We start from the raw sequence: 57,286 nt of genomic DNA, 5'->3' as shown, positions 1-57,286 counted from the left end.
GGGGCAGTGTTGTCGCAGGTAGCGCCCTCGTCAAGGCCGCAAGGGGGTCCACCTGGCCTGGGGTGCGGGCCGGCGAACTATTTTCGTTATCGCCGGGCACCTGGGACATCTCCTGGTCAGACGACCCTGAACTGGCAAGTGAGGTGGACATGGCGATGGCCGAGGACCCCGGCGTCGCGACGGTGGTCGCCGCGCGTGATGGCGACCAGCGCGCGCTGGACGATCTGGTGAGCGGGTACCTGCCGCTCGTCTACAACATCGTCGGGCACGCGCTCGGCGGGCATCCGGACACCGACGACGTGGTCCAGGAGACCATGCTCAGGGCGGTGCACGGCCTGCCGGGGCTGCGGGAGCCCGCCGGGTTCCGGTCGTGGCTCGTCGCGATCGCCATGAACCAGATCCGGCTGCGGCACCGCGAGGGCCTGCGGGTGCCCATCAGCGGTCCGGTGCCGGAGGACGTCGCCGATCCCGGCGCGGACTTCGTCGACCTCACGATCATGCGCCTGCAGCTGTCCGGGCAGCGCCGCGAGGTCGTCACGGCGACCCGGTGGCTCAGCGAGGACGAGCGCGAGCTTCTGTCGCTGTGGTGGCTGGAGGCGGCCGGGCGGCTGACCCGCACCGAGGTCGCCAACGCGCTGGAGCTGACCCCGCAGCACACCGCCGTGCGCGTGCAGCGGGTCAAGGCCCAGCTCGACGCGGCACGCATCGTCGTGCGGACGCTGGAACGCACGCCGCGCTGTCCCGACCTGGCCTACGTCGTCTCGGAGTGGGACGGCGTGCCCAGCGCGTTGTGGCGCAAGCGGATCGCCCGGCACAGCCGCGACTGCGCCCGCTGCCGGCGCTGCGGGCAGGACCTCGCGTCCGTCGAGGGGCTGCTCGCAGCGCTGCCGCTGGTGCCACTGCCCGCGGCGTTCGGTTTCGACCCCGCCACGATCGCCGGCGCGCACATCACCCCGGTGACGGCGAACGCCGGCAAGGCCAGCCTCCTGTTCAAGGGCGCGCTCGTGAAGCCCATCGCGGCAGCCGCGGCCGCGGTGCTGGCGGCGGGCATCGTGATCGCCGTCCTGCCCTCCCCCGAGGAACCGGTCGCACGCGCCCTCCCAGTGGCCACAACGTCATCCACCCCGCTGCCCACCACCACGGTCTCGTCCGTCCCGTCCTCCACACCACCCACGACGACAACGACGCCCGCCAAGCCCGTGCCACCGCCCGCGGTACCCGTGACGGCCTCGGTGAAGAAGGGCGTCAGCACCTGGAACTTCGACGGCGTCGGCAAGGCGCTCACCGACGTCCGCGCGGGCTGGTACTACAACTGGGCCACCAACCCCGACGGCATCGCCACGCCGCCGAACGTCGAGTTCGTGCCGATGATCTGGGGTACGAAGTTCACCGACGACGCGACCATCGCCAAGGCGAAGGCGAACGGCAAGGTGCTGCTCGGCTTCAACGAGCCGGACTTCCCCGAGCAGGCGAACATGTCCCCGGAGCAGGCGCTCGACCTGTGGCCGAAGCTGGCGGCGACCGGGCTGCGGCTCGGCAGCCCCGCCGTCGCGCACAGCGGGGACAAGGCCGGTGGCTGGCTCGACCGGTTCATGACCGGTGCGGCCCAGCGCGGCCTGCGCGTCGACTTCATCGCGGTGCACTGGTACGGCTCGGACTTCAGCGACGCCGCCGTCGGCCACCTGAAGAACTACCTCGACGCCGTGCACAAGCGCTACGGCAAACCGGTGTGGCTCACCGAGTACGCGTTGATCGACTTCTCCGGCGGCACGGCGCGCTTCCCCACCCAGGCGCAGCTCGCGGCGTTCGCCAAGAACTCCAGCGCGATGATGGAAGGCCTCCCCTACCTCGAGCGCTACGCCTGGTTCGCGCTGCCCGCGGAGAAGCCCGGCACCGGCCTCTACGCACCCGGAGGCACCCCGAACGAGGCCGGTCAGGCATACCGCGCCGCGGGCTGACACCGCGTGGCAGAGAATCGGCGGCGTGAACAACACCCGCCTGCTGGTGTCCGGGAGCGCCGGGAGCGCCATCACCGAGCTGGTGATCCCGGCACTGCTGCTGCGCACGCCCAACGCGCCGTGGTCGCAGCTCGTCCACATCTACGTGCCGCAGGGCCCCACGGTCGCGTTCAGCGGCCGTGACCTGCGGTCACCCGGCATCACCGAGGCCACCGAACTCGCCCGCGCGGCCGGGTTCGAGCCGGTGGTCAGGTCGCCGGGCGGGCGCATGGTCGCCTACGACAGCGGCGCCGTGGTGATCGACCACCTGGACAGCACCACGGACATCCGGCACGCGGGCGCCTCGACGTTCGCCGCGAACGCCGAGAGCCACGTGCGGGTGCTGCGCGGCCTCGGTGCCATCGACGCCCGCATCGGCGAGGTGGAGGGCGAGTACTGCCCCGGCGAGTTCAGCATCAACGTCGGGGGCGACACGAAGGTCGTGGGCTCCGCGCAACGCGTCACCTCCACCGGCTCGCTGTTCAGCACCGTCGTGCAGGTCGCCGTCTCCGACCGGGTGCACGCCGTGATCACGGACGTCTCGAAGGCGCTCGGGTACGACCTGCGGCAGAGCTCCATCGCGGGCCTCGCCGACTACGAGCCCGCGCTGACCGCCACCGAGGTCGCCGCGGCGTTCGTGGCCGACTACCGCGACCGGCTCGACATGATCGACAGCGAACTCCCGCCCGAGATGGTCGCGCACGCGGCGAAGGCCCACGGCGGATCCCCGTTCCGCGTCGACGACTGGACGCGGTCGAACCCGCTGCTAGCGTGACTCCGTGATGATCATGCGCAACGCCCTGCAGGATCTCTACACGCGCCGCCTCCGCAGGCAGCTCGAGAACGCCAGGCTGCCGAGGCACCTCGGCGTGATCATGGACGGCAACCGGCGCTGGGCCAGGCAGGAGGGCCTGGACAACCCGAGCCTGGGCCACCGGCACGGCGGCGCACACGTCAAGGACGTCATGGGCTGGTGCGAGGACATCGGCATCCACCACCTGACGGTGTTCGTCGCCTCCGCGGACAACCTGCACAAGCGCGACGACACCGAAATGCACTACTTGATGAACGTCGTCGAGCAGATCGTGATCCCCAGGGCCGTCGGGTCCGCCAACTGGCAGGTGCACGTGGCCGGCCGCCTGGACCTGCTCCCCGACACGACCAGGAACGCGCTGAAACTCGCCGCCGAGGACACCCGCGACCGCGCGGCCGAGTTCCACCTGACCATCGCCGTGGGCTACGACGGCCGTCACGAACTCGTCGACGCGGTGCGCGCGCTGCTGGACGACCGAGCCCAGGCCGGGTCGAGCCTCACCGAGCTCGCGGAGAGCATCACCCCGGACGACATCGCCCGGCACCTCTACACGGCCGGGCAGCCCGACCCGGACCTGGTGATCCGCACCAGCGGCGAGGTGCGCATCTCCGGTTTCCTGCTGTGGCAGGCGGCCTACGCGGAACTGCACTTCTGCGACGTCCACTGGCCCGGTTTCCGGTACCTGGACTTCCTGCGCGCACTGCGGTCGTACGCGGCCCGCTGATCCGGGATTGCGCACCCGGTACGCCGGGTATGTACGAATTCGTGACGACCTCCTTAGACCTGCTCGCCGAGGGCTACACCGCGAAGTTCCCCGACAACGACGAACCGGTCCTCCTCGACGCGCACGGCCGGGAGGTGTTGACCTGGCGCGAGAACTACCCGTTCACCGAACGCATGCCCCGCCCCGAGTACGACCACCTCAAGCGGCTGCTGCAGATCGAGCTGCTCAAGCTCCAGCACTGGGTCGCCGAGACCGGGCAACGCCTGGTGATCCTGTTCGAGGGTCGTGACGCCGCGGGCAAGGGCGGCACCATCAAGCGGTTCACCGAACACCTGGACCCCCGCGGCGCGCGCACGGTGGCGCTCGACAAACCGAGCGAACGCGAACAGGGCGAGTGGTACTTCCAGCGCTACGTCCGCGAACTCCCCACGGCCGGCGAGATCGTGCTGTTCGACCGCTCCTGGTACAACCGCGCCGTGGTCGAGCACGTCATGGGCTACTGCACCAAAGCCGAGTACGACCTCTTCATGCGGCAGGCGCCGGTGTTCGAACAGATGCTCGTCGACGACGGCGTGCTGCTGGTGAAGCTGTGGTTCTCGGTGTCGCGCAACGAACAGCGGACCCGCTTCGTCATCCGGCAGATCGACCCGGTGCGCCAGTGGAAGCTCAGCCCCAACGACATCAGGTCGCTGGACCACTGGGACGACTACACCGAGGCCAAGGTCGCGATGCTCCGCTGCACCGACACCGAGATCGCACCGTGGACCGTGGTCAAGAGCAACGACAAGAAGCGCGCCCGCATCGAGGCAATGCGCAGCGTCCTCGCCCGTTTCGACTACCACGACAAGGATTCCGGCGTGATCGGCACGCCGGACGGACGGGTGGTCGGTGCCGCGGCCACGCTGCTGGAGGCGGGCGAGGACGACACCGCCCTCAGCCCCACCCCCATCGCGCCCTGTGCGGAACCAGGCCCTGGCCTGCATCCCTAGCAGCGGTCGAGCGCGTCGCGCAGCGCCGCGGTGATCCGGCTCGCCCGTTCGTCCACCATCAGCTGGGCCAGGCCCAGCACGGCCATGACGCGGCTGCGGGGTGCGGTGTCGAGGGCCGCAGCGGTGCTCATGGTGAACTCCAGTTCGTTGCGGCGGTTCACGGGCGGCGGGCGATCCACGTCGTGCGAGTGGTGCGCACGCTCAGGTCGTCGCGACGGGAGATGCTGTGCGGCCGCGTCGCGTCCAGCAATGCGTCGAGGGCGGCGAGATCGTCCGCATCGAGGACGTCGGTGGCGTGCGACCGCAGCTTCGTGAGGCAGACCTGGGCGTAGTCGTTCAGGACCGGCCCGGTCTGCGTGCTGTCGAGGCTGATCTCGAACGGGCGCCGCTCCACGACGGAGAATCCGGCGTCCTGGAGCGGGCCGGTCCACTCGTGGGGCGGCTGGGTGTTCGTGGCAGCGTGCAGGCGGGCTTCCAGCCCGGGCCGGCCGACTCCGGCGTACCTGGGCAGGAAGCGCGGGAAGAAGTCCATCTCGGTGACGGCCAGGAGCCCGCCCGGCCGGAGGTGCTCGAACGCCTGGGCCAGGGTGGCGCCGGGGTCGGCCACGTGGTGCAGGAACGCCGCGGCCCAGATCAGGTCGAACGGACCGCCCTCACCGATCTCGGTCCAGCGTTCGTCGAGGTTCGCCTCCACCGTGCTGACCCGCTCGGCGACCCCGTACGCGGCGGCCTGCTTGTGCAGGCGGTGCAGCATCTGCGGGGAGATGTCCGCCGCGGTCACCGTCGCCGAGCCGAACCGGCGGGCGAGGGCGAGAGTGCCGGTGCCGGGGCCGCTGCCCAGGTCGAGGATCCGCTCCGGGGCGCGGTCCGCCACTTCGGCGATCCGGGCGGTCAGTTCCGCGAGGTAGGAGGCCAGGACCTCGGCGTCCAGTTCGAGCAGCCGAGTCAGCGCGATGGCGGAGCCGTCTGCCCGCTCGTGCCCGATGTGACCGTGGACCTCGTGGCGTGTGTTCATGCTTCGAAGTTAGATCGATCATTGCCACCACGTCATACACTCTTGCCGGTGGAGCAAGAATCGACGTTGGACGTCATCGTCCGGATGCGGATCAGGTCCCTGCGCAAGGCGCGCGGCTGGTCGCTGGACAACCTCGCCGAACGCGCGGGCATCAGCCCCTCGCAGCTCAGCCGCATCGAGACCGGGCACCGCCGCCTCAGCCTCGACCAGCTCACCGCCATCTCCTCGGCGCTGGGCAAGTCCCTCGACGAGCTCGTCGAGTCCCCCGACGACTCCGACGTCGTCATCCGTCCCGACCGCGACGACAGCCGCGGCCTGACCACGTGGCTGCTGAGCAAGGACAACGGCCCGCCGGGCCTGACCGTCGCGAAGATGCGCATCACCGGCCAGGCGGGCGACGTCACCCCCGACGACCTCGGCGTCCACCCCGGCAGGGACTGGTTCACGGTGCTGTCCGGCACCGTGGTCCTCTACCTGGGCGAACGCGTCATCCGCGTCGAGGCCGGCCAGGCCGCCTCGTTCTCGACCATGACCCCGCACACCATCCGCAGCGATCGCGGCCCGGCCGAGATCCTCTGCATCCTCGACCACAACAGCGAACGCGCCCACCTGCACCCGTGAGCGTCACAGCCCGGAGGTGTTGTGGGGCTCGACGAGGCCGAGCTTGGACAGCATGTCGATGGCCGGTGTCGGCCCGGACGGCCGCATCGCCGTGATCGCGGTGAACGCCTACCCCGTGAAGCCCGAGACGTCGGACGCCGTCACGTCGACGTTCGCCACGGCGTTGTGCGGCAAGTGATCGACCCAACGGCCTGAGCATGGAGGCGGGACGAGCACTCGTCCCGCCTCCGGACGGTCAGTTCACGGCCGCCTTCAACCGGGCGATCGCGTCGGTCTCGGCCTCGTACACCTCAGCGAGCTGCCTGCCGATCGCGGCGAACTCCGTCGACTCCCCCACCGCGTGCCACATCTCGGCGATCTCCCGCCACCGCGGCGCCAGCCCGGAATGCCCTGCCTGGTCGAGGAAGTCGGCGAACAACGGCCGCAGGTTCCCGCCCGTGACGCCGATCCGGCCGTCCACGCCCTCCCGGACGCTCTGCAGCGCGAGGCCGAGCCGCTTGCCGTCGGCGAACACCTTCGGCCACGCCTTCGCGGCCTTGGTGTCGGTCATCATCCGCGACCACTTGCGCCACGCCGGCAACGAGAAAGAGTCCGACTTCTGCGACAGGTGCTCGACGACGTCTCGCAGGCCCTCCTGGACAGCTGCCTCGACGTCGGGTGCGCGATCGGAGTCCGTGATCACGAGCGCCTGGTTCTTCCAGGTGCCCACACGGGCGACGGCACGGTCCAGATCCGCTCGCGCGACGGTCAGCGGCGCCAGGTTCCGGTCGTCCAGGTAGACCCGGTCGCCCGAGGTGCCGTACACGACGACCGGGTGCCCGCCGTGGCCGTCGAGCGCCTCGGGCAGGTCCCAGTAGCCGATCTGGTAGCGGTCGGGCCACACCATCACGGCGTCCCCCGCGTCGAGCCGGCCGGTCAGCCACGCCTGCGCGGCCTTGGGCGCGGACCGGTGCCACTCGGACTCGATCCCCAGGCGTGCGAGGACCTTCTCGGTCCGGCGGGTGACGTACTGCCACGTGTTGGAGAAGCCGAGCGTCACGTGACAGCTGTCGTCGTGCTTGAACTCCCACAGGATGTACCCGGCGCCGATCCCGCCGCCGATGCCGAACAGCAGCGCCTCCGTCAGCCCCGAGATCCCCCGTGCGGCGAGCATGGCGTTCAAGCCTGCCGCGTCGGGGTCCGTGCCTCCGCGCAACACCCATCCGCCGTCCGGCGACGCACCGCCCAGGTGCGCCAGTGCGGTGGTGTAGCGCTCACCGGTCTTGGCCATGCGGGCGCGGACCTGAGCCTTGAGCTGCTTGCGTGACGTCATCACCGAACTCCTCGGCCGTCGCCGTTGGCACCCGAACCCCACGCACCCAGATGCCGCGACAGCCTTGGTCAAGGCATGACGAGGTCGGCGTCCCGAGGCGCACAGGTCCCCTTTGCCCCCGCGAGAGCCGGATGGCGTGGGCACCCGGTCAGGAGGTTCGGCGCGGAACTCGCCGGCCGACATCCTAACCCGTAGTCCCCTGGTCAGGGGAGAACCGTCCTCGACCGGCGGAGCGAATCCGCCACGACCGCATTCCTGACGCAGTGGTCAAGGGACTGTCCATCTGGGACAGAGCCGCCCTGGGAACTCCAGGAGGAATGGTGATCTGCGTTGTCGCGGCAGGAGGAGCCGCGACTCACGCCCGCGTGATCGACTGCAGGAAGGGCAGCGTCGAGAGCCGGTCAGGGCCGTAGAGGAAGCTCGACAGCAGCACGGCCAGCCAAGGGACCTGGAGCCCTGCCAGCTGCAGGGGCTCCGAGCCGTCGAAGATCAGGTAGCAGGCACCGTTGAGCATGTCCGCGTTGAAGTCCACGACGTTCGGGTACGCGAATCGCAGCCACCTGCCGTGCACGAAGCACATGACGCAGTAGTTCGTCACAACGACTCGCGCCGCGCAGTGCTCACGCCACTGGGGCGCGGCCATGTTCTGCGCACGTTGTTTGGCGATGTTGTTGCTCACCGCGTTCGCTGCCAGGCCCGCCGCAACGAACAGCGGTGACCCGAGGAAGAGACCGCCGGACCGCTCGTAGGTGACGTCCATTCCGTAGAACCTGGAATATCCGAGGGTGAGATCGGAGTAGGTCGCCTCGCCGGGTGCGAGCAACAACGACGTGGCGACCTCCCCTGGAACACCGCCCGCCGCCAGGTGCCGGTACAGGTGGACCGCCGCGTTCCAGGACGCCGTCCACTCAGGGTTCGCCGGCAACGGCTCGATGGTCATCGGTTTTCTACCTCGCTGCTCACGGACGACTTCGCCGAGCGGGAGCAGCGAGGCGGATCCTGTTGTCGCGCTGCGGCCCAAGCTCTACCGCCACAGTCGCGCGACCCGCATCAGTTGTTACGTCAGGGTTTTCCCGGCCTGGTCGCGGGCTTGCCGATCAGTCCGGAGAGGACACTGGTCACGTGGAATCACGGGTCCCGGAATTCCACTACTCGGTGAACATGGTGAACGAGCGCATCTGCCCGAAGCGCTTTGCGGCGAGATCATCGGTGCTGATCAGGAAGCACCCGTAGTAGAACTCGCTGGCAGTGGGGAACTGGGCGAGCGGCACCAGCTCCCGGACCAGCCGGTACTCCTCCTCGCGCATCAGGCGGTACCGCTCGTCCATCGACATCTCAGGATGCCGGCTCCTGACGTTGTCGAACGCCATCTGCGTCCACGGGTCGTCCTGGCCGCCGATCGCCCGGCCGTACCCGCCGAGCCGAAGCGTGCAGAAGCGGTCGTCGTCCGGCCAGAGTTCGCCGACGAGCCCGCACAACTCGTCGATGTGCTTCAGCTCGTCGAACAACTGCTTCACGGTGTCCGCCTCGGACTTGACGTCACGCTCCTCCAGCCAGTCCGGCAGCACCGGCCGCACCCAGGCGGTGAGCCGGTGCTCGGGGAGGAGGAACGGGATGGGCTCCATGAAGAACGTCCTGGTGTCGTGACCGGACGGCGGTGACGCCACCTCGGTCTCCGTGCCTGCCGGGACGTACAGGGCTCGGGAGTACTCAGTGGTGGGATGTTCCTCCATGTCTTCCTCGTGGTGCAGGAAGAACAGCAGTGACCCGTCCGCCGGCAGGCCGAGACCTTCCGCCTGGGGAAGTGCCGCGAGGTCGACGGAGCCGATGAACGGCAACGGGTACTCCTCACCCGGCCACTCCTCGCCCACCGGTAACCGGGGAAGCCCTCCGAACTGCCCTGCGACGTCGTCCCCTGCACCGGCCGGGCCCGCCCAGATCGCGAACCGGAGCTGGTCGGCGAACTTGCCGGCCTCGTCCGCCGGGATGCCTCGATCTGTTGCCGCGCTGAGGAACTGCTCATGACGATCCATGGCGCGGCATGATCGCAGATCGGGTGGAAGCGCTCCCTCACGAGGTCAGGTTGTCGCGAACGGTGCGAGGAGGCCGGAGTAGGACTTCGCGGGTGGTGCGGCGAACTCCCCCACCGCACTCGTCCGCAAACCCATGCGCACCAACGACTCCACCTGCAGCACCGCCGCCTGGACACCGTCCACGACGGGAACGCCGACCCGGCGCTCGATCTCGGCGCGCTGGGCGGTCATGCCGGCGCACCCGAGGACGACCACGTCCGAGCGGTCCGCCGCCACCGCCGCCCGGCAGGCGGCGACCACGGCGTCCACCGCGGCCTCCACCTCCAGCACTGGCACGTCGCAGGCCGACACGCCCCTGCAGAACCCCGCCACGCCGTAGCGGTGGGCCAGGTCCCAGGCGCGGCCGCAGGTCCGGTCCAGCGTCGTGACGACGCTGAACCCCCTGCCGAGGAAGGCCGCGGTGCGCATGGCCGCCTCCGCGATGCCGACCACGGGCCCGTCCGCGAGCTCGCGGGCGGCCTCCAGGCCCGGGTCACCGAAACAGGCGATCACGTGACCGTCCGCCTGGGTGGACGCGATCTCGGCCAGCAGACCCGGCACGCTGAGCGCCTCGTCGTAGTGGCTCTCGATCGACGCCGGCCCCATCGACGGGCACGTGGTCCGCACCTCGACGCCCGGTGCGGCGACCGCTGCGGCCGCGCGCCCGATCGTCTCGGTCATGGTCGTGCTGGTGTTGGGGTTGACGACGTGGATCTTCACCGATCTCCCCGCGACAGCAGGGTGAACAACACGAAGCCCAGCGCCATGCCGACGAACCAGCTGTAGGGGGCGACGTCCGCGAGCGCGGGCACCAGGACCGGCACCATCGCCACGAGCGAGGCGGCGGCGGTCGCGATGATCGCCTTCGGGTTGTACCCCTTGCGGTACCAGTACTTCCCGGTGGGCGACATGCTGAACAGGTCGTCGACGTCGACCCGCTGCCGTGCGATGACGTAGTGCCCGGCGATGAGCACGCCGAACAACGGGCCGATGAACGCGCCCAGCGTCTCCAGCGTGTAGTGGATCACCGCCGGGTTGTGGTAGAGGTTCCAGGGCGTGATCAGCACCGAACCGACCGCGGCGATCATGCCGCCCGCGCGCCAGCTGATCCGCTGCGGGTTGACGTTGGAGAAGTCGAACGCGGGCGAGATGAAGTTGGCGACGATGTTGATGCCGACCGTGGCGATGCTGAACGTCAACGCTCCCAGCACGATGGCGAACGTGCTGTCGATCCGCGCCACCGTCGCGACCGGGTCGGTCAGCAGCTCGCCGAACACCGGCACGGTCAGCGAGGCCGTCACCACGACCAGCACGGCGAACACGAGGAAGTTCACCGGCAGGCCGAGCAGGTTGCCTCGCTTCACCGCCGCGAACGACCGGCCGTAACGGGAGAAGTCCCCGAAGTTCAGCATCGGGCCGGAGAAGTACGAGACCACCAGCGCGATGGCGCCGAACATCACCGGCAACGAGGCCCAGCCGGTGTGCTTCACGTCGCCGAGGTTGAAGTCGATCGCACCCCAGCCCGCACGGGCGATCAGGTACCCGGCCAGCAGGAACATCACCACGTACACGGCGGGACCGCAGAAGTCGATGAACCGCCTGATCGTCTCCATGCCCGTCCAGAACACGGCCGCCTGCAGGAACCACAGCAAGGTGAACGACGCCCAGCCCAGCGCCGACAGTCCCAGGAACCCGTGCTGCTGCACGTCCGCGTACGGCAGCAACGACGGGAACAGCTTGAGCAGCACCACGTCCAGGGCCGCCGACGCCAGATAGGTCTGGATGCCGTACCAGGCCACCGCGATCAGCCCGCGGATCACCGCCGGCACGTTCGCCCCGAGCACGCCGAACACGCTGCGGCTGATCACCGGGAACGGCACGCCGGTCTGCTGGCTGGGCTTCGCGACGAGGTTGCAGAAGAAGTAGACGATGCCGATGCCCGCCACCAGCGCCACCAGCACCTGCCAGCCGCTCAGGCCCAGCAGGAAGAGGCTGCCCGCGGTGACGTACCCGCCGACGCTGTGCACGTCCGACATCCAGAACGCGAAGATGTTGTAGGAGCCCCAGGTCTGCTTCTCCAACGGCGCCAGATCGGCGTTGGTGAGCCTCGGGTCGTAGGCGAGCCTGCGTTCCGCGTTCGTCACTGTCGCTGTCATCGCCGCGCTCCTGCCTGGTGGGGTGACGCCACCGTAGGAAGGAGTTGTTTCCCGACTGCTACGGGAAACGTATATCTTCCCCGTCCGCGAACAGCCCGGTGTCCCTCGGCACCGCCGCCAGCGACGACCGCAGCCGCTCGTGGTGCGTCCTGGCCGCCTCCACCAGCGCCGCCGCGTCCCGCGCCACGAACGCCGCGAGCATGCCCTCGTGGTCGGCGTGCAACGCCACGCGTTCGGCGTCCGCCACGTGTGCCATGGGCTGCAACGGTTCCGTGAGGTTCCAGGCGGACTCGAACATGTCCAGCAACCGCTTCATCCCGCTGGGCGAGACCAGCGCCAGGTGGAACCGGCGGCTCTCCCGGTGGTACGCCCGCACGTCACCTGCCGCCAGCGCCTCTGCCAGCGCGGCGTGCGCGGCGCGGGCCTGGTCGTCGTCGGCCGGCCGTGCCCGCGAGACCGCGGCCCCCAGCGCGGCGGCCTCCAGCACGCCCCGCACCACGTACAGCTCGTGCAGTTCCTCGGGCGTCAGCTTCGCGACGGTGTAGCCGAAGTTGGGCCGGTGCTCGACCAGGCCCTCCCCGATCAACGTCTTGAGCGCCTCCCGCACGGGGATCCTGCTCACGCCGAACACCGCGGCCACCTCGTCGAGCGGAATGGCGCTGCCGGGCGGCACCCCGTCCAGCAGGCACCGCCGCAGCTCGGCGAGGATGGCCGCCTGAGCACTGCCACCGCGGTCGGCCTCCAGCCTCGCCACCACGATCGACCTTCTCCTGGGCGCCCGCATCCGGACACGGTAGCGGCATCACCACTTCGAGCCCCGGTCTCCCCGTGACGGCTTGAAGGCGCGACACTCGCTCCATGACAGCGAAAGCGGGCGCGGTCGTGACCGGGGCCGGACGTGGTGTGGGCAGGCTGGTCGCGCGGATGCTCGTCGAGCGCGGCTACACGGTGCTGGTCACCGACGTCGACGAGGCCACCGCGACCGCGACGGCCGCCGAGATCGGCGCCGTCGCGCGGGTGCTCGACGTGAGGGACGACGCGGCCGTGCAGGCGGCGCGCGACGACATCGTCGCCCGCGCGGGCCGGCTGGACGTCTGGGTCAACAACGCGGGGGTCCTGGTGACCGGGCCCGCCTGGGAGCAGGACGCCGCCACCCGCAGGCTGATGGTCGAGGTCAACACCCTCGGGACCGTCAACGGAACGGTCGCCGCGATCCAGGCCATGCGCGGCCACGGCGGCGGGCACGTCGTGAACATCGTGTCCCTCGCGGGCATCACTGCCGTCGTGGGCGAGGCGGTGTACGCCGCCTCCAAGCACGCGGCCCTCGGCTTCAGCCTCAGCACCCTCGCCGATCTCCGGCAGGCGGGCGTCCAGGACGTCGACATCTCGTGCGTCTGCCCGGACGGCATCTGGACGCCGATGCTCTTCGACAAGCTCGACGATCCCGCGGCCGCACTGTCGTTCTCCGGCACGCTGCTGCAGCCAGCCGACATCGCCGCCGCCGTCGCCGCGGTGCTCGACAAGCCGAAACCGGTCGTCACCGTCCCGAAGTGGCGCGGGGCACTGGCCCGGCTGGCCGCCACGTTCCCGCGCTTCGGGCTGCGCGCGATCCCGTTCATGGTGGCGCAGGGCCGCCGGACCCAGCGCAAGCTCAGGGCGCGCGACTGACGCACGCGAACGAGCGGGCCCGGACGTGCCGGACCCGCTCGGGTGTTCACGTCACCCAGGCCAGATCACGCGGCCCTGGAAGTAGTTGCCGTCGTTGCCGCCGGCGCCGTACCAGGTGAGCTTGAAGCACGTGTTGGGCAGGACGTCGGTGGCGATGTCCATCCGGCCGGGACCGTTGTACCGGCGCCACGACGAGAAGCGGGCGTTGTCGCGGCAGCGCGCGGCCGCCACGTACAGCGTGCCGCCCGGCCACACGCCGGGGCAGTCGCTCGTGCCGGTGTTCGCGTTGAGGTCGAGCGCGATGTTGCCCCACGCCGAGGTGGTGCGCTGGGTCGAGCCGACCTGGCTGCTCGTGCGGACCGTCGCCCCCGCGCAGTGCCCCGGTAACGCCTGCGCCCCCACTCCTGTGTCGGCGGTCGTGCTCCGGGCGGCGGCGGGCTGGGCCAGGCTCAGTCCCATCACCGTGGTGGCCAGCAGCGCCAGCGCTGCCGCCGTCGTCGTTCGTGTCATCATCTTTTCCTCCTGTGGTGTCGGAACTCCCGGTTCAGAGCGCGTGGCGGAACGCCTGCCACCCCGTCGCCAACTGGCTCGAACCGGAGAGCGAGAGGTTGTTGTTCGGGTAGTAGAGGACGGCTCCCGAGCCGTCGACGCCGAGCACGTCGGCGTGGCCGTCACCGCTGAAGTCCGAGGCGAAGACGTGCCGGAACGTGCCCCAGCCCTGCCCGATCCGGCGCGCCGTGCCGTCGGAGATCGCCAGCCCGTTGTTCGGGTAGTACATGAGGTTCCCCGCGGAGTTGACCCCGAGGACGTCGGCGTGGCCGTCGCCGCTGAAGTCCGCCGCGAAGACGTGGCTGAAGGTGTCCCAGCCCTGCCCGATCCGCCGCGAGGTCGACTCGGAGATCGTCAGGTTGTTGTTCGGGTAGTAGACGAGATCACCCGCGGCGTTCACCGCGAGCACGTCCGCGTAGCCGTCGCCGCTGAAGTCGGCCGCCATGACGTGACGGAACGATCCCCAGCCAGAAGCCAGTTGCCGTGACGTGGAGTCGGCGATCGCGATGCCGTTGTTCGGGTAGTACATGAGGTTCCCGGCGGCGTTCACCCCGAGGACGTCGGCGAACCCGTCGCCGCTGAAGTCCCCTGCCGCGACGTGGCTGAACGTCCCCCAGCCCTGCCCGATGCGGCGCGAGGTCGAGTCCGAGATCGTCAGGTTGTTGTTCGGGTAGTAGACGAGATCACCCGCGGCGTTCACCGCCAGCAGGTCCGCGTAGCCGTCGCCGCTGAAATCGGACACCCGTTCGCCGCCCATTTTCTTGTAGCGGATGAACGTGTACTCGTTCATTTCGGAGTTGCTGTTGAAGCCCCGCTCTCCGACGTTGTTGTCCGCCCTCGGATTGCGGACCGTCTCCCCCTGCTTGTTGAACGAGTAGACGTAGGCGCCCTCGCTGTGGTTGTTCGGGTTCTTCCAGTGGGAGAAGAGCTCCATGTGGCCGTCGCGGCCCCACCCGTCGCTGTCGCGGACCATGGCGTCGCCGGACCGGAGCGCCGACTTCGCGATGATCGTGATGCCGTCGCCGGCCTGTGCCTTCGCGAGGAACTCGTTGGTCAGCAGGCTGCTGGGCAGGTGCCAGGCCATGGACACGAGGCCAGAGCAGTCGCGCCGGTAGGAGTGGGCGCCGTCGGGGTCGGTGGCCGCGGCCGACTGGGTGTAGGTGATCCCGCGGTCCACCCAGTTCTGGGCCCTGGCGAGGCTCTCGGCGCGGCTCACCACCCCGCCCATGACCGAGGCCCCCGCACTCGGGGCGACCGCGACGAGCGAGGAGATCACGACGGCCAGTACGGCGAGGACGGCACCGGGTCTCCGTGCACGCCGAGCTGAAGCGGAATTCAGTTTCATCGGGTTCGCTTTCCTGATGTTCGGTGGTGGTGACTCCACCGTCCGCGCCCATCTCCGTGAATCTCCCGTCTTTTCTCACAACCGCTGCTCACGCCTGGTATCACGGCGGTAAGGGGAGAACTCACAGCGGGGGAACCGGATGGAACTCGTTCTGCTGGGTGGAATGGCCGTGCTCGCCGGAGGAAGCGAGGTCGATCTCGGACCGGCACGGCAGCGGTGCGTGCTGGCCGCGTTGGCGGTGGACGCGGGCCAGGTGGTCTCGGTGGACCGGCTCACGCGGCGCGTGTGGGGCGACGAGCCGCCGCAGCGGGCGCGGGCGACGTTGCTCAACTACCTGTCGCGCCTGCGGTTGTTGCTCGAAGGATCCGTCGCGCGCCGTCCCGGCGGGTACGCGCTGGAGGCCGACAGGTTCGCGATCGACCTGTTCCGCTTCCGCGACCTGCGCGACCGGGCCCGTGCCGAGGACGACCGCCAGGCGGCGGACCTGCTGCGGCAGGCGCTGGAGCTGTGGCGGGGCGAGGCGCTGACCGGCGCGGAGGGCGACTGGGCCGCGGACGAACGGGACCGGTTGCACCACGAACGCCTCGCCGCCGAACGGGACCTGACCGACGTCCTGCTGCGCCTCGGCCACGGCGAGGACCTGGTGGCGCCGCTGACCGCCCGGTGCGCGCGGTGGCCGTTGGACGAACACCTTGCGGGGCAGCTGATGCAGGCCCTGCACCACGCCGGTCGCACCGCCGACGCGCTGGCGCACCACCGGCGGCTGCGCGACCGGCTCGTCGAGCAACTGGGCACCGAGCCCGGCGCCGCCCTGCGGGAGCTGCACCAGCGCATCCTCGCGGCGGACCCGGCTCCGGCACCGGTGACGAGCGAACCCGTGCCCAGACAGCTGCCCGCGCCCCCGAGGTGGTTCACCGGTCGCGAGGCCGAGTTCGCGCACCTCTCGGCGGCACGGGCGGGCACCACGATGCTGATCTCCGCGATCGGCGGGACCGGCGGCATCGGCAAGACGTGGCTCGCCCTCGCCTGGGCGCACCGGCACGCCGCGCGGTTCCCCGACGGCCAGCTGTTCGTCGACCTGCGCGGCTTCCACCCCAGCGAGCAGCCCGTCACACCCGACGCCGCGTTGTTCGGGTTCCTCACCGCGCTCGGCGTCTCCGCGAACCGCGTCCCGGTCGACCTCGACGGCAAGGCCGCGCTCTACCGGAGCCTGCTCGCCGGGCAGCGGATGCTGGTGCTGCTCGACAACGCCGCGACCTCCGAGCAGGTGATCCCGCTGCTGCCCGGCAGCCCGAGCTGCACCGTGCTGATCACCGGCCGGTCCGGCCTCGTGTCGCTGATCGACCGGCACGGCGCGAACCACCTGCGGCTGGACGTCCTGGACGGCGGCGACGCCCGCGCCCTGCTGGCCGCCCGGCTCGGTGAGGCGCGCGCCGCAGCCGAACCCGGCGCCGTGAAGGAGCTGGTCGAGCTGTGCGGCGGCTACCCGCTGGCCCTGGCGATCACCGCCCGGCACGCCGCCGTGCACCCGTCCGTCCCGCTCGCGGAGATCGCGGCCGAGCTCCGCGAACTAGGGCTGGAGATGTTCGGCCTGGACACCGACACGGCCTCGTGCCTGCCGTCGGTCCTCTCGTGGTCGCTGCGCCGGCTCACGGACGAGCAGCGCACCACGTTCGCGTTGCTGGGCATCTGCCCCGGCCCCGACACGACCCTCGCGGCCGTGGTGCCGCTCACCGGTCTGTCACCAGCACGCGCCCGTAGAGCGCTCACGGCGCTGGAGGACGCCTCACTGGTCAGCCGCACCCACGACCGGTACGTCATGCACGACCTGGTCCGCCACTACGCCGCCACCGTCGCGCACGAGCTGCCGAACGACGTACGCGAGTCCGCGCTGGCAAGGGTGATGGACTTCTACCTGCACACAGCGCATGCCGCCGACCGCCTGCTGGACCCGTACCGCGAACTGATGTGCCCCGACCCACCCGTCCAGGGCGTGCACCCGCACCCGTTGGCCGGTGCCGCCACGGCGATGGCGTGGTTCGAGGCCGAACACACGACCCTGCTCGCCGCCCAGCGCGCCGCCGCCGACCTCGGCCGTCACCAGGTCGTCTGGCACTTCGCCAGGGCGCTCGACACGTACCACTACCGGCGGGGGCACCGCGTCGAGGCGCTTGTCGTGTGGGAGGCGGCGCTCGAGGCGTCCTCTCACCTGCCGGACGCGACCGTGCGCATCCGCACGTACCGCTACCTCGGCAGCGCCTGCACGCGGGGCGGCCTGCAGGAGGCGGCGACCAGGCACCTGGAGCGCGCGCTCGCCCTCGCCGTCCGCCAGGGAATAACGCCGGAACAGGCTCACGCGCACCAAGCGCTCGGCACGACCTGGGAGCGCCGGGGTGACAACCGACGCGCACTGGACCACGCCCGGCAGGCGCTGCGCCACTACCGCACCCTCGGCAACCAGGCGTGGGTGGCCGACGGGCTCAACGCGGTGGGCTGGTTCGCGGCGTGCCTGGGTGACTTCGACACCGCTCGCGAGCACTGCCTCGCCGGCCTCGACCTGCACCGCGAACACGGGTACGCCATGGGCGAGGCGAGCACGTGGGACAGCCTCGGGTTCATCGCCCACCACACCGGCGACCACCTGGCGTCGGTGGACCACTACCGGAAGGCCGAGGCCCTCTTCGGCGCCCACGGTCACACCTACGAGGTCGCGAACACCCTCGACAACCGCGGCTGGCCGCACAGGGCGCTGGGTCAGCACGACGAGGCACGCGCGGCGTGGCGGGAGGCGTTGCGGATGTACCGGGACCAAGGCCGTGACGAGGCCGCCGACCGGGTGTGCCGGCAGCTCGACTCCCTGGGTCAGCCGATCGGGAAGTCGAAGTAGGTGTCCGGGTACGGCTCGTCGATCAGCGTGTAGTGCCACCATTCGCTGTCGTAGCGCCGGAAACCGCAGGCCTCCATGATCGAGCAGAGGTGCCACCGGTTCGCCGTCTCGACCTCACCGACCGCGGCGCCGTGGTGCGAGATCGGATCCATCAGGTCGTGGCCGCCGCCCATCGGCACGAGTTCGCCTGTGCCCAGGTCGTAGAGGGTGAGGTCGATGGTGCTCCCTCGGCTGTGGCCTGATCTTCTTGCCACGTAACCCTGTTCGAACATGTCAGTCCTGCTGATGTTCGGGTAGTGGCGTGCCTTGGTGCGGCCGTCCTCCGGTTGGGCGGCCCAGCGCAGGAAGTTGTCCACGGCGCGTTGCGGGCGGTAGCCGTCCCACAGCAGGAGGCCGAAGCCCAGCGATTCCGCCTTCTCGTGCGCCGACGCCAGGGCCGCGGACAACGCCTTGGTGGCCACGATCCGGTTGACCAGGTAGCCGTCCACGGGTTTGCCGGTGAAGTTGTCCCACGTGGCGTACTTGGCGTCCCAGCGGATTCCGGGCACGTCCACGAGGACGAAGTCGGCGTTCACTGGAGCTTTCCCGTCAGTGCCAGTGACACCAGGCGGTCGATCACGTCCCCGAGCGACAGTCCGGCGGCCGCCATCATCCTGGGGTAGCGGCTGTAGGAGGTCAGGCCGGGCATGGTGTTGACCTCGTTGAGGACCACTTTTCCCTCTGGTGTCAGGAACATGTCCACCCGTGCCAGGCCCGAGCAGCCCAGTGCGCGGTAGACGACCTTGGCCGTCTCCTGGACGAGTGCTCGGTGCTCCGCGGGGATGTCCGCGGGCACGATGAAGGTCGAGTTGTCCGAACCGGTCTCGGGTGCGTCCTCCTGGTGGATGCGGAAGAAGCCGTGGGTCAGCGCCACCCGGTCCAGTTCGCCGACCACCAGGTCGTCGCCGGTGCCCAGGATCGAACAGCCGATCTCGCCGCCCTCGACGGCCTCCTCGATCACGACCTTGGAGTCGTACTGCCGGGCCACTTCGAGCGCCACGTGCAGTTCGTCCTCTGTGGACACCTTGGTCACGCCGAACGACGATCCCGACCTGGCCGGTTTGACGAAGACCGGATAGGCCGGGGAGTCCGGCGTGCCGGTCCAGAAGTTCGGCGTCGCGACCCCCGCGCTCCCGGTGACGACGTAGGTGAGCGACTTGTCCATGCACAGCGCGGAACTCTGGACGTCGCAGCCGATGTACGGGATGCCCGACAGCTCCAGCAGGCCCTGGATCGCGCCGTCCTCGCCCTGCCTGCCGTGCAGCACGGGGAAGACGACGTCCAGGCCGATCGTCTCGAACCGCCCGTCGCCCAGGACGAGCAGGCCGCCGGGTGAGAGCACGACCGGTCGGCCGTCGCCGGAGTCCGGGCCGGTGCAGAGCCTCCAGTCGCCGCCGCGGGTGATCTTGATCCAGGACGGGTCGTAGCGGGACGGGTCGAGGCTGCGGGCGACCTCGCCCGCGGACTTCACCGAGACCGGGTGTTCCTCGAACGACCCGCCGAAGATGATTCCGATCTTCACCTTGGTCATGCGTTTCCCCCGTTTTCGAAGTTGAGGCAGTTGATGAGGCTGTTCTCCACGGTGTCGCTCAGGGCGTGGTCCGTGTAATAGGCCGTGTGCGGAGTGATGAGCACGTTCGGCATTCTTTGCAACCGGAGCAACGGCTCGCTGTCGATGTTCCTGGCCCGGCAGTCGGCGTAGAAGATTCCTTCCTCGCCTTCGAGGACGTCCAGTGCCGCGCCGCCCAGATGCCCGCTTTCCAATGCCTCGACCAAAGCCTTGGTGTCGACGAGCGGGCCGCGTCCGGTGTTGACGATGACCGCACCGGGTTTCATCAGTGCGATTCGGTCGCGGTCGAGGAGGTGATGTGTTTCCGGCGTCAACGGGACGTGCAACGTGACGATGTCGCTCAGCCGCAACAGTTCGTCCAGCGGCATGTAGTCGGCGGAGTTGCGGGGGCGGCTGTCGTGGGCGAGCACGCCGCAGCCGAAGCCGCGCAGCCGGTCCAGCACCGCCACCCCGATGCGGCCGGTGCCGATCACGCCGATCGTCAGGTCGCGCAGTTCCTTGCCTCGCACCGCGTTCAGCCGGTAGTCGTGCAGTTCAGCGCGCCTGAGGACGGACCTCACGTCGCGTACGGCCATCAGCATCAGCATCAGCGCGTAGTCGGCGACGCTGTCGGGTGAGTAGGCGATGTTCCCGACGGTGATGCCCAGGCTCTCGGCGCGGTCCACGTCGATGTGGTCGAAGCCGACGCTTCTGGTCGAGATGTACCGCACGCCGGCGCGACTGAGCGCGACGAGCGTGGAATCGGTGATGCGAGTTTTGTGGCCGACGCTGACACATTGGTTTCCGCGCGCCAGTTCAGCGTTGGCCTCGGATACCGCCGCCTCCGTGATGGTCGGCGTCACGCCGCAGCGGGGTGCCATTCTCCGGAACAGGACGGCCTCGTCCGGCCCGCACCCGTAAATCGTGATGCCTGTTGCCATGCCACCCAGTCAAGGGAGCACGGCGTTGCGAGCCCGTATCCGGTTTTGGATACATCGGCGATACGGCCGTTATCCCGCCTTGGTCACCAGCAGGTCGATCACGCCCGGCAGTTCGGTGCGCAACTGCGCGACCGCGTCGGTGTCGCCCGCGAAATGGTGCAGCAGCGCGCGTTGGAAGATGCCGTCGAGCGTGACGTAGATCGTGACCGGCGAGGCCGCGGGCGCACCACCGAGCAGTTCGGCGTAGCGGCTGATCACCCGCCACACCATGTCCTCGCGGTGGCCGTCGATCTCCAGCACGTCGACGCGGAACGACTCCTCGAACAGGCTCTGGTTGCGCAGGTCGTACCAGAGGCGGTGCAGCGGCGCGTCCTGGCCGAGGGTGTCGAAGAACATCGCCACGAACCCGGCGCGCAGCTGCTCCGCCGTCGCCGACGTCGCCACGACTTCGTCGTAGCGCGTCACGCAGACCACCTCGTACTGGCGGACCGCCTCGGTGATCAGGTCGCGCTTGTCCGCGAAGTAGTAGTGCAGGACGCCGTGCGAGAACTCGGAGTTCTGCGCGATCTCCCGCAGGCTCGTGCGCGCGTAGCCCAGCTCGGCGAGGGTGTGCAGCGTCGCCACGGCGAGCTCGGTCCGCCGGGCGTCGAACTTGTCGACCTGCCGGCGGGCGATCCGGTCCTGCTTGCGCTGAGCGACTTCTGTCACGCATCGGATCCTAACGCTCACTGCGACAAACCTTGACCATTCGTCCAAAAAATCTTGGACAGTCGTCAAGGAAAAACTTGACGACTGTCAAGGAATAGCTAGGGTGTGAGCCATCTCACCGAGGAGGCGACTCAATGACGAGTTATCAGCTGAGCGGGCGAAAAGCGCTGGTCACAGGCGGTGCACGAGGTCTCGGCGCCGGCATGGCGCAGGCTCTCGCGGCGGCCGGGGCGTCGGTCCTGATCGGCGACGTCCTGGAGGACGAGGGCAAGCAGACCGCCCAGGCGTTGCGCGACTCGGGCGCGACCGCGGAGTTCGTGGCGCTGGACGTCACCGACGACGCGAGCTGGGCCTCCGCGGTGAGCACGGCGGTCGACGCGATCGGCGGACTCGACATCCTCGTGAACAACGCGGGCATCGAGATCACCAGCCTGATCACCGAGCTCGACCCCGCCGACGTCCGCAAGATGCTCGACGTGAACGTGCTGGGCACCGCGCTCGGCCTCAAGCACGGCCTGCGCGCGATGCGTCCCGGAGGAGCCGCGGGCAACGGCGGTTCGATCATCAGCATCGCGTCCGTCGCGGCGACCATCGCCTTCCCCGGCATCAGCGTCTACTCGGCGACCAAGTCCGCCATCGACCGCCTGACCAGGGTCGCGGCCGCGGAGTCCGGCAAGCTCGGCTACGGCGTCAGGGTCAACTGCATCTACCCCGGCCTCACGCCCACCGCGATGGGCAACCAGCTGGCCGTCGACTGCGCGGAGCTGGGCCTGTTCCCGTCGGTCGAGGCGGCCGTCGGCGCGGTCGTGGAGCTCACCCCGCTCGGCCGGCTCGGGCAGGTCGACGACATGGCGGACGCCGTGGTGTTCCTCGCGTCCGACGCCTCGAAGTTCATCACCGGGGCGGGTCTCCCGGTAGACGGCGGAATGGGAATTTGACTTCTCCCCGCCGCGAAGAGCGGGGATTCCATTCGGCTCACGCCGAACACCGCTTACGCGGTGTGCCTCGCGGCACGGGTTTCCTGTTTCACAGCCGACTGCGTAAGGGAGGTCCCTTGCCGTCTCACATCAGCTCCACAGGCATCGCCCCGGCTGTCTGCCAGGGCTACGGCTCGACCAGCCGCCAGGATGTTCTTCGCCGCGTTGATGTCCCGATCGTGTCGAGAGCGGCATCTCGGACATGTCCAACACCTGGTGGACAACGCCAGTTCCGTCAGCAGATGGCCGCAGGTCGAACAGGTTTTGCTGCTGGGGTACCAGCGATCAACGACCACCAGCACGCGCCCGGCTCGTTGCGCCTTGTACTCCAGCATCGCACGAAACTCACCCCACCCGGCATCACTGATCGCGCCGGCCAGACGGCGGTTGCGAACCATGTTCGCCACGGCCAGATCTTCGATCGCGACAACGTCCGCGCGACGAACGAGGCGAGTGCTGGTGCGGTGAAGGAAGTCATGACGGGCGTGGCGGACCTTGCGGTGTGCGGCGGCGACCTTGCACCGAGCCTTCGAACGATTGCGCGAGCCGCGCTGGGTACGTGCCATGCGCCTCTGGTAGCGGGCCAGGTTGCGCGCCTTGCGTTCCAGGTGTCGGGGGTTGGGAATCCGCTCGCCATCCGAGGTCACCGCGAAGTCCTTCACTCCAAGATCCACACCAATCGCACGACCGTTCGCGGGCAGTGTCGCGGGAGCGGCGGTGTCGACGGCGAACGTCACGTACCAGCGGCCGTCCGGCTCCCTGGCGACGATCACCATGGTCGGATCCACAGTAGACAGATCTACTTCGTGGAAAGACCACACGAATTTCAACGGGCCGCTCGTCTTGGCCAGGTGGAGCAAGCCGTCACGCATCCGGAACGCCGACCGACTGTAGTGCGCGGCCTGCCGGCCGGAGCGGGACTTGAGCCGGGGACACTTCGTACGTCTGGCGAAGAAGCTCTGGTACGCGGCGTGCTGGTGCCGCAGCACCTGCTGCAAAGGCACGCTCGACACCAGGGACAGAAATCCGAGTTCGTCAGTGCGTTTCCAGCGGGTCAGCGTCGCGTCGGTTTCTCGGTACGAGGTGGACTTCCCCTCGGCGCGGTAACGGTGCTGCCGCTCGACCAAGGTCTTGTTCCACACCAGGCGCACACAACCGAAAGTGCGGTTCAACACCGCGATCTGGTCGGCGTCCGGGTAAGCCCGGCACCGATACGCCGTCCGCACGACTTCAAGTCTATCCAAAGGGGTTCTGCCATGAGTACACACCCTGGTCGCCTGCTGGCGCGCTCCGTGCCACGACTGCCCCAGCTCCCCTGGGACACTCCTGCCGGAATCCGGATACTGCCCCGGCCTGAAGGCCATGGCCTCGACCGACAGGCGCGGTGATCGGCGTGCCCACAGACAAGCCCGTCGTCGTCTACGGGGCCTCCGGCTACACCGGACGCCTGATCTGCGAGTACCTGCGCGAGTACGGCATCCCGTTCCTCGCCGCCGGCCGCGATGGCAAGAGGGTCAAGGAGACCGTCGACGCCGTCCCCGGCATCGACACCGTCTCCTACGACGTCGTGGAGGTCGAGCACACCGAGGAGGCGCTGACCGAGACGTTCACCGGCGCCAAGGTCGTGCTCAACACCGTCGGCCCGTTCTCCCGCTACGGCCACGAGGCGGTCCGCGCGAGCCTGAACGTCGGCGCGCACTACACCGACACCAACGGCGAGCAGGACTGGATGATCGACACCGACGCCCAGTACGGCGCCGAGTTCGCGAAGCAGAACCTGCTGCTCTCCCCTGGCATCGCGCAGATGTACACGGTCGGCGAGATCGCCGCGCAGATCTGCCTGGAGCAGCCCGGACTGGACACTTTGGACATCGGGGTGTTCTGGAAGGGTTACCCCACCGTCGCCTCCACCAACACGATCCTCACGAACGCCGCGTTCTCGAAGGCGTTCTACCTGGAGCAGAACGAGTACGTGGAGTGGCCCGCCGACGCCGGCCTCTACGAGCTCGTCGTGCCCGGCCAGCACGAGCTGGGCCTGGCGCTGCCGTGGGGCGGGACCGCTCATCCTGTGTGGTTCAAGAGGGATCCGCGGGTCGCGTCGGTGCGGGCGCTCGGCGGCGTGTTCAACCGGCCGTTGATGCAGGGTGTGCCGCAGATCGTCGCGGCGGCGCTGGAGCAGATGGAAGGCAAGTCGGACAAGGAGAAGTACGAGATCGTCGACGCGTTCTCCGCACAGGTGCGCAGTGAGATGCCGCCGCGCGAGAACCCGCGGGTCAACATCTCGCTCGACTCCGTGCACGCCTCGGGTCCGCTGGGCCGCGCGAGCTGCGTGATCCACGGCAACTGCAACTACAAGCAGACGGCGTTGCTGAACGTGCACGCCGCCGTGCACCTGCTCCAGGACGCGCCCCGCCGGGTCGGGTTCGCCTCTGGCTGCCAGGCGTTCGGGCACCGGGAGCTGCTGGGCGCGCTGCGGTCGTTCGGCCTGGTCCTCGACCCGATCGTCGAAGTGCACCGCTGATGCGCCTCTGCGACTACCTGGACAAGGGCGCGTCACTCGGGGGTGACGCGCCCTGCCTGACCATCGGCGGGGTCTCGCAGAGCTACGCCGAGGTCCAGCAACGCTCCCGCGCCATCGCGGGGGCGTTGCAGGGCAGCGGGATCGGGCCCGGCGACCGGGTCGCCGTGTTGTCCGCCAACGACCCGCTCGCGCTCACCTGCGTGTTCGGCATCTCGCGGGCCGGCGCGGTGTGGTGCCCGGTGAACCCGCGCAACGAGGCGGCGGAGAACCGCGAGCTGCTCGACCTGTTCGGGTGCCGCTGCCTGTTCTTCCAGGCCCAGTTCGCGCCTCTGGTCGACCGCATCCGCGGCGACCTGCCCGCGCTGACCACCCTGGTGTGCCTGGACGGCGAGGTCGAGGGCGCGGTCACGTTCACCGAATGGCTTTCCACGCACGGACGTGAGCCGGAACCGGTGGCGGTGGCCGACGACGACCTGTGCGTGCTGGCGGGCACCGGCGGCACGACGGGGCGGCCCAAGGGTGTGCGGCTGACCGGGCACAACCTGGAGACCGCGACCGCGCTGACCCTGATGAGCTACCCGTTCAGCCACCGGCCGCGCTACCTCGCGCTCGCCCCGCTCACGCACTCGGCGGGCGTGCTCACGTTCCCGATCATGTCGCTGGGCGGCGAGACGGTGATCATGCCCGCGCCGGACCTCGGCGAGTTCCTGCGGCTCATCGAGCACCACCGCGTCACCCACGCGTTCCTGCCGCCGACCGTGATCTACGGCCTGCTCGATCACCCCGCGCTCGACTCGACGGACCTCGTTTCGCTGCAATGCCTCTGGTACGGCGCCGCGCCGATGTCCCCGGTGCGGCTGACCGAGGCGCTGCGCCGGATCGGGCCCGTGATGGGTCAGCTGTTCGGCCAGACCGAGGCGCCGAACATGATCGCCACGCTGGCACCGGCCGACCACTTCCTGCCCGACGGGTCGGTCGCGGTCGACCGGTTGTCGTCGGCGGGCAGGCCGACGCCGCTGACCCAGGTCGCGATCATGGCCGAGGACGGAGCATTGCTGCCCACCGGTGAACGTGGCGAGATCGTCGTGCGCGGCCCGTTGGTGATGGCCGGCTACCACGAGAACCCGGCGGCCACTGCCGAGGTGAGCGCCTTCGGCTGGCACCACACCGGAGACATCGGCTACCTCGACGCCGACAACTACCTGTTCATCGTCGACCGCGCCAAGGACATGATCATCACGGGCGGGTTCAACGTGTACTCGGCCGAGGTCGAGCAGGCGTTGCGGGCGCATCCGGCGGTCCAGGACAGCGCCGTCGTCGGCCTGCCCGACCCCAAGTGGGGCGAGCGGGTGACGGCGGTCGTCCAGCTGCGCGCCTCCGGCCAGGCCGACTCGGCCGCGTTGATCGCGTTCGTGAAGGAGCAGCTGGGCAGCGTGAAGGCGCCCAAGCAGGTGGAGATCTGGCCTGACCTGCCGCGGTCCAAGGTGGGCAAGGTGCTGAAGGCCGAGATCAGGCAGCAGCTCTCCGCCGGTACCTGACGACCGTGCCGTTCGGTGATGGCACGCCGTCACCGAACGGCCTGCCTGCGGGCCGCGAGCCCGGCCAGGTGCTCCTCGAACGTGCGCGGGGCCTCGGTGAACGGCCCCTGCGGCAGCAACGCCCCACCGGTCATCGCCTTGCCGGCTCTTCCAGGCAGCCGGACCGGGATGAGGATCTTCCGGTCACCCCGTGCCGCCGCGATCCGCTTGGCCATCTCCTCCATCCGCCACTCCCGCGGCCCGGCGATCGGCGGCACGAACCGCCCGCCGGGCCGTCCCACCAGCTCCACCAGCCGCGCAGCCACGTCAGCGGCGGCGACCGGGCGGCACAGCATCTTCGGCACCACCACGAACGGGCCGCGCGCCTGGTCGAGCAGCGGTTCGGCGAACTCGTGGAACTGGGTGGCGCGCAGGATCGTCCACGGCAGCGGGCCGCCGCTGACCAGCTCCTCCTGCCTGCGCTTGCCCATGTAGTACCCCGTGTCGACCTCGTCGACGCCCACAATGGACAGTGCCACGAAGTGGCCGATCCCCGCCCGTGCGCCCGCGTCGAGCAGATTGCCCGTCACGGTGCCGAAGAACCTGACGGCCGCCTTCTCCCGCAACACCGTCTGGTTGCTGACGTCGATGATCGCCTCGCAGCCCTGGAGCCGTTCCCCGAGCCCCTGCCCGGTCGTCAGGTCCACACCGGACCCGCGGGACAGCACCACGGCGTCGTGCCCCGCCTGCTCCAGCTCCCGCACCACCAGCCTGCCCACCACACCTGTTCCACCGGCCACTGCCACGCGCATCGCGGTTCTCCTCTCCTGGTCGAGAGGTGGACGAGACAGCGCTCCGATTCGTGACGGACCGGTATGCCACGCTGACAATTTCCGCACAAATGGTTGGCAGCATGCGTGCCATGACCGCACGCACCACCTACGTCCTCTCGGCGCTGCTCGCCCTCAGCGTGACCTCGTGCGGAGCCGGCACCGCGGCGCCGCCGGTGCCCACCACCACCAGCAGCACCCCGACCGCCACCACGACGACCAAGGTCCCGTACCCGCCGGCGGTCGCGTACGCCCCGACCGTGCCCGAACGCACGCGCAGGACCGCCGGCGGCCACCAGGTCAACACCTGTGTGCCGGACCGCCTCGACCAGAACGTGTTCACCCTGACCAGCTCGGACGGTGTGCGGCTGTCCGCGATGGAGCTGGGCGAGGGCGATCGCGGTGTGCTGCTGTCGCACGAGCAGGGCTATTACATGTGCTCGTGGCTGGCGTTGGGCGAGGAGCTGGCCGCGGCCGGGTATCACGTCGTGCTGTTCGAGTACCGCAACCACGGCGCGTCGGAGACGGCCCAGGACAACGACAACATCGACCGGGACACCCGAGCCGCACTGGCCGCGCTGCACTCGTTCGGTGCGGAGAGGGTGCTGCTCGGCGGTGCCTCGTGCGGTGGCACGTCCAGTGCGGTGACCGCGGCCGACGAGCCGGAGCTGGCCGGGCTGCTGATCCTGTCGTCCCCCGCGAAGTGCGCGGGCCAAGAAGGAGAAGCGGCGGTGCGGAAGATCACCAGCCCCTCGTTCTTCGCGGTGTCGCCAGAGGACTACAGCGGCAACATGATCAAGGAGACGCGCCGGCTGTACGAGGCGTCCGGAGCCGCGGCCAAGCACCTGGAGATCGTGCCCGGTGGGCGGCACGGGACCGACATGTTGCGCGAGGACGACCCGGACAAGCTCCACCGGCTCGTGCGCGACTTCATCGACTCCGCCTTCCGCCGCTGAACGGAGATCACCGGGTAGCGTGCAGGCCGTGGAACCTGTTGCACTGCCGTTGGGCCGTCCTCGCGAGGAGCGGGCCGATGCCGCGCGCAACCGCGCCCACCTGATCGAGGTCGCCCGGCAGATGGTCGCGGAGCTGGGCGCCGACAAGGTCACGATGGACGGCCTCGCCGAACGCGCCGGGCTGGGCAAGGGCACGGTGTTCCGGCGCTTCCGCACCCGTGCTGGCATCTTCCACACCCTGCTGGACGAGGAGGAGAAGCTCTTCCAGCAACGGGTGATGGCCGGTCCGCCGCCGCTGGGCCCTGGGGCACCGGCGGTCGAACGGCTGGTCGCGTTCGGGCGGGCACGGCTCGAGTTCCTGATCGAGCACACCGTGCTGGCGCGCGCGTCCCTGGACCCCGGTCAGCCCGTGCCCGCCGGCGACAGCCCGTCGTTGTTCCACGTCCACATGCTGCTCACCGAGGCGTGCCCGGACGACGCGGCCAGCGGCACGCTCGCGTTGCAGCTCGTGGCGGCGCTGGAAGGTCCGATCCTGCTCTACCTGCAGAAGCAGGACGAGGACGCGCCCGACCCGGGAGCCGTGGTGCACAACCTGATCACCAGCTGGCAGGTCCTGGTCGAGCGCGTCTGCGGTTAGGCCCTGGCCCGCACGGTGAAGCGGTCGATCGTCAGCGCGCCCGCGTCGAGCCGCAGGCCGAGGCCCGGTGCCCACCCCGCGACGACCGAGGGGTCCACGGCGGACCCGATCGGTGCGGAGCGCAGCAACGTCCACCGGTTCGCGTGCTGCTGCCAGCTCGTCAGCTGACCGTTCTCGATCACGACGGCGAGCCGGTCACCCGACGCCCAGTTCAGCGTCGCGCAGCAGCCGCCGGTGGCCTCGTCGCCGCGGCGGACCCCTCCGACCGTCACGTCCACGCCCGAGGCCTTGCCCGCGTTGTTGAACCAGGCCAGGGCGAAGTCGCGGTTACCGGCCGTCTGGCCGAGGAACAGGCTGTCCTCGGGTGCCGAGCCCGCGAACGACCGGGGTTCGACGACGACCGCCGTGCCGCGCGCGTCCCCGGCCACCGGCGCCGCCAGCACCGAACCGGCCCGGCTCCCCGCGCTGGCGGTCAGCACCCCGTTCGCGACCGTCAACGCCGGCGATGGTTCGCCGAACGTGCCGTCCACGCGATAGGAGCCGACGCGGTCGGTGTCGAAGGTGTCGTCCCAGAGCACCCGGCCGTAGTCCGCGGGATCGAAGACGGTCTGCGCGGAGCTCAGCGCCGACGTGACGCCGGAGTCCCCGGACACCGTTGCCAGCAAACGGATCGGCGCGCGTTCCCCGAGCCGGAGACCGGACGGCGGCGTGATCCGCCACCGCGTGACGAGACTCTTGCCCGGTGCGAGCTGCGCTGCGTAGGCCGAACTGAGCGGCACGGCACTCCAGCCCGACGGCACGGCGAGCGTCGCCCGGACACCGCGCAACGGTTGCTGCGCCTGGAGGGTCGTGGTCGTCTCGACCGCGCCGGCCCGGACCGCGAGATCGTCCGGCATCGAGGCGCGCAGCCCGCGGACGGACGAGCGCCACGACGAGATGGACGTGATGCCAACGGCTCCGCCATCGGCGCGACGCGGCAGGATCCGCACCCGGCTGGTGGTCACCGCCGGTTGCACCAGGACGCGGTTCACCTGACGTGCCACCGGTTGTGCCGGAGTTCTTTGCTGGCCGGGAACGTCCCGCCACTGACCGTCCCAGTACTGCAGGTCGAACGACGTCGGCACGCGCACTCCCCCGCCGTCGTCGTAGAACACGACGCGCAGGTCCGAGATCGGCGCGGGCACGCCGAGATCGACCTCCAGCCAGTCCGCGGCGTTCGGGCTGCCGTACGACGTCCAGCGCGTGCCGGGCACGTCCAGGTGGAAGTCCTGACCGTCGATCGCCTTGGTGGGCGGGTCGGCGCTGTAGCTGTAGGACGCGCGGGCCGTGGGGAGCCCGGTCTGGCTGACGTTCGCGAAGTCGTCGACCAGCTCCGGGACGTCGGCCGCTGTCCGTGCCGGGATCGTCAGGCGCACCGCGGCCAGACCGGCCTGGGTGTGGCTGAGCCTGCCGTCGATCCAGACGCGCAGCCCGGCGCCCTTGCCGTAGCGGCTGCCGTCCCTGTCCCACAGCACGGTGAGGTTGTGGCCGTGGTACGGCACGTTCTCGACGGCGAAGTTGTTCCACGAGTCCGGGACCAGCGGCGAGATCGACACGGTGTTGCCGAGCTGCGGGCGGATGCCGAGCAGGCCGGACAGCACGTTGTCGTTGAACGTCGAGTGGTTGTAGTCCTCGCTGTGGCCCTTGCCGTCGTACAGCCAGCGGTTCTCGTCGGGGTGGTGGGCCTCCGCGACGTAGGGCTCGCCGTTCTTGCGCTGTGTCAACGCGTAACCGCGCAGGACCGAGAGGTAGTCGTCGCGGTCCACGTAGGACTGGCTCGGGTAGTCGATCAGCAGGTTCGCCAGCGCCGTCAGCGTCTGGCTGGTGGCGTACGGCCAGCTCGGGCCGTTCCAGCGGCAGCACCCGCTGAGGGCGTCGCGCATGAACCACGGGCTGCGGCGCTCGGCGGTCGTGGGACCGTAGGTCGCCTGGAAGCCCTGCGGGTCGGTCAGCTGCGCCCACGCCGCGCTGTTCGCCGCCGGTGGCATGTGGAAGTACCAGGGCACGAACCCGATCGACTCGCGGTCGGCGAGCTTGGTGCGGCCGGGGTTGTTGTCGCGCATCACGTGCTTGTAGAACTTGCCGGCGTCGTCCCAGAGCCAGCGCTCCTGGTTGGTCCGCAACGCGTCGGCGGCCTGGTCGAACTGGCGGGCGCCGGCGCTGTCGCCGCGTGCCCTGAACAGCTGCGCGATCGCCCGCGCGTCGCCGTACTGGTAGGCGTTGAGGGTCGGGCGGAAGCCGTCGCCGCCGTGGTAGGGATCGGGGCTCTGGTACGAGCTGGCCGTGTACTCCATCGCGTCCCACACCGGCGTCTGCCAGTAGAGCCCGAGCTCCTGGTCGAGCTGCGGCGACCAGCGCTGCCACTGCCGGACCAGCTCGGGCAGCCGGTCGGTGGCGAACTGGGCGCGTCCGTCGACCGCGGCGCGTGCGGCCACCGCGTCGGCGGCCCAGAACGAGTACTGGTGGGCCCAGTCGGTCGTGTTCTTGTTCAGGAAGTCGGTCGCGGGCTTCGGACCTGCGCCGGAACCGCGCAGCCAGTAGTCGACGTAGTCGTCCAGGTAACGGTGGTCGCGCAGCCACCGGCCCTCGTAGACGTGGTGACCCGCCGCGGCGACGATGCCGCCGTTCGGCGCCGAGTACCCGACCGGGCCGAGGAACTCCGAGACGATCCAGCCGTCCTTCGGGCCGGTGTACTTGAGCGCCTCGCGGTAGGTGCGCCAGCGGTAGTAGTAGGTGTCGCGGATCTCCCGGTCGGGGAGGTCGACGAACGGGATGTTCGCCTCGTACCAGGCCGGTTCCGGGACGTTGCCCAGCAGCTCGGAGTGGTTGAGGAAGGTCGTCCCCGCACCGACGGCGGGGTACAGGTCAGGCGCCGCCGCGGCGCGCTGGTGCGCCACCGCCGGCCCGGTCATAGAGATCAACAACGCAGCCACCACGAGCATCGTCCTTGACACGCGCATGGGCCTATTGAAGTGGGAGCGCTCTCAACGCGCAAGACTCAACGCAGTCCGACATACCTGAACAGGATCTCGAACATCCTCGATCGTCGCGGCCGCCCGAGTCGCCGCGATCCCGAACCCGGGGTCGTCCAGCACGCGCGTCACGGCGGCCCGCAGTCCATCCACAGTGGACGGCCGGACGACCACGCCACTGCCCTGCCGCGCGACCCGGCAGGCCATCTCCCACTGGTCGCCGCCACCGGGCACCACCACGACGGGAACGGCCGCGCGCAACGCCTTGACCAGCATCCCGTGACCACCACCGCACACCAGCACGGCAGCCTGCCGCAGCAGCGCGTCCTGGTTCCCCGGACCCGACCGCGCCCACGCGGGCAGACCAGGCGGGGTGGGCGCGAACGTCGACACGACAGCCCGCACGTCCTTGTCCTCCAACGCTTCCAGAGTCATCTCGGCCATGCCCCGAGCCCCGGTCCACGCCGTCGAGGGCGCGACCATCACCAGCGGAGCGTCGCCGGGCGGCGGGCTCAGCGTCTCCCGGCTCGCCTCCCACAGCAGCGGCCCGACCACGTGGGCGTCGCGCGGCCAGTCCGGCCGTGGCACCTCCAGCGCGGGCAACGTCGCGATCAGCCGCGCCGCCGGGCCCGTTCCCGTCGCGTCGAGGCCGATCCGTTGCCGCACAACGGCTCGCTGCCGTTCACCCTGCCGCAGCGACCGGGCCGTCATCGCCCGCAGCACAGCGTCCCGCAGCTTGCCGCGCACCCCGGTGCCCGCCGCCAGCCCGCTACCCATTGGCGGCAACCACTTCGACGGCTCGTAGAGCGGGTGCGGTGACAACTGCACCCACGGCAGGCCGACCAGTTCCGCGGCCATGCTCGCACCCAGCGCGAGAACGTCGCACACCACGAGATCCGGTTGCAGCGCAACGAGTTGGGGAGCGAGGACCGACGCCAGCGTCGCGGCCTGGTCGTGCAGCGCGCGCCCGAGATCCGGCACGTCCCGCAGGTCGTCCAGCGACAGGCCGGCCACCCGCGCGGCCGTGATCCCCTCGGCGGCGGCGGGCTCGACCCAGCGGTCACCGGTCAGCAGGACCGGGGTGTCCCCGGCCTCCGTGAACCGCAGGCACAACGCGATGGCCGGCACCACATGACCGGGATCGCCCCCGGAGACAACCACGACTCGCACCGCGCAGATCTAAGCACCTGACCAGAGCTCTTGTCCGAAACCTCGTGTCCTTGCTGGTGCCGAGGCGCCTGCAAGTACCACCAACTCTTGATCGAATCGCCGTCAACCACACCCAACTTATTCGCCGTCCAACGAACAGGCGCCGTGTTCTCGGGCCCCTGTTGGTGGTAGGAAAGTGCCTGTTGATGTTGAGTTGGTGGTACTTGCAGACGCCAGCAGGAGCAGGCGCGGGGCCGCTTGGGCGAGTAACGGACACAACTTCTGATAGCAGGCTTCAGCCCTCTTCGCCCTGCTTGTCCAGTTGGTGTTGGCTGGACGGCATGGATCAGACCCGCTGGCAGGACTACTGGGACCGCAAGTCGGCGACCTACGACCAGGAGATCGGCGTCCTGGACCGCCGCGTCTTCGGCGACTCCCGCCAGTGGGCCTGCTCCCGGGCCACCGGGCAGGTGCTGGAGGTCGCCGTCGGCACCGGCCTCAACCTGCCGCACTACCCCGCCTCCGTGACGCTGACCGGACTGGACCTGAGCGAGCAGATGCTCGGCCTCGCCCGAACCCGTTCCGCCGAACTCGGCCTCGACGTGACGTTGCAACAGGGCACCGCGCACGCCCTGCCGTTCGACGACGCCTCGTTCGACACGGTCGTCTGCACGCTCGGCCTGTGCGCCATCCCCGACCACTCGGCCGCGGTGGCCGAGATGGTCAGGGTGCTGCGGCCCGGCGGCCGGCTGATCCTGGTCGACCACGTCGCCGGCTCGTCCCGAGTCGTGCGGGGTCTGCAGTGGCTGGTCGAGCGGATCACGGTCCCGATGGCGGGCGAGCACTTCCTGCGCCGCCCGCTGCACCTGGTGCAGGCCCACGATCTGGTCGTGGAGCAACAAGAGCGCTTCAAACTGGGCGTGGTGGAGCGACTCGTGGCGCGCAAGCCCTAGCGGTCAGCGCACGCGGTCGGTCGCGCAGCCGACGAGGAGCATCACCAGGACGGCCGCGAGCGCGTGGTCACCGCTCAGCGCGCAAGCGCAAGCAAGTGTGAACCAGAGCACAAGCCTCATGAACCGAGGTTAGGGACCGTACGACGGTGATCGCATCTCATTTGGGCAAGGCTTGATGCTCTCTTAGGCAAAACTGAAATCCGTGACCACACAGGAGTTCTGGGACCGGCACGCCGCTACGTTCGACGACGAACCCGACCACGGCCTGCGCGATCCGCTCGTGCGCGCCGCCTGGGCCCGGCTGCTCCTGCCGCTCGTACCCGCGGCTTCCTCCGTCGTGGACCTCGGGTGCGGCACGGGCAGCCTGTCGGTGCTGCTCGCCGAGGCCGGCCACGACGTGCACGGCCTGGACCTGTCCGCGCAGATGGTGAACGCGGCACGGGCCAAGGCTTCTTCGGCAGGAGTGGCCGTCGAGTTCGTCGTCGGGGACGCGGCTCACCCGCCGTGGGCCGAGGCGTTCGACGTCGTGCTGGCGCGGCACGTTCTGTGGGCGCTGCCGGATCCGGCTGCGGCTCTGGCGGCGTGGGTGTCGCTGCTCAGGCCGGGCGGTGTGCTGCTGCTGGTGGAGGGACGGTGGTCGACCGGGGCCGGGCTGACCTCCGCGCAGACCCGGTCGCTGGTGCTCGGGGTGCGCGCGGAGGCCGAGGTCACCGCGCTGACCAGCGAGGACCTGTGGGGGCGGCCGATCGAGGACGAGCGCTACCTGCTCGTGAGCCGGCGGTAGGTCAGGCCGGCGAGCACCTCGTCGGCGACCTCTGCCGGATCACGGCCGGCCACGTCGACCATCAGGCGGAAGGCGGCGTACGGAGGCGTGTCGGGGTAGGAGAAGCCGATCTCGGCCAGGTCCTGACTCTCCCAGGTGGAGTGGCACCGGGCCCGGATCGCCGGGTCGGGGCGCAGTCTCTCGTTGATCAGCCGTGCCACCGTCCTGGCTGGCCATTCCCAGCTGTGGTCGTGCGTGACGCGGTCGACCTCGCGGTCGTACTGCGCCGCGTCGAACCGGAAGTCCCGCAGCAGCCGCGCGCTGATCTGGCACCTCCAGTCCCGCCACACGACCTCGTCGCCCTCGCGCACGATCGTGACGCGCAGTTCGTCGCCGTCGTTCTCGTCCAGGACGATCTCCTTCGGCTCGGCCGTGGCGACCAGCCTCGGGAGCACCCATTCCGGCGGGTCGGCCTCGAAGCAGCCGAACACCCGTGCGGCGATCGGCACCCCGTCGATGAGCACCCTGGCCTCGGCCATGCTCACCGGGTTCGGTTCGGAGGTCACGACCCGCACGGCGAACCCCGACCCAGGCGCGTCGAGCGCGGCGACCCGCTGGGTCATCCAGGCGCTGACCGGGCCGAGCTCCGCGATCCAGGCGGTCAGGACGTCCTTCATGGTGGCGACGAGTTCGACGCGCAGATCTCCGAGCACCAGCGCGGCGTGGCCGGTGGCGAACTCGTCGGCGAGGGCCGTGAGCGCCGTGGCCCGGTCGATCGTGGCGGGCTGGAGGTGGGCGAGCTCGACCCAGCGCCGGCACACCGCGATCGCGTCCCGGTACTCGTGCAGCTTCGAGTAGCCGTGCGCACGACTCATGCCGTAGAGCAACCGGCCGGCCTCGTCCCACAGCCGATCCGTCACGTCTGGTTGGTCGAGCAGGCTGCGCAGGTCGAGCGCTTCGGCGGCCCTCAGCGCCCTTCGGCCGACGATCACCTGGCGGAGGAGGGCTCGATTCTCTTGGTCATGATCGGGACCCTACCTGGTCCACCATCAACCCAAGAGTGAATTCGAACCGCTCATGCCCCTCACCGGACCCCAGCACGTCCACGTGCTCCACGGTGTGCGGGAACCGGCTCACCGGCAACATCCGCAACCGGGCCAGCATCTCGCCGCGATCCACCTCCCCGCGCAACGACGACTCGACCGTGTACGCGCTCACGTACAGCAGCATGGCGTCGATCGTCCAAGCCGCCGGCCGAGGTGACACACCACCGGCCAGGAACAGCGCGAGCAGCCCCTCGGTGATCCGCAGCGTGTCGAGGTTGGCGGGCGGCGCGGACAACGCGGCCCGCGCGATCCCCGGATACCGCAGGAACTGGTCGCGCAACTGGCCGCACACGTCGAGGACCTGCGAGCGCCACCGTTCGGCGTCGGGTACGGGCACCGACACCTGCTTGCTGAGCGTCCCGATCAACAGGTCGTCGAGGTCGGCCTTGTTGCGGACGTGCGCGTAGAGCGAGGCGGGCCCGGTCCTCAGCGCGGCGGCGACTCGACGCATGGTCAGCGCGTCGTAGCCCTCGGCCTCGACCAGCGCCAACGCCGTGGTGACGATGCGGCCGACCGTGATCGGCTCCTTGCGCGCCGGGGCGGGTTCCTGCTCCAGCTCGGCGATCTGCGTTGCCCACTCCTCGCGGGACCTGCGGTTCATGTGACCAGCCTACCAGTTGACTCGAACAGTGTTCGTGCGTAGAACAGTGTTCGTGGCTACCTACAATCTCGCACTGCGCTCGCCGGGGTCGCTGCGGGAGGCGTGGATCGCCCTCGCCGGCCTGTCCGCGGTGTTCCTGTTCGAGATGCTCGACAACTCGATCCTCACCGTCGCGCTGCCCACGATCGGCCGCGACCTGCACGCCTCGACGACCGCGCTGCAGTGGGTGTCGAACTCCTACGCGGTCGTGTTCGGCGGCCTGATGCTGGTGTTCGGCGCCGTGGCGGACCGCTTCGGCCGGCGCCGCGTGATGCTCGCCGGGCTGGCGCTCCTCGGCCTCGCGAGCCTCGCCACCCTGTTCGTCACGTCCGTGGGCGGGCTGATCGCGGTCCGCTCGGTCATGGGCATCGCCGCCGCCATGACCACACCGGGCTCGATCGCGCTGGCCTTCCGCCTGTTCCAGTCCGACGACCTGCGCGTCCGCGCGATGACGCTCATCTCGACGGTGGGTCTCGTCGGCCTGGCGGTCGGGCCGCCGCTCGGCGGTTTCCTGCTCGCCGTCGCGCCCTGGCAGGCCCTGCTGCTGATCAATGTCCCGATCGCCGCGCTGGCGTTCGCCGGCATCGGCAAGGGCATCCAGGCCGACACGGACCTGCACCGCGGCCCCGCCGACTACCTCGGTGGTGTGCTCGGCACCGTGACGATCGTGCTCGCGCTCGTCGTGCCGACCCTGTTCGTCGAAGGTGGCACCTGGCAGGCGTGGGTTGTCGCCGCGCTGACCGTGGTGAGCGGCGTGCTGTTCGTCGTTCGCGCGCGCACGGCCAGCTATCCGTTGCTCGACCTGAAGCTCGTCGCGCACCCGTTGGTGTCCAGCGGCCTCGCCTACAAGGCCGCGACCGGACTGGCCGCAGCCGGGCTCACCTACCTCGTGACGCTCCAGCTGCAGCTCGACTGGGGCTGGTCGCCCGCGCTCGCCGCCGCCGGCATGCTGCCCCAGGTCGCCGTCCTCATCGCCGCAGGTCCGCTGGTCAACCGGTTCGTGCGCTGGGCGGGCCTGGACCGGGCCGTGTGGCTGGGCGCGCTCAGCGTCGTCGCCGGGCTCGCCGTCTACGCGCTGCTCGGACGCCTCGGCTACACACCCGTTGCCGTCGCGTTGGTGCTGGTCGCCATCGGCATCCGGGTGGTCGGCGCCGTCGCGGGTGTCAACGTCCTCAAAGGCCTGCCGGAGAACAGGACCTCGATCGGCGCCGCGCTGGTCGACACCGCCTCCCAGGTCACCTCGGCCGCGGGCGTCGCCGTCAGCGGCACCGTGCTGGCCGCGCTGTTCGCCGGCGGCATCGCGCAGCCGGACTGGAGCAGCGGGCAGACCGCGCAGTTCGAACGGGCCGTCACGATCGGCGGGCTCGCGCTCACCGCGATGGCCGGCGCGCTCGTCGGCTGGGCGTTCCTCCGGGCGCGCCGCGCGCACTAGGCGGAATTACTCCGGAAAGTTCTTGCAACGCTTTGCCCCGTGTGCCCGCGGATGCTACGACGTGTAGGAACCCCTGCAGCAAGGAGACAACGTGGTTTCCTCGGCTTCGCGCACCCTTCTAGCGGTGCTGCTGATCGTCGGACTGTCCACACCGGTGCAAAGTCTTGCGGCGCCACCGGGCGCCAAGGACGTCACCGTCACCCTGTTCCAATGGCCGTTCGCCCGCGTGGCAGCGGAATGCACCAACGTCCTCGGACCCAAGGGCTACGGCTACGTCGAGGTCTCCCCCGCGACCGAGCACGTCCAGGGTCCGCAGTGGTGGACCAGCTACCAGCCCGTCAGCTACCGGATCGCCGGGCGCCTCGGTGACGAGAACGCGTTCCGGAACATGGTCAGCACCTGCCACAACGCGGGTGTCAAGGTCATCGCGGACGCGGTGATCAACCACATGAGCGCCGGGTCGGGCACGGGCACCGGCGGCACCGGTTACTCGAAGTACAACTACCCCGGCGTCTACAGCGACTGGGACTTCCACTCGTGCCGCTCGCCCATCAACAACTACCAGGACCGTTACAACGTCCAGAACTGCGAGCTCGTCGGTCTGTCCGATCTGGACACCGGCAGCGACTACGTGCGCGGGGCGATCGCCGGATACCTGAACCGGTTGATCGGGATGGGCGTGGACGGGTTCCGCGTCGACGCGGCCAAGCACATCGCGGCCGCGGACCTCGCCGCGATCAAGGGAAAGCTGAGCAACCCCGGCGTCTTCTGGGTGCACGAGGTGATCTACGGCTCGGGCGAGGCGGTGCAGCCCGGCGAGTACACGGGGTCCGGTGACGTGGACGAGTTCCGCTACGCCTACGACGTCAAGCGGATCTTCCAGAACGAGAACCTGGCCTACCTCAAGACGTTCGGGCAGTCGTGGGGCTTCCTGCCCAGCGGCCAGGCCCGGCCGTTCGTCGACAACTGGGACACCGAGCGCAACGGGTCCACGTTGACGTACAAGGACGGTTCGACCTACACGCTCGCGAACGTCTTCATGCTGGCGTGGAACTACGGTGCGCCGCAGGTGTATTCGGGCTACGAGTTCACCGACAAGGACGCCGGTCCGCCCGGCAACTCGGTCTGCTACAGCGGCTGGAAGTGCCAGCACGCGTGGACGCAGGTCGCGAACATGGTGGCGTTCCGCAACACCGTCGCGGGCACCGACGTGAACAACTGGCAGGACAACGGGTACGACATGATCGCGTTCGGCCGCGGCAACAAGGGTTTCGTCGCGATCAACCGCGAGACGTTCCCGGTGAGCCGCACGTTCCAGACCGCTCTGCCCGCCGGGAGCTACTGCAACGTCCAGGAGAACGGCTGTGTCCGCGTGACCGTGGACTCGCAAGGCCGGTTCACGACGACGCTCGGTGCGGGCACGGCGCTCGCGCTGCACGTCAACGCGCGCTAGGAGATCACCGGCTGTCCACCCCGCGAAGTGGTGGACAGCCGGTGACCCTCATCAGGCGGTGTGCAGCCTCAGGCCGTAGACGTTGAGGATCTCGTTGATCGGCTGGAACCACGTGCGACCGCCGCTGGAGCAGTTGCCGTAGCCGCCGGACGTGACGCCCTGAGCCTGGTCACCGGTGATGAACGAACCACCGGAGTCGCCACCCTCTGCGCACACGGAGGTGCCGACCATCTGGTAGACCGCGCCCTGCTGGTAGTTCACGGTCTCGTTGCGGCCCTGGATCACGCCGCAGTGCCAGCGCGTCGTCGAACCCGAGCGGCACACGGAGGTGCCGACCGGCGCCTCCCACGAGCCGCGCACCAGCGAGTCGCTCACGGTGCCCCAGCCGAGCACGACGGGCACGGTCCACCAGCCACCGCCGGTGCGGACCCAGGCGTAGTCGTTGCCGGGGAACGACGAACCGGCGAAGTTGCCCTGGAAGGAGCGGTCCCAGCCGTAGACGGCCGCGCCGTTGCCGCCGCAGTGGCCCGCGGTGACGTAGCCGCCGTGCACGGAGAAGCCGATGGAGCAGCGGACGTTGCCGGTGTAGTACGGGTCGCCGCCGACGGTGCCCGCGGCGAACGTCTGCGGCTGCTGCACACCCTCGGTGCGCACGGTGATGGCGCCGAACTGACGTGCCTTGTCCAGGAACGAGGCCACTTCAGCGGTCTGCTTGCCGGCCTCCACGCTCACCACGACGGTGCCGGTGCGCGCGTCGGGACGCCAGCTCGCGACCGCGGACGGCACCGAGCCGGTCGCGGACAGGGCGTCCAGGCGGTTCTTGTGCGCCGCCATCGAGTTCGCCGAACGGCCGACGACGACAGCTTCGGCGCCGGTGGCCTCGACCTTGCGTGCGGCTGCCTGGTCCGTCACCGCGACGACCAGGCGGTTCTTCGTCTCGTCGAACCAGCTGCCGGCGAGTGCGGCACCGGCCTCGCCCTCGGCGCGCGGCGCGAGCACCGACGCGCGTTGTTCCTTCTCCAGACGCAGCCGCGCCTGGGACTCGGTCAGCCCGAACGCCGAGCTCATCGCGGTGAGCAGGCCGGGTGACATCGCCTTCTCCGAAGCCTGGGCAGGCACCGTGAAGGTCGACCCGACCAGCACGAGTGCCAGCGCGGGCACGATTCTGGGCATGGTGAAGCGCATGCTCTTCTCCTTGTCCGGCAGGGATCGCTTCCCGCCCCGTTGCGGGGAGCGACGAACATGAGAGCGCTCTCACCGTGGCGCAGGACCGCCCCGGTGGTCAACAGCCTGTACCGGAACTGTCCTGCCCGACATCTGCCCGAATGGGCCAAATCGGGCACTACTCCATCACGACGACCTGCCGGACGGCCTCTCCGGAGGCGAGCCTGGCGAACCCGTCGTTGATCTCGTCGAGCCGCAACCGCCCGGACAGCAGGCCGTCGACCGGCAACCGTCCCGCGCGGTAGAGGTCGACGAACCTGGGCACGTCCCGGCGCGGTACGCACGAGCCGAGGTAGCTGCCCTTGAGCGTGCGTTCCTCGGCGACCAGGTTCAGCGCGGGCAGGGTCACGGTCCGGTCGGGGTGCGGCAGGCCGACGGTCACCGTGGTGCCGCCGACGGCCGTGGCGGCGTAGGCCTGTTCGAGCACCGCCGCGACCCCGGTGGTGTCGATGACCTTGTCCGCACCTCCGCCGGTCAGGTCGCGCACCCGGGCGACGACGTCCGGACCACCCGCGGCCTCGTGCGTCGCGCCGAGCGTGAGAGCCAGCTTGCGCTTGTGCTCGACCACGTCCACCGCGACGACCTGCGTGGCACCCGCCGTGACGGCCGCTAGCACCGCCGCCAGCCCGACGCCACCGAGGCCGAACACGGCGACCTTCTCCCCCGGTTTCACCTCGGCGCTGTAGAACGCCGCACCCGCCCCGGTCAGCACCGCGCAGCCGAACAGCGCGGCGACGTCGAGCGGCAGGTCCTGCGGGACCAGGGTGGCCGACCGGTCGGAGATCACCGTGTACTCGGCGAAGCCGGACACGCCGAGGTGGTGGTGCGGGCGCGTGCCGTCCGGGAGGGTCCAGCGCCGCTGACCGCCGAGCAGCGTGCCGTCGCGGTTGGCCGCGGCACCGGGCTCGCACAACGCCTGGCGGCCCGACGCGCACCGGCGGCAGGCGCCACAGGCGGGCACGAACGACAGCACGACGTGGTCACCCGGCTTGAACTCGGCGTTCGGGCCCGCCTCCACGACCTCGCCCGCCGCCTCGTGCCCGAGCACCATGGGCAACGGCCGCACGCGCGAGCCGTCGATCACGGACAGGTCGGAGTGGCACAGGCCGGTGGCGTGCACGCGCACCAGCAGTTCGCCGGGACCGGGCGGGTCGAGCTCGAGGTCCACGATCTCCAACGGCCCGCCGACCCCGGTCAGCACCGCGCCTCGCGTCTTCACGCCACCACCAGCCCTTCCATCGCCGTGCGCAGGTGCGCGGGGATCTCCACCGGTTTGCGCGTCGCCCTGTCCACGAAGACGTGCACGAAATGGCCGTCCGCCACGACGTCCTCGCGTCCCTCGAAGAAGAACCCGACCTCGTAGCGCACGCTGGAGCGGCCGAGGTGCCCGACGCGCAGCCCGGCGTCGAGCGCCTCCGGGAACGACACCGAGGCGCGGTAGTTGCAGTGCGACTCCACGCACAGGCCGATCTGCTGTCCGGCCTGGATGTCCAGCCCCGCGTCGATCAGCCACGTGTTGATCACCGTGTCCATGAACGCGTAGTGGACGACGTTGTTCACGTGGCCGTAGACGTCGTTGTCCGCCCAACGGGTCGGAATCCGCTGCCAGTGCCGGTAGTTCTCGCGCAAAGACCCATCCCCTGCTGTTGATCGAACACCGTCAGTCGAGCCTCCTCGTCAGCTCGACCCTCGACCGCACGCCGAGCCGCGCGAAGATGTTGCGCAGGTGGTGCTCGACCGTGCGGTGGCTCAGGAACAACCGCGCGGCGACCTCGCGGTTCGTGGCGCCCTCCGCGACCAGCCTGGCGATCTGCGCCTGCTGCGGCGTCAGGCCGGGGTGGTCGCGCGGCTCGCTCGTGGAGTCGCCGGCCGCGCGCAGTTCGGCGCGGGCCCGGTCGACCCAGTGATCTGCCTGGTAGGACTGGAAGATGCGCACGGCGTCGCGCAGGTGTTCGCGCGCTGCCTTGGGTTTGCGGCCGCGCCGCAGCCGGTTCCCGTACAGCAGCTCGGTCTTCGCGAGCTCGAGGGCGGTGCCGCTGGCGCGGTGCAGCCGGATCGCCTCCTCGAAGTGCTCGTCGGCGGTTCCGCTCTCCAGCAGGCCGTGACAGCGGTGCGAGAGCGCGAGACGCGCGGTGCTCCCCGTCGCGCCGGCCCACTTCTCGAACCGCCGCAGCGCTCTGTCCGCTGTGGACTGCTGGCCGCAGGCGACGGCGGCCTCCACGACGTGCGGCGCGGCCATCACCTTGATGCCGGCGTGCCCTGGGTGCAGTCGCAGCCGGTCCAGCGCGTCGGCGGGCCGGTCGCGGGCCAGGTCGACGCACGCGAACGCCCAGGCGCCGAACGTGCCGGGCCGCATGAGCCCGCGCTGGGTGATCTGCTCGGTGGCGGTGTCGATGCGGTGCAACGCCGTGTCCGCGTCACCTCTCAGCGCCGCCAGCAGCGCGAGGATCGTCAGGTGGTCGACGACGGCGTTGTGCTGCCCGATCGCCGTGGCCGCGTGCACGCCCTCGGTGGCCGCCGTCAGCGCCGCCGAGTGCTGGTCGAGCAGCAACGCCGACAACGCCCGGTAGACCAGCGCCCACGGCACCAGCGCGGTGTACCCGCTCTCCCGCGCCGCCGTCACCGCGCTGGTCGCCATCTCGTGCGACCGGGTGGCGTCCCCGAGCACGTACGCGGCCTGGCTCGCCCAGATCCGCGCCTGCGGTCCCGGCACCTGGCCGGCGAGATCGACGACGGAGCGCAGCGCGGGCAACGCCACGTCGTGCCTGCCGTCGAACGTCGCCAGCATGCCGGTGAGGTGATCGAGCGTGAGCCTCGTGGCAGCAGGCTCGTCGGCCCGGCGGATCTCCTGCGCGAACTCGACGACAGCGGTGTAGCGGCGGTGGTCACCCGCGATGCTCGCTGCCTCGCCCGCGAAGCCCAGCGCGGCCACCGCGAGCGTGCGACGCGTGCCGACCAGGCCCTTCGCGGCCCGCACCAACCGGTCCGCGGCCACGTCCGGGAGGCTCTCCCCGAGGTCGATACCGCCCGCGACCAGGTCCAGCAGCGCCTTGAGCTCCGGGGTGTCGGTCAGCTTCGTCGCCGTGCGCAGAACAGCTCGCGACCGGTGCGGCGCTCCATGCGCCCAGTGGTCGGCGGCGGCTTTAAGGAGGTGGTGCGCCCTCTGTTCGGAATCGGTCGTGAGGCTGGCCGCGCGGTCGTGGTCCCGTGCGGCCGTCGCGAAGTCGCCACACCGTCGTGCGTGCTCGGCGTGCGCGATGAGGACGTCCGCGAGACCGGCTTCTCTGGTCGTGACGGCCTGGTGCCACGTGCGCCGCGCACCGCTGGGCAAGGTCTCCGCGAGCTCGGCGTGGGCCCGGCGCCTCAGCGGGAGCGGCACGTCCACCAGCAACGCGGACCGGACCAGCCGGCGCGAGTCGAACAACGGGCCCGCCTCGATCACCGCGTCCAGGTCGAGCGTCTCGGCGTCGATCTCCTCGTCCACCGCGGCCAGCGCGACGACGTGCCGCGCGGCGGGCGACAGCACGTCGAACCGGGCGCGCCACCGTCGTCGGAGCGAGCTGTTCTCCGGCAGCACCTCCGGCGCCGGCGCGATGCCGCCGAGCTGCGCGGACGTGAGCGAACCGGCCAGCTCGACCAGCGCCAGCGGGTTCCCGCAGGCCAGGTCGGCGAGGTCGGCGGCGAGGGTGGCGGGCAGGCCGGGCACCAGGTCGTGCAGCACCCGGACGCTCGTGGCGGCGTCCAGCGGGTCGAGCGTGATGCTGGGCAGCCCACGCGGTTCGGCCTCCGTCGCGATGAGCAGCGCGGCGTGGGTACCGGTGACGTCGTGCGCGAGCTGAAGAAGTTCGTCGTCAAGCACGGGGACGTCCACGCACAACAACGCCTCGTAGCTGTGCATCACTGCGTTGAGCAGCGCAGTCTTACCCGAACCGGCCTCGCCACGCAGCACGAGCACCCCGCCGCGCCCAACGCGCGCACGGTCCACCAACGCGTCCACGGCGACGCGTTGCCGCTCTCGGCCACGCAGCATCAGGCCAGTCTTACGGCGGCAGCGGCTCCACCGGAAGGGGTAGGCGCCAAATTCACCTACCACCGTTAGTTTTGCCACCGAAGCTGTTCACCGAGACCGGTGGTTGCACCGATGCGCACGCGGCGGTCAGGACAGCAGGGTCGAGGAAGTTCCTCCCTGTTCCCCTGCCGAATGAGGTGTACAGCGCTGTGCAACTCCGCACCCTGATCCCAGTCGCGCTCTCCCTGGTGCTGCTCGGCGGCACCGTGGCCCAGGCGGCCGACAACCCGTACGAACGCGGCCCAGCCCCCACCAACTCGAGCATCGAGGCCACCCGCGGCTCGTTCGCCGTCTCGGAGACCTCGGTCTCTTCCCTGGTGACGGGCTTCGGCGGCGGCACGATCTACTACCCGACCAGCACCTCCGCCGGCACGTTCGGCGCCGTGGCCATCTCCCCCGGCTACACCGGCACGCAGTCCAGCATCTCCTGGCTGGGCCCGCGCCTCGCCTCCCAGGGCTTCGTCGTGTTCACCATCGACACGAACACGATCTACGACCAGCCCGACAGCCGCGCGTCGCAACTCCTGGCGGCACTCGACTACCTCACCCAGCAGAGCAGCGTCCGCACCCGCATCGACTCGTCACGCCTCGGCGTCATGGGTCACTCGATGGGCGGCGGCGGAACCCTGCGCGCGGCCAGCCAGCGCCCGTCCCTGCAAGCGGCGATCCCGCTCACCGGCTGGCACACGACCAAGAACTGGTCGTCCGTCCGCGTCCCGACCCTGGTCGTCGGCGCGGAGAGCGACTCTGTGGCCCCGGTCTCGTCACACTCCGAGCCGTTCTACACGTCACTGCCGTCCACTTTGGACAAGGCGTACCTGGAGCTCAACAACGCCTCGCACTTCGCACCCAACTCGTCCAACACGACGATCGCGAAGTACAGCATCTCGTGGCTCAAGCGGTTCATCGACAACGACACCCGCTACGAGCAGTTCCTCTGCCCGGCGCCGGGTCGCAGCACGCTGATCGAGGAGTACCGGGACACGTGCCCGCACTCCTGATCGTCTGAGCACGGGTCGCGGCGCCATCCCGAGCGCGGGGCGCCGCGACCCGATCCAGCTTCAGCCGATCACGCTCATCCGCACGTCGCCGGACAGCCGGTAGGGCCGCGTCTCCACGAGAGCCCCCAGCAACCGGCGCAACCTGGACACCTCCGCCCGCACCGTGACCACGTGCTCAGCGTCCCCGTACAGCGCGTTGCTCAACGCCTCGGCGGACAGCCCGGCCCGGCCGGCGCGGTGCAGCAACACCAGGATCTCCGCGTGCCGACGCGTGACCGTGCGCCGCCAGTCCGCGTCACCACCGGACAACCGGACCTGCGGGGTCCGGGTCAGATCCAGCTCGAGGCACACCGTCCGATCCAAAGAGGACGGACGAATCAACCAGCCGCCGGAAAGACGTTCCGGGGTGCAGGCTCCGAGGCCAGGCACCGCGAGGGGTTGCCCGGCCACCGGCACGGCGATCCGCGACCCCACCGCCACACCGTGCGAAGCCGCCACCCACCCGTGGTCGTCCACGACGAGCGACGGCCCGGTCAGCAGAGCCGCACCGCGCAGGCGTTCAAGACGCTCCTGGTGACGCCGCCACAACAGCGACTCGGCCAGCAGACGCCCCGTCTCGACCAACGCGCCGATCGCCGGATGCAACGTCAGAGCAGGCCCACTCACGTCGATCACCCCGAGCAACGACCCGGTGCGCGGATCGTGGACGGGTGTAGCCGTGCAGTACCAGGGATGCTGGCCCTGCTCGAAGTGCTCCCCCGCCAGCAACTCCACCGGCGCGGCCTCGGCAATAGCGGTACCGATGGCGTTGGTGCCGACGCGGCGTTCGGTCCAGTCCGCGCCCTCGAAGAACCCCAGCGCGTCGGCCCTGCGGCGGACGGCGGGTGTACCGGAGCGCCAGAGGATGACGCCCTCGTGGTCGGTCACCACGAGCAGAAGTTGGGAGGCGTCCGCCAGCGATCCGACGACGCCGCGCAGGTCCGGGACCACCTCGCGCAGAGGTGAGGCCTCCTGGCGGCGGCCGAGTTCCGCCGAACCCAGCCAGTCGCGGGTGTTGACGTCGTCGGCGCGCAGGCCCAGGTCCAGGACACGGTTCCAGGAGCGGGAGACGAGGGCTCGCGGGCGCAGGGCGGAGTGACTGCCGGCGATGACCGCGTCGTGCATGCGCACCAGTTCGCGGGCATACGTGGGCAGGTGCTGACCGGGCGGCACTGCCCTGGGCACGCTCACCGGTCGAGCATGGACCAGGCATGCAATCCGGTGCAACGGTTCCACCGGAGCGCGGGAAGGAGGTGAATCAAGCAAGACGAGTGACGAGGAGCCGCGATGACACAGACCATGGACCGCACGGCACAGGCGCGCGTGGACACCTGGCTCGCCGGGTTCGAGGCCGCGCTCAAGGCACGGGACGTCGACGCCGCCGCCGGGATGTTCGCCACCGACAGCTACTGGCGTGACCTCGTCGCCTTCACCTGGAACATCAAGACCGTCGAGGGGCGTGACGGGGTCGCGGACCTGCTCAGCGCCTGTCTCGACGGCACCGATCCGGAGAACTTCCGCACCACCGAGACGCCGTCCGAGGCCGACGGGGTCGTGGAGGCGTGGCTCGAGTTCGAGACCACCTCAGGCCGTTGCAAAGGGCATTTGAGGCTCAACGACGAGGGCGCGTGGACGTTGCTGACGAGCCTGCACGAGTTGAAGGGGTTCGAGGAGAACAAGAAGGAGACGCGGCCCAAGGGTGTGCGGCACGGCGTGATCGAGGAACGCCTGTCGTGGGCCGAGGAACGTGCGCGGGAGCAGGCAGAGCTCGGGTACGCGCAGCAGCCGTACGTCGTGGTCATCGGCGGTGGGCAGGGCGGTATCGCACTCGGTGCGCGGCTGCGGCAGCTCGGGGTGCCCGCGCTGGTGCTGGAGCGCAACGACCGGCCCGGCGACTCGTGGCGCAAGCGGTACAAGAGCCTCTGCCTGCACGACCCCGTCTGGTACGACCACCTGCCGTACCTGCCGTTCCCGGACAACTGGCCGGTGTTCGCGCCCAAGGACAAGATCGCGGACTGGCTGGAGATGTACACCCGCGTGATGGAGGTGCCGTACTGGACGCGGTCGGAGGTCAAGAAGGCGACCTACGACGGTGCACAGTGGACGGTCACGGTGGACAGGGACGGCGAAACCGTGACCCTGCACCCGAAACAGCTCGTGTTCGCGACCGGGATGTCCGGCAAGGCGAACGTGCCCGCGTTCCCGGGGGCCGACGAGTTCCAGGGCGACCAGCACCACTCGTCGAAGCATCCCGGGCCGGAGGCCTACGCCGGGCGCAAGGCCGTGGTGATCGGCTCGAACAACTCCGCCCACGACATCTGCGCGGCGCTGTGGGAACACGGTGCGGACGTCACCATGGTCCAGCGGTCGTCGACGCACATCGTGCGCTCGGACTCGTTGATGGACATAGCCCTGGGCGATCTCTACTCGGAACGGGCCGTCGCCGCCGGCGTGACCACCGACCGCGCCGACACGATCTTCGCCTCGCTGCCCTACCGGATCCTGCCGCAGTTCCAGATCCCGGTGTACCAGCGGATCAAGGAACGGGACGCGGACTTCTACGCACGGCTGGAGAAGGCCGGCTTCGAGCTGGACTGGGGCGACGACGACTCCGGGCTGTTCCTCAAGTACCTGCGCCGAGGCTCCGGCTACTACATCGACGTGGGCGCCTCGGAGCTCGTGGCGGACGGCAAGATCAAGCTGGTCCGCGGCCAGGTCGACCGACTCACGAAGAACGCGGTCGTGCTCTCCGACGGCACCGAGCTGGAGGCCGACCTCGTCGTCTACGCCACCGGCTACGGCTCCATGAACGGCTGGGTCGCCGACCTCGCCGGGCAGGAGATGGCCGACCGCGTCGGCAAGTGCTGGGGCCTCGGATCCGGCACCACCAAGGACCCCGGCCCGTGGGAGGGCGAGCAGCGCAACATGTGGAAGCCGACCCAGCAGCCGGGACTGTGGTTCCACGGCGGCAACCTGCACCAGTCGCGCTACTACTCGCACTTCCTGGCGCTGCAGCTGAAAGCGCGGTTCGAGGGCGTCCCGACACCGGTCTACGGCGTGCAGGAGGTGCACCACCTCAGCTGAGCAGCTTCTCGGTCTCCTCCCAGAGCTCGCGCTGCACGACACCACGGCCGGGCTCTGGGCACTCCAACACCGCCGCGTCCCTGACCGAGAAATAGCCGCCGGTGACCTCTGCAAAGGCGGGATCACAAGCAAGCCGCGTGATGATCGAGGCGCCACGGGCGGGGTCGCCGATGCGCAACACGTGCAGCGCCTTCTCCAGCAGGCCCGCGAACGGCAGCTCGCGCCCGAGGCCGGTGGTGTTGAAGCCGGGGTCACAGCAGCTGGACGTGACCCCGGTGCCCTCCAGCCGCCGCGCGAGCTCCTGGCTGAACATGATGTCCATCAGCTTGGTCCGGCCGTAGTGGGCGGCGGACGTCAGGGCGGTGGCCGGGTCGATGGTGCGGGCCTGCCGGGACGCCTCGGACGCGACGGTGACGACGCGAGCCGGCGCGATCAGCTTGCCGAGCAGCGCGTTCGTGAGCACCCAGGGCGCCAGGTAGTTCACCGCCGTCATCTCGGGCACGCCGTCGGGGGTGACGCGCGGGCTGAACGCGTGGATCCCGGCGTTGTTGATCAGCACGTCCACGCGGTCGTGGTGCGCGTCGACGGCGGCGGCCGCGCGACGGACGTCGTCCAACGACGACAGGTCGGCGACGAAGGCCGTGACGGTGACGCCAGGACCGATCTCGGCGCGCAGGTCGTCGACCTTCGCCGCGCTGCGGGCGACGACACCCAGATCGAAGCCTCGGCGGGCGAGGTCGAGCGCGACGAGCCTGCCCAGGCCGTGCGTCGCGCCGGTGATGACGGCGGTGCTCATGGTTCAATGATGCACGATGCTGAGGTACCTCACAAAGGAGCCCCGTGGACGCCGCCGAGATCGGTCTGCGCTACCTGATGACGTCCGCCAGGGTGCGCAGGGCGGTGGACGAGCACCTGTCCGGCACCGGGGTGTCGCTCGCCCGCGCGAAGATCCTCCAGGTGCTCACGAGGCTGGGACCGGTCAAGCAGACGCGGCTGGCCACCGAACTGGGCATGGCCGCCCGGTCGATCACCCAGGCCGTCGAGGCGATGGAGCGGGACGGCCTGGTGCGCAGGACGTCCGATGCCACCGACAAACGGGCCAAGGTCGTCTCCGCGACCGACGAGGGCGTCCAGGCCCTCGCCGCGGGCGAGCAGGCGGGCACCGACGTCCTGCGTGAGATCTTCGGACGCCTCGACGCACGCCAGCTGCGGGCGCTGAACGAGGTACTCGACGTCCTGGACTAGGCGAGGTGTCCGTCGGGACGCACCAGGCCAAAAGCCGTCTCCACCGGGCGGCCGGACCGCAGCCGGGTGAAGAGCGTGCCGTCGTCGGGCACCCGCCGGCCCTTCCCGTAGTCGACGTCGAGCCCGGACAGGCGTTCGGCGAGCTGCTGGGACATGTCCGGCGCGGTCGCGATCAACCCGCTGACGACCGCGCGCAACGCCTGTCCTTCAGGTGAGTACGCCGTCATCAACGCGGTCTGGGCCCTGGTGTGCCGGAGCAGATCGGCGCCCACCGGGTGACGTTCGGAGTGGTAGGTGTCGAGCAACGAGTCGTCCGCGCGCCCGGTTACCACGGCGGCAAGTTTCCAGCCGAGGTTGTGCGCGTCCTGGATGCCGACGTTCATGCCGACCCCGCCCGTCGGGAAGTGCATGTGCGCGGCGTCCCCTGCCAGCAGGACGGTGCCGGAGCGGTAGGCGGCGGCCTGGCGGGTGGCGTTGCCGAAGCGCGACAACCACTTCGGGTCGCGCAGGCCGAAGTCGGTGCCCGCGATCGCCTTCACGGTGGCGCGCAGCTCGTCGAGCGTCAGGTCACCGGGCCACTCGGGACGGTTCGTGGCGGGGTCGCCGCCGACGATCCGGTGCACGCCACTGGGCAGCGGCACGACCATCAGGCCACCGAGCGGACCCGTGACGCTCGCGAATCCGCGCACGGGCGGGTCGTCCAGGACGACGTCACCGAGCCAGCCCCACGTCGTCGCGTCGGTTCCGGGGAACTCGATGCCCGCGGCCTCCCGCACGACACTGCGGGTGCCGTCGCAGCCGACCACGTAGCGTCCGGCGACGACCTCGCCGTCAGCCAGCTCGACCCCTTCCGCAGCCAGGCCCACCACCTGACACCCCCGCCTCACCGTCGCGCCCATGTCGGCGGCGCGCTGTTCGAGCAGTTCCTCGGTGCGGGCCTGGGGCAATGCCAGCGTGAACGGGTACGGCGTGTCCAGCGCCGAGAAGTCCATGCGGTCGGACAGCCCGCCGAAGTGCCCGTTCGGGATGCGGATGCCCTCCTCCAGGAACGGCCCGGCCGCTCCCCTGCAGTCGAGGATCTCGATCGTGCGGGGGTGGATCGTGAGCGCCTTGGAGTTCTCGTCCCGGCGCGGCCGCGTTTCCAGCACCACCACCGAGGCCCCTCCCAGTCGCAGCTCCCCGGCCAGCCAGAGGCCGGTCGGCCCCGCGCCCACGATGACGACGTCGTGCATGACTCACTCCCTTGGTCACTGACCAATGCTTCGCGGTCGAGTAGACTAGGTCAGTGACCAAGAGTCAAGCGGACGTGGTGCGCACCGCGATCGAGATCCTCGACGAGCGCGGCGCCGAGGCGGTGTCGATGCGTGCCATCGCGCAGAAGCTCGACGTGCGGATGAACACCGTCCTCTGGCACGTCAAGACCAAGGCGCGGCTCGAAGAACTGATGGCCGACGCGATCGTCGCGGGCGTCTCCCTCGACGGCCTGCCGCAGGACTGGCGCGAGCGGGCCGCCGAGATCGCCCGCCGTTATCGGCTCGCGCTGCTGGCACACCGCGACGGCGCCGCCGTCGTCGCGGGCACCTACGCGGCGGAACCAGCCACTTTGGACACAGCGGAAGCTCTCGTCGCCGCGCTGCTCGACGGTGGACTGTCCGCTCGTGACGCCGCGTGGACGTGCTGGAGCGTCATCTACTTCATCCTCGGCCTGGCTCAGGAGGAACAGGCGCTGCCGCAAGGTTCAGAAGATCTCGCCGTCGGTGACCGACCGGCGCTCAAGCGCGTCCTCCCCTTCCTCGCCGAGGAGTCGTTCGACGCGCGGTTCGAGTTCGGGATCACCAAGCTGCTGACGCAGTGAGAGCACCGAGGTCGCCCGGTCGGCGGGCAGGCGGTGCCGAACAACGTGACGCCCAGGTCGTAGGCGCGCTGGATCGCCTCGGCGACGGCCTGCTCGTCGCTGGCCCCGTACGCGAGGTTGATCCCCACGGCGCCGTAGCCGATCGGCGAGACCTTCGGTCCCTGCCGGCCGAGAACCCGTTGCTGCATCGGACATCCCTTCTTCGTGGTGTCCTCAGCCTCTCCCGGTGCAACAACGCGTGGCAGGTCCGCGATTTCCGGTACTGCCAGACCCGCCCAACGCGAGGGGTGCCCCGCCCCCGAGCGGGGCACCCCCTGCGGCCTCACTTCACCGCGTAGGCCCTGGTGATCGTCTCCGTCACCGAGTTGCCCAGGACGTCGGTGGCCGTCGCGCGCAACGACGCGAAGCCCGCCGTTCCGGCCGGAAGCTCCAGCTTCCCGCCGGCGACCCTGACACGCTGCCAGGTGGCACCGTCGTCGAAGGACACCTCCACCCCGATCGACCGTGCGTTCGGCGCGGGAGCACCGGGCTGGTGCGCAACCGACACCGTGCCGCGCACTGGGCCGTGAGCCGTGTTGTGGTCGTCGAGGTCGAGCGCGTACCGGATGTCGAGCAACGGCAACGCCGCCCGCTCGCCGGTACCGGACCGCGCGTGGAACCGCCACTCCGAACGCACCTTTGTGGACAGTGCGGGAGTGAGGTTGCCCGTCGGCCGGACGGCCTCGGTGGCGAGGGTGAACCGGCCAGGGCCGGACGGCACGTCGAACGTGCCCAGCGCCGCGCGGTCCTTGCTGCGGCCGATCTCCTTGCCGTTCCGCGACAGCACGGTGGTGCCGGTGTGCGACGGGTCGAAGTAGCTGACCGTGCCGGGGTCGCTGTCGGAGAACATCGGGATCATCAGGCTGATCCGGTCACGCGACCGGTAGGCCCACGGCAGCGGCTTGCCGTCCGCCCGCGCGATCGGCGGTGTGGTCAGCTCCGGTCCGAACGGCGCCGCGAAGACGCGGGAGGTCCGCTTCGCCCCCGCCTTCACCGGCACCGGAAGCGTGACCTCCGAGTACGACTGGCGGCCGTCGGGCAGGAACGCGCCCGAGTCGAACAGCTGCACCGCGGCGGCGGGAGAGACGTAGTCGGTGCGGCGCTGCGGCCACTTCGACTCGACCTCCGCGCCCGCCCGCATCGCCCCGACGGTCCACGACGCGGCACCGAACCGGTAGGTGTCCGCCGGCATGGTGTCGATCAGCCTGCGCTCGATCCGGCCGAGACCGGCCTTCGCGAACCTGAAGTCGTACCCGCCCGGCAGGCCCTTGACCTCCTGGCCGAGGAAGTACGACACCGGGCTGTTGGGGCGCACGGACATCGTGGCCTGCACGGTCCGTTGCGCCATCAGGTCCTGCACGCGGCGCAGTTCCGCGGAGTTGAAGATCAAGCCGGTCGGCAACGCGGGTTCGGCGGCCGAACCCGAGTCGATGGTCGGGTTGAAGTGGGAGAGCACGGCCAGCGCGCCCTTCTGCTTCAACAGTTCCACGCCGCTCATCAGCTGCTCGCCCGGCGGGTACACCGGGTCGTCCCAGTTCTTCGGCGTGATCACCGCGATCGCACCGGAGACGTCGGCCGCCTCGATCGACGCGCGGTCGGCCTCGCCGACGCCGACCAGCCGCCCGGTGTACGTGCCGCTGAAGTCGGTGGTCCACGGGAAGTACGTCTCGCTGAGCTCGAACCCGCCGGACCCGCTCACCGTCGTCAGCGCCCACGGGTGGTTGAAGTAGCTGAGGTTCGTCAGCGACAGGCCGCGCAGGTCCGGGCCGGCGACGCTGTACAGCCGCGCGCCCTCCCTCGGCACGCCACCGCCGCGCAGGATGCCCGCGGCCTCCAGCGGGCCGGACTCGTCGGGGTCGGACAGGAGCCCGAACCCGCCGCCGGGCTGGGACCGCGCGTCCGGGTCGTCCACGCCGACCGTGATCGGCTTGCCCGCCATGGTGTTCGCGTCGACCGTGGTGTCCCCGGTGATCTCGACCCGCTGGGCGAACAACGTGTTGTCGCCGGTCAGCTCCCCGACGAGGCCGAGCACGCGGTAGGGACCGGCCGGCACGGTGAGGCTCAGCGAGTCGGTGAAGGTGAAGTCCCCGAACGCCTGGCCGGTGCGCTCGTTCTGCACGATCACCAGCGACTGGAAGGACTCGCCGGACCTCGGCGGGACCTTCACGGTCAGCGTCCGCTTCTCGCCGTTGAACTGCCCGGTCACCGGGGTCGTCAGCACGACGTCACCGGCACGCGCCCGCAGCACTCCGGTGACCTCGCCCGCCTTCTCGGCGGTGGGACGCGCGGTCACCGTGACCGCCGCCGAACCACCGGCCGGCACGGTCACCGACTTCTCCACCGAGAGTACGTTCTCGCGGTCGACGTCCAGCTCCAGCGCCAGGGTGACCGGCCTGCTGCCGGAGTTGACGTAGGTGATCTTGCGGCTGGTCTCGGCGGTGCCCCACACCGTGCCGAACCCGGCCACGCCCTCGGCCCGGACCTGTTGCGCGACACCGCGGGCGATGTCGAGCCTGCCCGCGCCCTGAGCCAGCGTGGAGATGCCCTGCAGTCGCTGGGACGAGCCGATCAGCGCGTTCTTGATCTGCTCACCGGTCCAGTCCGGGTGCTGCTGCGCGAGGATCGCGGCGGCTCCGGCGACGTGCGGGGAGGCCATCGACGTGCCGGAGAGCTGCGCGTAGTTGTCGCCCACCGCGTACTCGGGCAGCAGCCCGGCGGCGCGCGCGGCGATGATGTCCGTGCCCGGCGCGGAGATCTCCGGCTTCACCCCGAAGTCACCGAGCCGCGGTCCCTGGCTGGAGGTGAGGTTGAGCTCGTCGCGCTTGGTCACGTTCGCCACGGTGAGCGCGCGGTCGGCGGCACCAGGGCTGCCCACGCTCTCGCGCAGCCCGTAGTTGCCTGCCGCGATGACGAACAGCGTGCCGCTGGACACCGAGAGCTCGTTGACGGTCTGGGACATCAGGTCCGTGCCGTCGGTGACACCACCGCCGAGGCTCATGTTGACGACGTCGGCGCCCTGCTCGACGGCCCAGCGCATGCCGTTGAGGACCCAGTCCTCGCGGCCGCCGAACTCGCCGAGCACCTTGCCGACCAGCAGCCGTGCGCCGGGTGCGACGCCCTGGTAGCGGCCCTGCGACGCCGCACCGGTGCCCGCGATCGTGCCCGCCACGTGGGTGCCGTGGCCGTCGGTGTCCTGCACGCCCTCGCCGGTGAAGTCGGCCGAAGTGTCCACAACGGACTTGAGGTCCGGGTGCGCGGTGTCGTAGCCGGTGTCGAGCACCGCGACCTTCACGCCGTCGCCGCGGAAGCCCGCCTGCCAGGCCTTGGGCGCGCCGATCTGCTTCACGCTCTCGTCGAGCGTGGGCCGCACGCGGCCGTTGAGCCAGATCTTCTCCGCCGAGAGACGCGCCGAGCCCCGCTCGCGCCACCGTGCCGCCGCCTCGGACTTCGGGACGTAGACCGCGTTGACGCCCGCGGTCAGGGCAGCGGCACCGGTCACGATCGTCGGCACGGTGGGCTCGTTGCGGTCGTCGTAACCCTGCTGCACGAGCCCAGTGACGTCGAACAGCCGCTTGTCCAGCCGGCCGGCCTTCAGGTCAGCGACCGCGTCCTGCGGCACGACGTGGTCGTGACCGTCGAGCCGGTAGCGCCAGGCGCGCAGCCGCTCGCGGCCCTTCGCCATCCGCACGGACGACACGCGGTCGCCGTCGACGACGACCTGGTCGCCGGTGATCAGGGTGACGACGCCGGGCGTGCCCGCGGCCTGCGGCTGCGTCTCACCGGCCGCCGCGGGTTTCGCCACCGCGACGGAGAGCAGGAGCGCGGCCGCGAGTGCCGCGCTTCGTTTTCTGTACATGCGTTTCCTTCGAAGCAGGGGTGGCCAGTTCCCCGAACGTAGGGCGCGCGGATCGTCCCGTCTGCGATCTTCATGACCTCTTCACAACAACCGGGACTTTCACGGTGACGGCTCGGTGATGGTGTCGAGCGCCTCCTCGACCACCGGGGACAGCGCGCGCATGAACGTGGCGCTCACGTGGTTGTCGTCGAAGTTGACCAGCAGGTCGCCGACGACGGGCGGGCACTGGTCCTCGGTGCAGAGGTGGTCGCTGAAGTCGAGGAACGACACGTTGGACGGCACGTCGAGGTGTGCGTAGGGCGGAACGGGTGCGAGCAGCTCGGCCCGGGGTGCGCCGCAGCGGGCCGCGGGACCGTGCACCTGCACGCAGTCGAGCACCGAGAAGCTGTAGCGCGGGTTGTCGCGCACCGCGATCACCGGGATCTGCTCCGCGTCGAGCTGGCGCCAGCGGTCGACGAACCCCGGCGGTGTCTGCTCGGTGAGTCCTACTTGGACGTCACGGGTGGCGAGGGTGAAGACGAAGTCGGGGCGGATGCTGAGGATCTCGGTCGCCGCGCTCTCGTTCCACCGCACGCAGGACTGGTCCGCCGGGAACTTCTCCGACCGCGTCGAGAACGGGCAGCCGCCCTTGAGCATGACGATCAGCTGCCAGTTCCGGCGTTCCGCGATCGGGGCGAAGGCGGCCACGTACTGCTGGATGTGGGAGTCGCCGACCATCACCACTCGTTTGACCGGTGTGCCTTCGACCGGGCCGTAACAGACGTCGAGTGCCTGGTCGTGGGCAGGTCTCTCGCAGTGCTGGCCGTCGAGCGTGGCGAAGTCCGTGGCCGGGAGCTGCGCGGCCACGACCTCGCGCGGCCGAAGGGGTTGCAGGACGACGGACGCCGCCAGCAACGGCACGAGCAGCAACGCCGTGAGCGTGCGCGCCCGCCAGCGAGACCTGCGCACCGGCTCCTCCACCAGGAGGTGCGTCGCCGCCGCGAGCACGAGCGACGCGCCGATGATCGCCACTCCGCCGAGCAGTCCGACCTCACTGCGTCCGTGCAGCACGAGCCAGCCCACCAGCACCGGCCAGTGCCACAGGTAGAGCGCGTAGCTGAGATCTCCCAGGTAGCGCAGCGGTTCGGCGGCCAGCAGCCGGTCCGCGCCGAAGCGGCTGCCGGTGGCACCGGCGGCGATCACCAGCGCCGCGCAGGTCGTCGGCCACAACGCCAGGTAGCCCGGGAATCCCGCGCCGACGTCCAGCACCACCCCGCAGACCACCAGGCCCAGCAGGCCCACCCAGCCCAGCACCGTCCTAACAGGACCAGCGAGGTCGATCCGCGCCACGGCCAGCGCCAGCAGGCCGCCGAACGCGAACTCCCAGATCCGCGTCGCCGTGTGGAAGTAGGCCAGCGGCTGATCTGCGGAGGTGAGCCACACCGAATAGCCGAGCGAGAGTGCGAAAACCGCCAGCAGCACGCGGAACAACGAGCGGCGCAGCAGCGTGACCACCAGGACCAGCAAGGGCCAGAGCAGGTAGAACTGCCCCTGGATCGACAGC

At 70.1% G+C, this 57,286-nt stretch carries 50 protein-coding genes (1 of these 50 running past the window's edge); 21 read left to right on the top strand and 29 right to left on the bottom strand.

What is annotated here, in order from left to right:
• The first annotated feature begins 149 nt into the window (after positions 1-149).
• The 4 genes from ACSHWB_RS33995 to ppk2 are packed head-to-tail and all read left to right on the top strand — an operon-like array spanning position 150 to position 4,524.
• Positions 150-1,958, top strand: coding sequence for a sigma-70 family RNA polymerase sigma factor (locus ACSHWB_RS33995; protein WP_439657383.1), 1,809 nt, complete (start codon positions 150-152; stop codon positions 1,956-1,958).
• A 25-nt stretch (positions 1,959-1,983) separates the two neighbouring features.
• Complete coding sequence (locus ACSHWB_RS33990; RefSeq protein ID WP_439657382.1) at positions 1,984-2,772, top strand: lipoyl protein ligase domain-containing protein; 789 nt, start codon at positions 1,984-1,986, stop codon at positions 2,770-2,772.
• A gap of 7 nt (positions 2,773-2,779) precedes the next feature.
• Positions 2,780-3,535, top strand: coding sequence for a polyprenyl diphosphate synthase (gene uppS / locus ACSHWB_RS33985; protein WP_439664720.1), 756 nt, complete (start codon positions 2,780-2,782; stop codon positions 3,533-3,535).
• A 41-nt stretch (positions 3,536-3,576) separates the two neighbouring features.
• Complete coding sequence (ppk2, locus tag ACSHWB_RS33980; RefSeq protein WP_439657381.1) at positions 3,577-4,524, top strand: polyphosphate kinase 2; 948 nt, start codon at positions 3,577-3,579, stop codon at positions 4,522-4,524.
• Here the strand turns inward: ppk2 and ACSHWB_RS33975 are convergent.
• Positions 4,521-4,655, bottom strand: a complete 135-nt coding sequence (locus tag ACSHWB_RS33975; protein WP_439657380.1) for a hypothetical protein — start codon at positions 4,653-4,655, stop codon at positions 4,521-4,523. The genes ppk2 and ACSHWB_RS33975 overlap by 4 nt on opposite strands.
• A 26-nt stretch (positions 4,656-4,681) precedes the next feature.
• Positions 4,682-5,539: a class I SAM-dependent methyltransferase gene (locus ACSHWB_RS33970; protein ID WP_439657379.1), complete on the bottom strand. Its 858-nt coding sequence runs from the start codon at positions 5,537-5,539 to the stop codon at positions 4,682-4,684.
• Positions 5,540-5,587: 48 nt separating this feature from the next.
• Between ACSHWB_RS33970 and ACSHWB_RS33965 the strand changes: the two genes are divergently transcribed.
• Together ACSHWB_RS33965 and ACSHWB_RS33960 are read left to right on the top strand one after the other, a co-directional pair.
• Positions 5,588-6,160, top strand: coding sequence for a helix-turn-helix domain-containing protein (locus ACSHWB_RS33965; protein WP_439657378.1), 573 nt, complete (start codon positions 5,588-5,590; stop codon positions 6,158-6,160).
• A gap of 43 nt (positions 6,161-6,203) precedes the next feature.
• The gene (locus tag ACSHWB_RS33960) at positions 6,204-6,338 is read left to right on the top strand and encodes a hypothetical protein (protein ID WP_439657377.1); all 135 of its coding nucleotides are present in this window, start codon (positions 6,204-6,206) and stop codon (positions 6,336-6,338) included.
• Positions 6,339-6,395: 57 nt separating this feature from the next.
• Here ACSHWB_RS33960 and ACSHWB_RS33955 read toward each other — a convergent pair whose 3' ends face one another.
• The 6 genes from ACSHWB_RS33955 to ACSHWB_RS33930 form a co-directional block, all read right to left on the bottom strand.
• Complete coding sequence (locus ACSHWB_RS33955) at positions 6,396-7,472, bottom strand: BtrH N-terminal domain-containing protein (protein WP_439657376.1); 1,077 nt, start codon at positions 7,470-7,472, stop codon at positions 6,396-6,398.
• A 355-nt stretch (positions 7,473-7,827) separates the two neighbouring features.
• Positions 7,828-8,412, bottom strand: a complete 585-nt coding sequence (locus ACSHWB_RS33950; protein ID WP_439657375.1) for a hypothetical protein — start codon at positions 8,410-8,412, stop codon at positions 7,828-7,830.
• A 208-nt stretch (positions 8,413-8,620) separates the two neighbouring features.
• The gene (locus ACSHWB_RS33945) at positions 8,621-9,505 is read right to left on the bottom strand and encodes a DUF1963 domain-containing protein (protein ID WP_439657374.1); all 885 of its coding nucleotides are present in this window, start codon (positions 9,503-9,505) and stop codon (positions 8,621-8,623) included.
• A gap of 45 nt (positions 9,506-9,550) precedes the next feature.
• Positions 9,551-10,264: an aspartate/glutamate racemase family protein gene (locus tag ACSHWB_RS33940; protein ID WP_439657373.1), complete on the bottom strand. Its 714-nt coding sequence runs from the start codon at positions 10,262-10,264 to the stop codon at positions 9,551-9,553.
• Positions 10,261-11,700 carry an NCS1 family nucleobase:cation symporter-1 gene (locus tag ACSHWB_RS33935; protein WP_439657372.1) on the bottom strand — a complete coding sequence of 480 codons (1,440 nt, stop codon included), beginning with the start codon at positions 11,698-11,700 and terminating at the stop codon, positions 10,261-10,263. The genes ACSHWB_RS33940 and ACSHWB_RS33935 overlap by 4 nt, the downstream gene beginning before the upstream one ends.
• A 58-nt stretch (positions 11,701-11,758) precedes the next feature.
• The gene (locus ACSHWB_RS33930) at positions 11,759-12,484 is read right to left on the bottom strand and encodes a GntR family transcriptional regulator (RefSeq protein ID WP_439657371.1); all 726 of its coding nucleotides are present in this window, start codon (positions 12,482-12,484) and stop codon (positions 11,759-11,761) included.
• Between the two features lie 74 nt (positions 12,485-12,558).
• Between ACSHWB_RS33930 and ACSHWB_RS33925 the strand changes: the two genes are divergently transcribed.
• Positions 12,559-13,368 (top strand): SDR family oxidoreductase, encoded by an 810-nt coding sequence (locus tag ACSHWB_RS33925; RefSeq protein WP_439657370.1) that lies wholly within the window; start codon positions 12,559-12,561, stop codon positions 13,366-13,368.
• Between the two features lie 51 nt (positions 13,369-13,419).
• On the opposite strand, the gene ACSHWB_RS33920 is transcribed toward ACSHWB_RS33925, so the two are convergent.
• Positions 13,420-13,881, bottom strand: a complete 462-nt coding sequence (locus ACSHWB_RS33920) for a hypothetical protein (RefSeq protein ID WP_439657369.1) — start codon at positions 13,879-13,881, stop codon at positions 13,420-13,422.
• Between the two features lie 31 nt (positions 13,882-13,912).
• Positions 13,913-15,193 carry an FG-GAP repeat domain-containing protein gene (locus ACSHWB_RS33915; protein ID WP_439657368.1) on the bottom strand — a complete coding sequence of 427 codons (1,281 nt, stop codon included), beginning with the start codon at positions 15,191-15,193 and terminating at the stop codon, positions 13,913-13,915.
• Between the two features lie 208 nt (positions 15,194-15,401).
• Here ACSHWB_RS33915 and ACSHWB_RS33910 point away from each other — a divergent pair, with 208 nt between their 5' ends.
• Positions 15,402-18,149 (top strand): BTAD domain-containing putative transcriptional regulator, encoded by a 2,748-nt coding sequence (locus ACSHWB_RS33910; protein ID WP_439657367.1) that lies wholly within the window; start codon positions 15,402-15,404, stop codon positions 18,147-18,149.
• Here the strand turns inward: ACSHWB_RS33910 and vanX are convergent.
• The 4 genes from vanX to ACSHWB_RS33890 form a co-directional block, all read right to left on the bottom strand.
• The gene (gene vanX, locus ACSHWB_RS33905; protein ID WP_439657366.1) at positions 18,125-18,724 is read right to left on the bottom strand and encodes a D-Ala-D-Ala dipeptidase VanX; all 600 of its coding nucleotides are present in this window, start codon (positions 18,722-18,724) and stop codon (positions 18,125-18,127) included. The two genes, ACSHWB_RS33910 and vanX, sit on opposite strands and share 25 nt — an antisense overlap.
• The gene (locus ACSHWB_RS33900) at positions 18,721-19,719 is read right to left on the bottom strand and encodes a D-alanine--D-alanine ligase family protein (RefSeq protein WP_439657365.1); all 999 of its coding nucleotides are present in this window, start codon (positions 19,717-19,719) and stop codon (positions 18,721-18,723) included. The genes vanX and ACSHWB_RS33900 overlap by 4 nt, the downstream gene beginning before the upstream one ends.
• On the bottom strand, positions 19,716-20,678 hold the full coding sequence (vanH, locus tag ACSHWB_RS33895) for a D-lactate dehydrogenase VanH (RefSeq protein WP_439657364.1): 963 nt from the start codon (positions 20,676-20,678) through the stop codon (positions 19,716-19,718). The genes ACSHWB_RS33900 and vanH overlap by 4 nt, the downstream gene beginning before the upstream one ends.
• 69 nt (positions 20,679-20,747) lie before the next feature.
• On the bottom strand, positions 20,748-21,386 hold the full coding sequence (locus ACSHWB_RS33890) for a TetR/AcrR family transcriptional regulator (protein ID WP_439657363.1): 639 nt from the start codon (positions 21,384-21,386) through the stop codon (positions 20,748-20,750).
• 134 nt (positions 21,387-21,520) lie between these two features.
• On the opposite strand from ACSHWB_RS33890, the gene ACSHWB_RS33885 reads away from it, so the two are divergent.
• Positions 21,521-22,324: an SDR family NAD(P)-dependent oxidoreductase gene (locus ACSHWB_RS33885; RefSeq protein WP_439657362.1), complete on the top strand. Its 804-nt coding sequence runs from the start codon at positions 21,521-21,523 to the stop codon at positions 22,322-22,324.
• A gap of 53 nt (positions 22,325-22,377) precedes the next feature.
• Here ACSHWB_RS33885 and ACSHWB_RS33880 read toward each other — a convergent pair whose 3' ends face one another.
• Positions 22,378-23,589: an RNA-guided endonuclease InsQ/TnpB family protein gene (locus ACSHWB_RS33880; RefSeq protein WP_439657361.1), complete on the bottom strand. Its 1,212-nt coding sequence runs from the start codon at positions 23,587-23,589 to the stop codon at positions 22,378-22,380.
• 167 nt (positions 23,590-23,756) lie between these two features.
• On the opposite strand from ACSHWB_RS33880, the gene ACSHWB_RS33875 reads away from it, so the two are divergent.
• A complete protein-coding gene (locus ACSHWB_RS33875) occupies positions 23,757-24,884 on the top strand; it encodes a DUF5938 domain-containing protein (protein ID WP_439657360.1) in 1,128 nt (375 codons plus the stop codon).
• Positions 24,884-26,422, top strand: a complete 1,539-nt coding sequence (locus ACSHWB_RS33870) for an acyl-CoA synthetase (RefSeq protein ID WP_439657359.1) — start codon at positions 24,884-24,886, stop codon at positions 26,420-26,422. The genes ACSHWB_RS33875 and ACSHWB_RS33870 overlap by 1 nt, the downstream gene beginning before the upstream one ends.
• 29 nt (positions 26,423-26,451) lie before the next feature.
• Here the strand turns inward: ACSHWB_RS33870 and ACSHWB_RS33865 are convergent, their stop codons facing one another.
• A complete protein-coding gene (locus tag ACSHWB_RS33865; protein WP_439657358.1) occupies positions 26,452-27,213 on the bottom strand; it encodes an SDR family oxidoreductase in 762 nt (253 codons plus the stop codon).
• A gap of 110 nt (positions 27,214-27,323) precedes the next feature.
• Between ACSHWB_RS33865 and ACSHWB_RS33860 the strand changes: the two genes are divergently transcribed.
• A complete protein-coding gene (locus ACSHWB_RS33860; RefSeq protein WP_439657357.1) occupies positions 27,324-28,187 on the top strand; it encodes an alpha/beta hydrolase in 864 nt (287 codons plus the stop codon).
• 28 nt (positions 28,188-28,215) lie between these two features.
• Positions 28,216-28,824 carry a TetR/AcrR family transcriptional regulator gene (locus ACSHWB_RS33855; protein WP_439657356.1) on the top strand — a complete coding sequence of 203 codons (609 nt, stop codon included), beginning with the start codon at positions 28,216-28,218 and terminating at the stop codon, positions 28,822-28,824.
• On the opposite strand, the gene ACSHWB_RS33850 is transcribed toward ACSHWB_RS33855, so the two are convergent.
• Together ACSHWB_RS33850 and ACSHWB_RS33845 are read right to left on the bottom strand one after the other, a co-directional pair.
• Complete coding sequence (locus ACSHWB_RS33850; protein WP_439657355.1) at positions 28,821-31,823, bottom strand: MGH1-like glycoside hydrolase domain-containing protein; 3,003 nt, start codon at positions 31,821-31,823, stop codon at positions 28,821-28,823. The two genes, ACSHWB_RS33855 and ACSHWB_RS33850, sit on opposite strands and share 4 nt — an antisense overlap.
• Positions 31,824-31,847: 24 nt before the next feature.
• Positions 31,848-33,005, bottom strand: coding sequence for a glycosyltransferase (locus tag ACSHWB_RS33845; RefSeq protein ID WP_439657354.1), 1,158 nt, complete (start codon positions 33,003-33,005; stop codon positions 31,848-31,850).
• Between the two features lie 320 nt (positions 33,006-33,325).
• Between ACSHWB_RS33845 and ACSHWB_RS33840 the strand changes: the two genes are divergently transcribed.
• Together ACSHWB_RS33840 and ACSHWB_RS33835 are read left to right on the top strand one after the other, a co-directional pair.
• Positions 33,326-33,937, top strand: coding sequence for a class I SAM-dependent methyltransferase (locus ACSHWB_RS33840; RefSeq protein WP_439657353.1), 612 nt, complete (start codon positions 33,326-33,328; stop codon positions 33,935-33,937).
• A 202-nt stretch (positions 33,938-34,139) separates the two neighbouring features.
• Positions 34,140-34,721: a class I SAM-dependent methyltransferase gene (locus ACSHWB_RS33835; protein ID WP_439657352.1), complete on the top strand. Its 582-nt coding sequence runs from the start codon at positions 34,140-34,142 to the stop codon at positions 34,719-34,721.
• Here the strand turns inward: ACSHWB_RS33835 and ACSHWB_RS33830 are convergent.
• Complete coding sequence (locus tag ACSHWB_RS33830; protein WP_439657351.1) at positions 34,697-35,692, bottom strand: hypothetical protein; 996 nt, start codon at positions 35,690-35,692, stop codon at positions 34,697-34,699. The two genes, ACSHWB_RS33835 and ACSHWB_RS33830, sit on opposite strands and share 25 nt — an antisense overlap.
• A 28-nt stretch (positions 35,693-35,720) precedes the next feature.
• Positions 35,721-36,407: a TetR/AcrR family transcriptional regulator gene (locus tag ACSHWB_RS33825; protein WP_439657350.1), complete on the bottom strand. Its 687-nt coding sequence runs from the start codon at positions 36,405-36,407 to the stop codon at positions 35,721-35,723.
• Between the two features lie 52 nt (positions 36,408-36,459).
• On the opposite strand from ACSHWB_RS33825, the gene ACSHWB_RS33820 reads away from it, so the two are divergent.
• A complete protein-coding gene (locus ACSHWB_RS33820) occupies positions 36,460-37,878 on the top strand; it encodes an MFS transporter (protein ID WP_439657349.1) in 1,419 nt (472 codons plus the stop codon).
• 91 nt (positions 37,879-37,969) lie between these two features.
• Positions 37,970-39,331, top strand: a complete 1,362-nt coding sequence (locus ACSHWB_RS33815; RefSeq protein ID WP_439657348.1) for an alpha-amylase — start codon at positions 37,970-37,972, stop codon at positions 39,329-39,331.
• A 51-nt stretch (positions 39,332-39,382) separates the two neighbouring features.
• On the opposite strand, the gene ACSHWB_RS33810 is transcribed toward ACSHWB_RS33815, so the two are convergent.
• The 4 genes from ACSHWB_RS33810 to ACSHWB_RS33795 all read right to left on the bottom strand — a co-directional run bounded on the left by ACSHWB_RS33810 (position 39,383) and on the right by ACSHWB_RS33795 (position 44,585).
• Complete coding sequence (locus ACSHWB_RS33810) at positions 39,383-40,516, bottom strand: S1 family peptidase (protein WP_439657347.1); 1,134 nt, start codon at positions 40,514-40,516, stop codon at positions 39,383-39,385.
• A 157-nt stretch (positions 40,517-40,673) separates the two neighbouring features.
• Entirely contained in the window at positions 40,674-41,774 is a 1,101-nt protein-coding gene (locus tag ACSHWB_RS33805; RefSeq protein ID WP_439657346.1) for a zinc-binding dehydrogenase, read from the bottom strand.
• Positions 41,771-42,184 (bottom strand): acyl-CoA thioesterase, encoded by a 414-nt coding sequence (locus ACSHWB_RS33800; RefSeq protein WP_439657345.1) that lies wholly within the window; start codon positions 42,182-42,184, stop codon positions 41,771-41,773. The genes ACSHWB_RS33805 and ACSHWB_RS33800 overlap by 4 nt, the downstream gene beginning before the upstream one ends.
• Before the next feature lie 31 nt (positions 42,185-42,215).
• The gene (locus ACSHWB_RS33795) at positions 42,216-44,585 is read right to left on the bottom strand and encodes a LuxR C-terminal-related transcriptional regulator (protein ID WP_439657344.1); all 2,370 of its coding nucleotides are present in this window, start codon (positions 44,583-44,585) and stop codon (positions 42,216-42,218) included.
• Positions 44,586-44,773: 188 nt separating this feature from the next.
• Here ACSHWB_RS33795 and bdeA point away from each other — a divergent pair, with 188 nt between their 5' ends.
• Positions 44,774-45,625 carry a bis(hydroxyethyl) terephthalate hydrolase gene (gene bdeA, locus ACSHWB_RS33790; protein WP_439657343.1) on the top strand — a complete coding sequence of 284 codons (852 nt, stop codon included), beginning with the start codon at positions 44,774-44,776 and terminating at the stop codon, positions 45,623-45,625.
• A 60-nt stretch (positions 45,626-45,685) separates the two neighbouring features.
• Here the strand turns inward: bdeA and ACSHWB_RS33785 are convergent, their stop codons facing one another.
• On the bottom strand, positions 45,686-46,855 hold the full coding sequence (locus tag ACSHWB_RS33785; RefSeq protein WP_439657342.1) for a transcriptional regulator: 1,170 nt from the start codon (positions 46,853-46,855) through the stop codon (positions 45,686-45,688).
• Positions 46,856-46,951: 96 nt separating this feature from the next.
• On the opposite strand from ACSHWB_RS33785, the gene ACSHWB_RS33780 reads away from it, so the two are divergent.
• Positions 46,952-48,748: an NAD(P)-binding domain-containing protein gene (locus ACSHWB_RS33780; RefSeq protein ID WP_439657341.1), complete on the top strand. Its 1,797-nt coding sequence runs from the start codon at positions 46,952-46,954 to the stop codon at positions 48,746-48,748.
• Here the strand turns inward: ACSHWB_RS33780 and ACSHWB_RS33775 are convergent.
• A complete protein-coding gene (locus ACSHWB_RS33775) occupies positions 48,741-49,544 on the bottom strand; it encodes an SDR family NAD(P)-dependent oxidoreductase (RefSeq protein ID WP_439657340.1) in 804 nt (267 codons plus the stop codon). The two genes, ACSHWB_RS33780 and ACSHWB_RS33775, sit on opposite strands and share 8 nt — an antisense overlap.
• 44 nt (positions 49,545-49,588) lie before the next feature.
• On the opposite strand from ACSHWB_RS33775, the gene ACSHWB_RS33770 reads away from it, so the two are divergent.
• Positions 49,589-49,993, top strand: a complete 405-nt coding sequence (locus ACSHWB_RS33770; RefSeq protein ID WP_439657339.1) for a MarR family winged helix-turn-helix transcriptional regulator — start codon at positions 49,589-49,591, stop codon at positions 49,991-49,993.
• Here the strand turns inward: ACSHWB_RS33770 and ACSHWB_RS33765 are convergent.
• Positions 49,990-51,225 carry an FAD-dependent monooxygenase gene (locus ACSHWB_RS33765; RefSeq protein ID WP_439657338.1) on the bottom strand — a complete coding sequence of 412 codons (1,236 nt, stop codon included), beginning with the start codon at positions 51,223-51,225 and terminating at the stop codon, positions 49,990-49,992. The genes ACSHWB_RS33770 and ACSHWB_RS33765 overlap by 4 nt on opposite strands.
• A 53-nt stretch (positions 51,226-51,278) precedes the next feature.
• On the opposite strand from ACSHWB_RS33765, the gene ACSHWB_RS33760 reads away from it, so the two are divergent.
• Positions 51,279-51,848, top strand: a complete 570-nt coding sequence (locus tag ACSHWB_RS33760; RefSeq protein WP_439657337.1) for a TetR/AcrR family transcriptional regulator C-terminal domain-containing protein — start codon at positions 51,279-51,281, stop codon at positions 51,846-51,848.
• A 322-nt stretch (positions 51,849-52,170) separates the two neighbouring features.
• Here ACSHWB_RS33760 and ACSHWB_RS33755 read toward each other — a convergent pair whose 3' ends face one another.
• Both ACSHWB_RS33755 and ACSHWB_RS33750 read right to left on the bottom strand, forming a co-directional pair.
• Positions 52,171-55,743 (bottom strand): S8 family peptidase, encoded by a 3,573-nt coding sequence (locus tag ACSHWB_RS33755; protein WP_439657336.1) that lies wholly within the window; start codon positions 55,741-55,743, stop codon positions 52,171-52,173.
• A 99-nt stretch (positions 55,744-55,842) separates the two neighbouring features.
• Positions 55,843-57,286: the 3' portion of an acyltransferase family protein gene (locus ACSHWB_RS33750; RefSeq protein WP_439657335.1), read on the bottom strand. It continues 434 nt past the right edge of the window; the window shows 1,444 of its 1,878 coding nt (coding positions 435-1,878); its start codon lies beyond the right edge, outside the window; the stop codon is at positions 55,843-55,845.

This window comes from Lentzea sp. HUAS TT2, assembly GCF_051853195.1.
Taxonomy (GTDB): Bacteria; Actinomycetota; Actinomycetes; order Mycobacteriales; family Pseudonocardiaceae; genus Lentzea.
Note: the sequence above shows the minus strand (reverse complement) of the source record. Positions and strands in the feature narration are given on the sequence as shown.

What these genes read in the sequence shown, in the direction of transcription:
- ACSHWB_RS33840 (WP_439657353.1), top strand. Translation starts at nt 33,326, where the DNA reads ATGGATCAGACCCGCTGGCAGGACTACTGGGACCGCAAGTCGGCGACC.
- ACSHWB_RS33910 (WP_439657367.1), top strand. Translation starts at nt 15,402, where the DNA reads ATGGAACTCGTTCTGCTGGGTGGAATGGCCGTGCTCGCCGGAGGAAGC.
- ACSHWB_RS33925 (WP_439657370.1), top strand. Translation starts at nt 12,559, where the DNA reads ATGACAGCGAAAGCGGGCGCGGTCGTGACCGGGGCCGGACGTGGTGTG.
- ACSHWB_RS33970 (WP_439657379.1), bottom strand. Translation starts at nt 5,539, where the DNA reads ATGAACACACGCCACGAGGTCCACGGTCACATCGGGCACGAGCGGGCA.
- ACSHWB_RS33900 (WP_439657365.1), bottom strand. Translation starts at nt 19,719, where the DNA reads ATGACCAAGGTGAAGATCGGAATCATCTTCGGCGGGTCGTTCGAGGAA.
- ACSHWB_RS33955 (WP_439657376.1), bottom strand. Translation starts at nt 7,472, where the DNA reads ATGACGTCACGCAAGCAGCTCAAGGCTCAGGTCCGCGCCCGCATGGCC.
- ACSHWB_RS33780 (WP_439657341.1), top strand. Translation starts at nt 46,952, where the DNA reads ATGACACAGACCATGGACCGCACGGCACAGGCGCGCGTGGACACCTGG.
- ACSHWB_RS33930 (WP_439657371.1), bottom strand. Translation starts at nt 12,484, where the DNA reads ATGCGGGCGCCCAGGAGAAGGTCGATCGTGGTGGCGAGGCTGGAGGCC.
- ACSHWB_RS33950 (WP_439657375.1), bottom strand. Translation starts at nt 8,412, where the DNA reads ATGACCATCGAGCCGTTGCCGGCGAACCCTGAGTGGACGGCGTCCTGG.
- ACSHWB_RS33795 (WP_439657344.1), bottom strand. Translation starts at nt 44,585, where the DNA reads ATGCTGCGTGGCCGAGAGCGGCAACGCGTCGCCGTGGACGCGTTGGTG.
- ACSHWB_RS33755 (WP_439657336.1), bottom strand. Translation starts at nt 55,743, where the DNA reads ATGTACAGAAAACGAAGCGCGGCACTCGCGGCCGCGCTCCTGCTCTCC.
- ACSHWB_RS33885 (WP_439657362.1), top strand. Translation starts at nt 21,521, where the DNA reads ATGACGAGTTATCAGCTGAGCGGGCGAAAAGCGCTGGTCACAGGCGGT.
- ACSHWB_RS33865 (WP_439657358.1), bottom strand. Translation starts at nt 27,213, where the DNA reads ATGCGCGTGGCAGTGGCCGGTGGAACAGGTGTGGTGGGCAGGCTGGTG.
- ACSHWB_RS33920 (WP_439657369.1), bottom strand. Translation starts at nt 13,881, where the DNA reads ATGATGACACGAACGACGACGGCGGCAGCGCTGGCGCTGCTGGCCACC.
- ACSHWB_RS33850 (WP_439657355.1), bottom strand. Translation starts at nt 31,823, where the DNA reads ATGCGCGTGTCAAGGACGATGCTCGTGGTGGCTGCGTTGTTGATCTCT.
- ACSHWB_RS33935 (WP_439657372.1), bottom strand. Translation starts at nt 11,700, where the DNA reads ATGACAGCGACAGTGACGAACGCGGAACGCAGGCTCGCCTACGACCCG.
- ACSHWB_RS33765 (WP_439657338.1), bottom strand. Translation starts at nt 51,225, where the DNA reads ATGCACGACGTCGTCATCGTGGGCGCGGGGCCGACCGGCCTCTGGCTG.
- ACSHWB_RS33810 (WP_439657347.1), bottom strand. Translation starts at nt 40,516, where the DNA reads ATGCGCTTCACCATGCCCAGAATCGTGCCCGCGCTGGCACTCGTGCTG.
- ACSHWB_RS33825 (WP_439657350.1), bottom strand. Translation starts at nt 36,407, where the DNA reads ATGAACCGCAGGTCCCGCGAGGAGTGGGCAACGCAGATCGCCGAGCTG.
- ACSHWB_RS33860 (WP_439657357.1), top strand. Translation starts at nt 27,324, where the DNA reads ATGACCGCACGCACCACCTACGTCCTCTCGGCGCTGCTCGCCCTCAGC.
- ACSHWB_RS33975 (WP_439657380.1), bottom strand. Translation starts at nt 4,655, where the DNA reads ATGAGCACCGCTGCGGCCCTCGACACCGCACCCCGCAGCCGCGTCATG.
- ACSHWB_RS33945 (WP_439657374.1), bottom strand. Translation starts at nt 9,505, where the DNA reads ATGGATCGTCATGAGCAGTTCCTCAGCGCGGCAACAGATCGAGGCATC.
- ACSHWB_RS33775 (WP_439657340.1), bottom strand. Translation starts at nt 49,544, where the DNA reads ATGAGCACCGCCGTCATCACCGGCGCGACGCACGGCCTGGGCAGGCTC.
- ACSHWB_RS33870 (WP_439657359.1), top strand. Translation starts at nt 24,884, where the DNA reads ATGCGCCTCTGCGACTACCTGGACAAGGGCGCGTCACTCGGGGGTGAC.
- vanH (WP_439657364.1), bottom strand. Translation starts at nt 20,678, where the DNA reads ATGGCAACAGGCATCACGATTTACGGGTGCGGGCCGGACGAGGCCGTC.
- uppS (WP_439664720.1), top strand. Translation starts at nt 2,780, where the DNA reads ATGATCATGCGCAACGCCCTGCAGGATCTCTACACGCGCCGCCTCCGC.
- ACSHWB_RS33995 (WP_439657383.1), top strand. Translation starts at nt 150, where the DNA reads ATGGCGATGGCCGAGGACCCCGGCGTCGCGACGGTGGTCGCCGCGCGT.